Consider the following 57,671-nt stretch of genomic DNA (forward strand, 5'->3'; position numbering starts at 1 on the left):
CTCTTCGGACAGGAGGCGGCCCACGCGGCGGTGCTTCTGGTCTTCGACCAGGACCGGTCCGCGCTGCTTCCCGTGGGCTCCCCGGAACCACGCTCCACCTGGTCCCTGGACGGCGGCCGTCCCGGAGAGAGCCCTTCGGAGCTGCTGTCCCAGGGGACCTGTCTGATCGACGTCGGCGATCTCGGTCCCGAAGTCGCCGATGCCCTCGCACCGTCCCCCGCCGTGCTCCTGTGCCCGCTGCGGCTCGAGGCCACCGACGCGCAGGAGCCGTTGATCGGCGCGCTGCTGCTGGCCGGCCCCGTGAAGAGGCTCCAGGAGCTGTCGAGCCCGGCGGAGTCGCTGGCCGCGCAGGCCGCGCTGGCGCTGGCCCGGGTCGGACTCAGCGAGGAGATCAACCGCCGTAAGAGCGAGGCGTACTTCCGCACTCTCGTGCACAACACCTCCGACGTCATCCTGATCGTCGACGACGACAACACCGTCCGGTACGCCAGCCCTTCGGCGTACGAGATGTTCGGGCGTGACCTGCACGTGAGCACCCCGCTGGCCCAGCTGGTGGCCCCGAGGAACCACCAGCGCGCCCTGCACACGCTGGAGCGCGTCCGGGCCGGGGACAACCTGGACAGCGGCCAGGACATCCGCGACGACTGGCAGGTCGTACGAGGTGAGGACGGACACCTCGATGTCGAGGTCCGGTGCCGGAACCTGCGTCACGAGCAGACCGTGCACGGTGTCGTCCTCACCCTGCGGGACGTGACCGAGCAACGCCAGCTCGAACGCGAACTCGTCCACCGGGCCTTCCATGACTCGCTGACCGGACTGCCCAATCGGGTCCTGCTGCTGGAGCGCATCGAACGCGCCCTGCTGCGCGGCCGCCGGGACGCCGGCCTCACCGGCGTGCTCTTCGTCGACCTCGACGACTTCAAGGTCGTCAACGACATGATGGGCCACTCGGTCGGCGACGAACTGCTGGTCGCAGTGGCGCAGCGGCTGACCGCCGCGCTGCGGCTCAGCGACACCGCGGCCCGGCTGGGCGGCGACGAGTTCGCCATCCTCATGGAGGGCGCCAGGGAGCCGGCCGACGCCGAGGCGCTCGCCGAGCAGATCGTAGGGGCCCTGGGCCGCCCGTTCCGGCTCGTCAGCGGATCCACCAGTGTCTCCGCCTGCGTCGGCGTGGCGATCGCGCACCCCGGCGACGAGGCCGAGGAACTCCTCGGCCACGCCGACCTCGCCCTGTACGCGGCCAAGACCGCGGGCAAGCGGCAGTGGCAGCGCTACCGTCCCGACCTGCACACCGGCATGGCCGAACGCCACGAACTGCGGGCCTCTCTGGCCGGTGCGATCACCAGGCATTCCTTCGCCATGCGTTACCAGCCGATCGTGGAGATCGTCACCGGCAACGTCGTCGGATTCGAGGCTCTGATCCGCTGGCCGCACAGCAGCCGCGGACTGGTGCCGCCGGACCAGTTCATCAGCCTGGCCGAGGAGACCGGGCAGATCATGCCGCTCGGCGCCTGGGTGCTGGAGCGCGCCGCCACCGACGTCGCGCGCTGGCAGCAGCTGCGGCCAAGGCCCGAACCCCTCCGTCTCAACGTCAATGTGTCGGCCCGTCAGTTCCGGGACGCCCGGTTCGTGGACGTGGTGCGCCAGGTCCTCGACCGCTCGGGCCTGGCCCCGGGGTCGCTGGTCCTGGAACTCACCGAGTCGGTGCTCGTACGGCGCGACGAACAGATCCGGGCCGCCATGGGCACCCTGAAGGAGCTCGGGGTCTCCCTCGCCATCGACGACTTCGGCACCGGATTCTCCTCGCTCAGCTATCTGCGCGAGTTCCCCATCGACGTGCTCAAGGTGGACAAGTCCTTCATCGACGACATCGTCACCGACGGTCAGCAGGTCGCCCTGGTCGAGGGAATCGTGCGCATCGCCGACGTACTCGGTCTCCAGGTGATCGCCGAGGGCATCGAGAACGACGGGCAGCGCGATCTGCTCGGGGCCATGGGCTGCCGCTACGGACAGGGCTTTCTGTTCGCCCGGCCGATGGCGGCGGTCGAGGCACAGCAGTTCCTGATGGTGAACCAGGAACGGCCGTTCGCCGGACGGCAGTCCTCGTCCGTGCCGCGCGGCAGCCGCCGCCCTTCCGGGCAGCCCGCAGCCGCGGCCCGTCGGACGCAGCACTGGGAGGAACTCGCGCGGCTGCGCAGAGACAGCCGGATGTGCGACGCGGTGATCGACGAGGTACGCGGCCGGCGCATCCGCAGCGGCGACCACTGGCTGACCGACTTCGCCTCCTGCAACTACCTGGGTTTCGACCTCGACCCCGAGATCATGGACGCCATCGAGCCGCACGTCCGTCGCTGGGGCACCCATCCCAGCTGGTCCCGGCTGATCGGCAACCCCCGTCTGTATCCGCAGATCGAGGCACGGCTGGCCGATCTGCTGGGCGCCCCAGACGTGCTTCTCCTCCCGACGATCACCCTGATCCACGCGTCGGTGATCCCGGTGCTCGCGACCGGTCGGAGCGGCGGTGGCCATGTCTTCGTGGAGGCGCGGGCCCACCGCACCATGTACGACGGCTGTCTGGTGGCCCAGGAACAGGGAGCGACGGTACGGCGCTTCCACGCGAACCGTCCCGACGAACTGACCCGGCTGCTGCGCGTGGCCCCCGTCGGCGCCCCCAGGCTGGTCTGCGTCGACGGCGTCAACAGCATGACCGGCAACCTCCCCGATCTCCCGCAGTTGCTCCGCATCTGCCGCCGCGAGGGCGCGCTGCTCTACGTCGACGACGCCCATGGATTCGGAGTGATCGGGGAACGAGGCGCCGCCGAGACCTCCCCGTACGGCATGCACGGCAACTGTGTGGTGCGGCACTTCGGTGAGTCGTACGACGACGTCGTCCTGGTCGGCGGCTTCTCCAAGGCGTACTCGTCCCTGCTGGCCTTCGTCACCGCGCCGCCCGCCCTCAAGGCGCACCTGAAGGTCGCCGCCGGCCCCTACCTCTACTCCGGCCCCTCTCCGACTGCCTCGCTCGCCACCGCGCTCGCGGGCCTCGACGTCAACGAGCGCCGGGGCGACGCCATCCGGGCCGATCTGCACCGAAAGGCATCCCGGGTGCTGGACCATGTGCGCGGACTGCGCTTCGCCACTCCGAACACCGACGGACTGCCCATCATCGAGATCCCGCTCGACGAGGGCGCCGATCTCACAGCCGTCGGTGAGTATCTGTGGGACCACGGCGTCTACGTCACGCTGGCCGCCTACCCGCTCGTGCCGCGCGCGGAGGCCGGTTTCCGGATCCAGATCACCGCGCGGAACACCGATGACGAGATCGACCGCCTCAACGCCGTACTCACCTCGGTGGCCGAGTGGTTCCCCGTGAAGCGGACCGCCGCGGCCGGGGGCCCGCCATGACCGCGAGAGCCCGCGGACGCGGGACACCCGGCGCACCCACGCACCGGCGCAACGCGGACGCCGACTGGGACCGCTGGCCCGTGGACGCCTACCTCGACGAGAACTACCGCAGGATCCACCCCTCCGACGCGGCGGTCATCCGGCACCACGCCGGCCTGTACCGGACGCTGGCGCCGGGAAGCGTCGACCGTTCCCTGGAGTGCGGCGCCGGACCCAACCTCTATCCCCTCATGCAGGCCGCCGCGGCCAGCCGCCGTATCGACGCCGTCGAGCCCGGAGCGAGCAACATCGCCTATCTCACCCGGCAGTTGCGCGATGGCCCGGACCGGCACTGGGCGGCCTTCTACACCCTGTGCCGGGACCTCGACCCCGCCCTGCCCGCCCGGCTCGCCGACGCCCTGGCACGGGTACGGGTCGTGCCGGGCAGCGCCCGCACCCTGCCGGACGGCGCCTACGACCTGGTGTCGATGAACTTCGTGGCCGAAAGCGTCACCGAGGACCTGGGCGAATTCGCCGCCCTGTGCCGTGCGTTCATCCGCTCCGTCCGCCTGGGCGGACGGCTCGTCGCCGCCTTCATGGAGAACATGCCCAGCTATCGCATCGCCTCCGGGACACGCTGGCCGGCCTGCCCGGTGGGTGCGGACACCGTGCACGACGTCTTCGCCCCGTACACAGAGGGCCTGCGCATCACGCGCGTACGCAAGGACCCCACGCTTCCCGACTACGGGGACACCGGCATGGTGCTGCTGCGGGCCGTACGGCGGGAGGCCGCGTAAGCGCTCCGCTGGGTTCGCGGATTGAAGCTGCGGGTGCGTTGTGGCTGGTCGCTCCCCCACTCTCGGCTCCGCTCGAGCGGGGGGACCCCCATCGCGGCGGAGCCGCATATGTCACAGCCCCGCGCCCCTAAGAGGCCTGCGGCCTCCTTAGGGACGCGGTAGGAGGTTCCGGTACAGCTCCGAGTACCGCGACCTGAACTGCGCGGGACCGAAGCGCTCCTCGACCGTGGCGCGGCCACGCTCCGCCAGCTTCTCCCACCACCAGGGCCGGTCCAGGAGCTGGAGCAGCAGATGGCCGGCCCGGTGGGAGTCCGCGATGGGAGCACGCAGGACGGCGTCCTGCAGCGAAGCGAACTGGGGAAGGTCGCTCAGGATGACGGGACGTCCGGTCGCGAGCGCCTTCAGGGCGGTGAAGGGCACATCCGGCCGGCCGCCGAGCGCTCGCGGGAGATGCAGCACGATGTCCGAGACGGCCAGCAGCCGGGGCAGGTCCTCGACGCCACCGAGCACCTCGGCGGCGTGCAGTCCCTCCTGGACCGCGCGGGCGCGCAGTGCCTGCTCCAGAGGGCCGACCCGCTGTCCGGGGCGGCCCTGGACAGCGAGGATCAGCTGGAAACGGGCTCCCGCGCGGGCGGCGACCGCCGCCGCGCCGATGGCCTCGTACGCTCCACCGCCCGGGTCGTGATGGCCTGTGGCCAGGACGATCGGCGGTTCCCTGACCGACCGGGGCCGCAGCTGCCACTCGTCCGGCTCGATCATGGGACCGATGACCGGCACCTTGCCGAAACCCGCCGCGCCGAGCGCCCGGGCCGTCACCTCGGACAGCGCCACGGTGGGGCCGAGCGGCCGGGACCGCGCGAGCAGGGCCCGGTCCGAGACGCCGGAGACGGTGTGCAGGACCGGCCTTCCGTGGATCAGCGGGGGCCACAGCCTGGAGAACGCGGGGAAGCCGGGACCGATGGTCAGCACGGCGTGCACGAGATCGGCCCGCCGCGCCAACCGGGCGCCGACCGCCGCCACTTGGAGTCGTTCCGGCAGACCGGGAGCGCCGTTCCGAGCCACCCTCGGCACCGAGCGTCCGCGCCAGGCGGCGGCCGGCCCGTTCCGCCCGCGCTTGAACCAGAAGTGGTCCACTTCCGGCATGGTCTGGGCGAGGCTCAGGGCCAGCTCGGCCTCTTCTCCGTCCCCGACGTCGAGGGGGCCGCTGGTCAGGAGCAGTACGCGGGGTCTGCGGGCGTCAGCTGCCATGGCAGCCTCCCGCGGATGATGCGTCCCGGTCGCCCGCTCCGTCTCCTGCGTCGCTCCCGCTGCGATCGCCGACCGTGTGGGAGGAGGCCGTACGCGATCGCCTGGACCGCCGAGCAGCCCGGGCCCGGCACGGCGCCGTCCGGCGCACCGGGGCGCAGGCAATGCGGTCCGAGGCACGGCGCAGCGGGTGGACACCACAAGGGGAACCGGGGCGCCGCGAGCCGTGGGCAGCAGGTCGATCCGTCGCACGCCGTAGCGGGTGCGAGACCACTCGTGCCGGAAATCGGCTCGCCAATCGGGACATCGGTACGTCCTGTCGAAGGAACTGAATGCCCTGCTATCCCACCCTTAACACGGCGCCACGGGTCAGTCAATGAATCTGCTCCCTTTCAAGAATTTAAGTTTCCGTTTCCGCGTCTCGTCTAGAATTCTTGTCATGGCAGGGCGAATCGAGGACTACGCCCTCATCGGAGACTTTGAGACGGCCGCTCTGGTCGGCAGGGACGGGGCGATCGACTGGATGTGTCTGCCCCGCTTCGATTCCCCCGCCTGTTTCGCCGCACTTCTCGGCGGTGAGGAAAACGGCCGGTGGCGGATCGCCCCGGCCGAAGGTGCCTCGCGACTGTGTGACCGCCGTGCCTACCGTGGCGACACGTTGATCCTGGACACCGTCTGGCAGACGTCGGACGGTGTCGTGCGCGTGACCGACTTCATGCCTCCCCGCCGGGGGATTCCCCGTGTCGTACGCCTGGTGGAAGGTCTGGCGGGCCGGGTCGAGATGCGCGGGGAACTGCGGCTGCGGTTCCTCAACGGGCGTGTGCTGCCATGGAGTCGGGGCGTGGACCCGCGCACGGTGGCCGTGGTCGCCGGACCGGACTCCGTCATTCTGCGATGCGACAGATTTCCGCTGTGCGACGATGATGACGCGTGTTTCTCCGTCAGCAATTCCTGTATTCGCTCGCAGTTCACACTCTCGGCCGGACAGCGAAGGGCATTCGTCCTGGACTGGAGCCCCTCTCACCTGCCGCCGAATCCGCGTGGGGACACCACCGAACTCCTGGCCGAGACACAGGAATTCTGGCAACAGTGGACAGTGAAATGCACCTATCAAGGACCTTGGCGGGAAACTGTTCTCCGGTCCCTCATCACCCTCAAGGCACTGATTTACGCGCCCACCGGAGGAATGGTGGCCGCCGTCACCACCTCACTGCCCGAACGCCTCGGCGGAGAACGGAATTGGGACTACCGGTTCTGCTGGCTCCGTGACTCCACCTTCATGCTGTCCTGCCTCCTGCGCACCGGCTACCGCGACGAGGCCGTCGCCTGGCGAAACTGGCTGGCCCGTGCCGTGGCCGGCGAACCCGACGACCTCCAACCGCTGTACGGGGTGTCGGGCCAGCGGAGGCTGCCCGAAAAACCGGCCGGTTGGCTCGACGGATACGAGGGCTCCCGCCCCGTCCGCTTCGGCAACGCAGCTGCCGATCAGCTCCAACTCGACGTCTACGGCGAAGTGCTGAACACCATGTACTCCGCGGTGCGCGCGGGCGTACCCGTCGACCACCACATGTGGCGCGTCGTCCGTTCGCTCATGGACCATCTGGAGCAGCACTGGCAGGAACCCGACGTGGGACTCTGGGAAGTACGCGGCCCGCCACGGCACTTCGTGCACTCCCGGATCATGTCGTGGGTCGCCGCGGACCGGGCGCTGCGGATGGCGCGGATCGCGGGACTGCGGGGTTCGGCGGAGCGCTGGCGGATGATGCGCCAGGCGATCCATGACGAGGTGTGTCGCGACGGCTGGGACGCCGAACAGCACAGCTTCGTGCAGTCGTACGGCTCCCGCCGCATCGACGCGTCCGCACTGCTGCTGCCCAAGCTCGGCTTCCTGCCCCCGGACGACCCCCGAGTCCTCGGCACGCTGTCGGCCGTGGACCGCACGCTCGGCGACCATGGCTTCCTGTGGCGCTACACCGACGGTGGCGGCGAAGGAGCCTTCCTCGTCTGCTCGTTGTGGCTCGCCGACGCCCTTGTGGCGACCGGCCGCCGCGAGGAGGCGGACGAGGTGTTCGAGCGCGTACTGGACGCCCGCAACGACGTCGGCCTGCTCTCGGAGGAGTGGGACCCGGTCGCCCACCGCCAACTCGGCAACACCCCACAGGCCTTCAGTCACGTCGGCCTCGTCAACACCGCCTTCGCCCTGCACGGCACGCGCAATGGAGCGCGACGAAGGCAGGGATCACCGTGAGACCGGATCCGCCCAGGCGAGGCCGTCCTCTGTGGCGACCAGGCCGCCGGGACGCACGGGTGCCTCGTCCTCCAGTGGGCCGCCGAAGACGCCCCGTTCCTGCAGGACCGCGCCTTCCTGGAACACCTGCCGGATCGTGGCGGACTCGAAGAGGGGGTTGCGCAGGCCGTCGGAGTCCGGGAGACGGCCCACCGCCTGGTCGAGGGCCGAGGAGGTCGCCGCCAGGCGGGTGTCCGCCTGTCCGGGACCGGTGAGCGACGTGTCGCCGGACGCCAGGCCGCCCACCAGCTCGACGAACGCCTCCAGTTCCGTGGTGCCGACATTGGTGACCTTGCGTGCCTTCCAGAAGTACGACCGCTCGTCCTGGTGCATGTCGTAGAAGGAGACCAGGAACTCGTAGAACCGGCCGTACTCGTGGCGATAGCGGGCCTCGAACTCGTCGAAGCAGCGGTCCTCGTCCAGAGTTCCGGCGGTTCCGGCGGTTCCGGCGAGGACGCTGTTGATCGACCGTGCCGCTAGCAGGGCGCCATACGTGGCGAGGTGCACACCGGAGGACAGGACCGGGTCGACGAAGCACGCCGCGTCACCGGTCAGCACCATGCCGGGCCTCCACAGCCGGGACTTCCAGTACGACCAGTCCCTGCGGACCCGGACCTGGTCGTACGGTGCCTCGGTCGCCTGCGGAACCCCGTCGAGGAAGGTCCGGACTTCGGTGCACGAGTCGATCAGGCGGCGCCACGCGGCCGCCGGGTCCCGCTGGATCGCCGCCGCGTTCTCCCGGCTCACCACCGCGCCCACGCTCGTCAGGTCGTCCCGGAGCGGGATGTACCAGATCCAGCCCTCGTCGAAGGCGGCGCAGAAGATGTTGCCGTCGTTCGGCGCCGGCAGGCGCTTGCCGCCGGCGAAGTAGCCGAACACCGCGATGTTCCGGAAGAAGTCGGAGTACGTCCGCTTCCCGCCGACGTGCGTGTGGATCCTGCTGCCGTTGCCGGAGGCGTCCACGACGTACCGGGCCCTCGCCTCGCGTGTCCCGCCGTCCGGGCCGGTCCAGCTCACGCCGCGGACCCGCTCCTCGTCGGCGAGCACGGTCGTGACGCGGCAGCCTTCCCGTACGTCCACGCCGACGCGGCGGGCGTTGTCCAGGAGGATCGCGTCGAACCGGGACCGTTCGACCTGGTAGGCGAACGAGGTCGGGTCGGCCAGCCGGGGCGACAGCGCGAAGGAGAACTGCCACGGGTCCCGGTTCCGTCCCCAGCGGAAGGTGCCGCCGCGCTTGAGCTTGAAGCCCGCCCGTGCCATCTCCTCCTCGACGCCCAGGATGCGGCACACGCCGTGCACGGTGGAGGGGAGCAGCGACTCCCCGATCTGGTACCTGGGGAACGTGTGCTGCTCGACGAGGAGGACGCGGTGGCCCCGCATGGCGACGGCTGCCGAGACCGTCGCTCCGGCCGGACCGCCTCCGACGACGATGACGTCGTACTCCTCCGTGTGCTTCTGCTCCGTGTTCCTCTCCATGTGCTTCGAGAGACTCACCGGTTTCCTTTCGCCGTGCGTGAGGTGATCCAGGTACGAATGGCCGACGCCGTGGTTCCGGCGTGCTCGCGCATCATCGTCAGGTGGTCGCCGGGCACGTCCACGCAGTCGTGCGGCAACGGCCAGGACGCCCGCCACTTCCCGTTCCGCCCGTCCGCAGACGCCGCCATGGCCGGGGTGGGCTCCGTCGCGCACACCAGGAGCGTGGGGGTGTCGACCGGCTGGGGCTCCCAGCCGAGGAAGATGCGGTTGTACGCGCCCATCGCGGCCAGCACGCCGTCGTCGTCTCCGACGAGGGTGGGCCGGCCGAGGCCCTGGACTGAGGGAGCGGCCAGGGAGACCAGCCACTCCTTGCCGCTGTTGTCCTCGTTGATGTGGTACGTGTCGATCAGAACGAGGCCGACGGGAGAGGCGCCGATGCTCTCCAGGTGGCTGGTCACCGTGTGGGCGACATTGCCGCCCGCGGACCCTCCCACGATCACGAAGGGCTTGTCCCCGACATGCCGCAGCACCGTCTCGGCATGCGTGCGAGCCAGCGTCGCATGGTCCTCCGGCACCGCGGTGCCCGCACCGATGCCGGGGTGCGGGAGTTCCAGGACGTCCAGATCGCCCTGGAAACGGCCGTGGAAATGAGGGAACTCGCCGCCTTCCGACGGGTGCGAGGGGTGGTAGGCCGGGAAGTAGACGATCGTCGGCCTACCGGAACCGCGATTTCCGTCGGCGCGGCGGATCGGGGGCAGCGCGTGATCGCGGCATGCGGCGGCACCGTACGTCGGCAGCGCATAGGACGCGGTGACCAGCATGTGCATCGCCGCCACCGTGTGACCGCTCTCGCTGACCTTCCGGAACAGCGAGGAGAGGGTGTGCGTGTGCCGCTCCGGCTCCGGCGCGGGCAGCGAACCGTCCAGCATTCCGAGCAGATGCCGGGCCAGTCCCTCCGCCGTGGGGTGCTCGAACACCGCGGTGGCGGACAGCCTCAGCTGCAGGGCCATGCTCAGTCGATTGCGGACCTGAACCGCCGTCAGGGAGTCGAAACCCAGGTCGGCGAAGGTCTTCCCGGCCGGCAGCGCGGCGGCGTCGGGGTATCCGAGAACCGCGGCCACGTCACCGCGCAGCAACTCCGCGAGCGCCTCCTCCCGTTCGCCGGCGGGCAGCCCGGCCAGCAGCTTCCGCCACGCTCCCGGTTCCTCCACCTGCTGTACGGAGCCGGTTCCGGGATCGGATCCGCCTGCCGTCGGCCGGACCGGGCGCACAAGCCCTCGCAGCAGTGGCGGGAGGCGGTCTCCGGCGGACCGGAGGTTTGTCCGGTCCAGCAGGATCGGGGCCAGTACGGGCTCTCCCTCGCCCAGCGCCGCGTCGAACAGTGCCAGGCCCTGCGCCGTGGAGAGTGCCCGGAACCCGTCGCGGGAGGTCGAGGGCGGTCCGCTCTCCGCGAGCTGTGCGGCCATGCCGCCGCCGTTTTCCCACAGTCCCCATGCCAGGGAGACGGCGGGCAGCCCGAGCGCGGTGCGATGGCGGGCGAGTGCGTCCAGGAAGGAGTTCGCCGCCGCATAGTTGCCCTGGCCGGCCCGGCCCAGCAGGCCCGACGCCGAGGAGAACAGGACGAACGCCGACAGGTCCAGATCCCGGGTCAGTTCGTGCAGGTTCCAGGCCGCGTTCGCCTTCGGCCGCAGTACCGCCGCCATCCGTTCGGGGGTCAGCGCGGCCAGTACGCCGTCGTCGAGGACGCCCGCGGCGTGCACCACGGCGGTCAGCGGGGGCTCGCAGCTCTTGATCATCTCGGCCAGCGCGGCGCGGTCGGCCGCGTCGCAGGCGACGATCCGGACCTCGGCCCCCAACTCCTCCAGTACGGTGCGCAGTTCCTCGGCTCCGGGTGCCTGCGGGCCGCGACGCCCGGTCAGCAGCAGATGCCGTACGCCATGCGCGGTGACCAGGTGCCGGGCCACTTCGGCGCCCAGTGCCCCGGTGCCCCCGGTGATCAGTACGGTGCCGTCCGGACCGAACGAGCCGCTTCCGGTGTACCCGGTGTCCGCTGCCGCCGCGACCAGTCGTGGCACCGTCATCCGCCCTGCCCGGACTGATAGCTGGGGTTCGCCGGTGGCCACCGCCTCGGGGAGCAGTCGCAGGGATTCGGGCCGGCCGTCCACGTCGACCAGGACGACACGGCCGGGCAGTTCCGACTGCGCCGTACGCACCAGTCCCCAGACCGCGGCACCTGCCAGGTCCGGCACCGGCGCGGTGGCTCCCCTCGTCACCACCACCATCCGTGACCCCGCGGTCCGCGGATCGTCCTGCCAGTTCTGCAGAGCCTGAAGCACCCTGCCGGTCAGGAGGTGTACGGCGGACAGTGGATCGGAATCCGTCGCCGGGCCGAGTGCCGTGACGGCCACGACGTCCGGTTCGGATGTCGTGGAGTCCGTGACGACGGGGAGGAATTCGCCGAGGTTCAGCTCGTCCGGGCCAAGGGGCATCCAGACTTCGTTGTCCGCGTCCGTGGGCTGCTCGATGGCGACCCAGTCGGGGCGCAGCAGGGCGCGTCGTATCGCGTCGTCCGCCAAGTCACCCTGCTCGACGGGCAGTTCGCGGGTCGAGAGTGAGTCGACCCGCGCCACCGGGCGGCCTTCCGGGTCGGCCAGCGTCAGTGTGACCGTGTCCGTCCCGGCCGGGGCGACTCGCACGCGCAGCTCCGAGGCTCCGGCGGCGTGCAGACGTACCCCGTTCCACGCGAACGGCACCCGGACCGCACCGGGTTCGGGGTCGGCGAGCAGGACGCTGTGCAGTGCCGCGTCCAGCAGCGCCGGATGCATCCCGAAGCGATGGGCGTCCGCCGCCTGCGGCTCGGGGAGCCGTACCTCCGCGAAGAGTTCCTCGCCGCGCCGCCATATCGTCCGTACGCCCCGGAAGGCCGGCCCGTAGGCGAAACCGCCGTCCGCCAGGGTGTCGTACGCGTCGGAGAGGTCCACTTCGGCGGCGCCCTGCGGCGGCCAGGTCGTCAGCCCGCTCTCCGCCCCCTGGGGCGCTGCCCGGCCCAGCAACCCGGTGACATGCCGGGTCCAGTCGGCCTCCGGGCCTTCTGCCGGGGATTCCTCGGGCCGGGAGTAGATGTCGACCGGGCGGCGGCCGGATTCGTCCGCCGCCCCCACGACGACCTGGACGCGTATCCCCGTCGCGGCGGGCAGAACGAGCGGTGCCAGGACCACGAGTTCGTCCAGCACGTCGCAGCCCACCGCGTCGCCCGCCCGGACGGCCATCTCGACGAACACCGTCGCAGGTACGAGGACTGTCCCGGCGATCACATGGTCGGCGAGCCAGGGATGGTTCGCGGTGGAGAGCAGCCCGGAGAGCACGGTCCGGTCGGTGCCCGGTACCGCGAATGCCGGGCCCAGCAGCTGGGCGTCGGCCGCTGTCCCAGGGGTGCGCGGTACGTCCAGCCAGTACCGCTGCCGCTGGAAGGCGTACGTCGGCAGGTCCACCCGGCGCGCCCCGATGTCCGCGTACACCGTCGGCCAGTCGACCTTCACTCCGCGTACGTGCAGTCGGGCCACGGCGGAAAGCAGCGTCTCCGTTTCCCGCTCACCGTCCCGTGTGGCCGGGGCGCACTCTCCGGCGACACCGCCGTCCGTGGCGGTCAGGCACTCCTCGGCCATCGCCGTGAGCACAGGACCGGGCCCGAGCTCCAGACAGGCGGAAACCCCCTCGTCGTCGAGGCACCGCACGGCGTCGGCGAACCGCACCGGCAGGCGGGCGTGCCGTACCCAGTACTCGGGGGAGCACAGTTCCTCGGCGTCCGCCTGCCGGCCCGTCACGGCGGAGACCACCGGGATCCGCGGCGGCCGGAAGGTCAGCCCTTCTGCGACCCGGCGGAACTCGTCGAGCATCGGCTCCACCAGGGGCGAGTGGAAGGCGTGGCCGACGCGCAGGCGTACGGTCCTGCGGCCGCGCGCCTCGAACCCGGCCGCGACGGTGAGCACCGCATCCCGCGCGCCGGAGATCACCACCGACTCCGGCCCGTTCACGGAGGCGACCGCCACCTGGTCCCCGACCTCCGCCAGCGCGGGCAGGACCTCCTCCTCGGCCACGTGCAGGGCGACCATCGCCCCGCCCTCGGGCAACGCCTGCATCAGCCGCCCGCGGGCCGCGACGAGCGCCGCGGCGTCGGCCAGGTCCAGGACTCCGGCGACGTGGGCAGCCGCCAGTTCCCCCACGGAATGCCCGGCCAGGAAGTCGGCCCGCATCCCCCAGGAGTCCAGCAGCCGGAACAGGGCGACCTCGAAGGCGAACAGAGCGGCCTGAGTGAAGTCCGTACGGTCGAGCAGGGCGGCCTCGGGCGAATCCTGTTCGGCGAACACCACCGTACGCAGCGGCCGTTCGAGATGGTCGTCCAGCTCCCGGCACACGTCGTCGAAGGCCGTGGCGAAGACGGGGAACGTCGTGTGCAACTCCCGCCCCATACCGGCGCGTTGAGCTCCCTGGCCGGTGAACAGGAACGCCGTACGGACACCTGGATCCGCGATGCCGCTCGCCGCGCCGCCATCCGTGCCCTCGCCGAGTGCCCGCAGCACCTGAAGCATCCGCGTCCGGTCCCCGGCCGGCACCGTCGCCCGATGGGGCAATGCCGACCGTGACGCGGCCAGCGTGAACCCGATGTCGGCGCAGGACAGTTCCGGCCGGGTCTCCACCGCGGCTGCCAGTCGTCGCGCCTGAGCGCGCAGGGCTGCTTCGTCGGCTCCGGAGACCAGCCAGGGCGCCGCACCGTCATACGGCACGTCACTGTCGTGCGGCATTTCCCCCTCGTACGGTGCTTCACCCTGGTGCGGCATCTCCTTCTCGGAGACCGGTCCGCCGGGTGACGGCGGGGGCTCCTCCAGGATCACGTGCGCGTTGGTCCCGCCGATCCCGAAGGCCGAGACACCGGCGCGCCGCTGCCGGTCCGCCGATGGCCACGGCCGGGCCGTGGTCAGCAGTTCCACCCGGCCGGAGGACCAGTCCGCATGGGGCGTGGGCTCCTCCACATGCAGTGTTCGGGGCAACTCCCCGTGTCGCATGGCCTGCACCATCTTGATGACCCCGGCGACGCCCGCTGCCGCCTGGGTGTGCCCGAGGTTGGACTTGACCGATCCCAGCCACAGCGGCGGCTGCTCCTCGGTTCGTCCCTGGCCGTACGTGGCCAGCAGCGCCTGCGCTTCGAGGGGGTCACCCAGCGTGGTGCCAGTGCCATGGGCCTCCACCGCGTCCACGTCGTCCGTGCGGAGCCCGGCATCGGCCAGCGCCTGCCTGATCAGCCGCTGCTGTGCCTGCCCGTTGGGCGCCGTCAGTCCGTTGGACGCGCCGTCGGAGTTGACCGCGGAACCGCGCAGCACGGCCAGCACCGGGTGACCGTTGCGCCGGGCGTCGGACAGCCGCTCCAGCAGCACCAGTCCCACGCCTTCGCCCCAGGCGGTACCGTCCGCCGACGACGAGAACGACTTGCAGCGGCCGTCCGGGGAGAGGCCGCGCTGCCTGCTGAACGCCAGGAACGGCCTCGGCGTCGACATCACGGTGACTCCGCCGGCCAGGGCCAGTGAACACTCGCCCGAACGCAGCGCCCTGGCCGCCCAGTGCAGCGCCACCAGGGAGGAGGAGCACGCGGTGTCGACCGTGATCGCGGGACCACGCAAGCCGTACGCGTACGAGATCCGGCCGGAGGCCACGCTGCCGGCCGAGCCCAGGCCCAGATGCGCCTCCAGTTCGTGGGGGCGGGTGAACCGGGCGGAGTAGTCGCCGTACATCACGCCGACGAACACCCCCGTGTCGCTCTCCTTCAGCGACGCCGGATCGATTCCGGCCCGCTCCCAGACCTCCCAGGAGGTCTCGAGGAGCAGCCGCTGCTGCGGGTCCATGGCCAGCGCCTCACGGGGCGAGATCCCGAACAGCCCCGCGTCGAACTCCGCGGCCCGGTGCAGGAATCCGCCGCTGCGGGTGTACGTGGTGCCGATCCGGTCGGGATCGGGGTCGTGCAGGGTGGCCGGATCCCAGCCTCGGTCGGCCGGGAACTCCGAGATCGCGTCCTTGCCTTCCGACACCAACTGCCACAGTTCTTCAGGGGAGTTGACGTCGCCGGGATAGCGGCAGCCCATGGCGACGATCACCACGGGGTCCTCGCCGTCCGGTCCGGGATCCCGGAGAGCCGGGGCGTGGACCCTGGCCTCCGTGGAGAAGAGGGTGTCCCGCAGGTACCGGGCCACGTCGGCCGGTGTGGGGTGGTCGAAGACCAGCGTCGTCGGCAGGTTCAGTCCGGCCCGCTCGCCCAGCCGGTCGATCAGTGTGACGGCACCCATGGAGGTCAGACCGAGGTCGGTGAAAGGGCTGCCCGCGTCGAGCCGGTCGTGCGGTGCACGTCCGCAGACCGCGGCCGTCTCGGTGAGCACCGTCTCGCGCAGGGCACGTTCCTGTGCCTCGCGGGAGAGAGGCAGGAGCCGGTCGCGCAGGGATCCGTCGACCGGGGCCGCCGTCAGGGAAGCGGGGGCGAAGCGGACGTCTGGTGCGGGCCGGGCCAGTCCCGGGACGACCGCGTGACGGGCGATCTTGCCGGACGCGGTACGCGGGACGGCGGCGATCTCGTGGATCTGGGCGGGCACCTTGTAGTCGGACAGCCGGGCGCGGCAGTCGGCCAGCACCCGCCGGGGGTCGATCCCGTCCGGGCCGGGGACGAGGAAGGCGACCGGCACCTCACCGAGGACGTCATGCGGCATGCCCACCACCACGGCGTCGGTCACGCCGGGACAGCGCAGCAGGACCTCTTCGATCTCCGTGGGGTGGATGTTCTCGCCACCGCGGATGATCAGTTCGCTGACCCGGCCGGTGAGGAGGAGATGCCCGTGCTCGACGCGGCGTCCGAGGTCGCCGGTGCGATACCAGCCGTCCTTCAGCGCGGCGGCCGTCGCCTCCGGCTGGTTGTGGTACCCGGACATGAGGCTCGGCCCGCGCACCCAGATCTCGCCCTCGGCGCCGTCCCTGACATCGTTGCCCGTGCCCGGGTCGACGACTCGTACGTCCATGCCCGGGACCGGCGGTCCGCAGGAACCCTCGGCTCGGGGACCCTCCGGCCGGTTCACCGCGATCATGCCGCAGGTCTCGGTGCTGCCGTACGCGTCGAGCAGCGGCGCCCCCAGCGCCTTCTCGACCGCCCGGCGCAACGACGGGGAACTCGGTGCGCCCGCCACGACGCACGTCCGCAACCCCGGTCGGGAGGACGGGGCCTCAGGAGCCTGTCCGGCCGACGCCACCAGCTGGTGGTACGTCGCGGGCACCCCGGCCAGGACGGTGAAGGGACCGCCGAGTTCCTCCGGCGATGCGTCGAGTGCTCGCAGCAGACCGCCGGGCGGAAGGAGTTCGTCCGCGATCCTGGCGCTCGCACCGACGGCGGTGACACCCAGGATCGCGAGGGAGTGGCCGAAGCTGTGGAACAGCGGCAGCGGCCAGAGCAGCCGGTCCTCGGACGAGAGCCCGAAGATCGGGGCGTAGCAGGCCGCCACCGACCACAGGGCGCTGCGCTGCGTGGACACCACTCCCTTGGGGTGGTGAGTGGTGCCGGAGGTGTAGAGCATCCAGGCCGGATCGTCGAGCCCGAGGTCGTCCCGGGGCGCCTCGCCGGGCTCGTCGGCCTCGGCCGCGCTCTGGAAGAGGACCGTGCCGTCGGGGGCGTCCGCGGGGACCGGTCCCGTACCGGTGAGCAGGACGCGCAGCCGGCGGTACGCGGGACCCAGGCGGTGCAACTGCGCGAGGTGCGTGGGGTCGGTGACGACGACGGAAGCGCCGCTGTCCTGGAGGAAATGGGCGAGCTCGGTGTCGGAGCACCGGGGATTGAGAGGGACGCCGATCGCTCCCGCCCTGATGGTGGCGAGGCAGCTCTCCACCATCTCCACGCAGTTGCCCAGACATATCGCGACCCGGTCGCCGCGGCCGACGCCTGCCCGGGCGAGATGCGCGGCCAGCCTGCCGGTGCGCCGTTCCAGCTCGGCGTAGGTGACGCTGCGTAAGGAGTCGGCGAAGGCGACACGTTCCCCCGATTGCTCGGCGTGCTTCTTCAGCAACTCCGGCAGCGGCCGGATCAGCTCGTCGTACCTCATGTCCCTGCTTCCCAGATTGCCGTCAATCTCCCTGTCCACCAACGGTGTTGAGCCTACGTGGATCAGGCTGTGGAGATCGAGAAAGTGGATCGGACTCCCGACCACGTGCCGATCCGGTGACCGGTGACCGGCGACCGTCATACGCAGTAGTGGCGGATAATCGCGGCATGCGGATCTCGGCGAAGGCGGACTATGCGGTACGGGCGGCGTTGGAGCTGGCTGCGGCAGGTGAGGACACGTCGGTCAAGGCCGAGGCGATCGCCCTGGCGCAGGGCATCCCGCACAAGTTCCTGGAGGGCATTCTGGGCGACCTGCGCCGAGGCGGGCTTGTGGTCAGCCAGCGGGGCGGGAAAGGCGGCTACCGGCTGGCCCGCCCGGCGGACTCGATCGCCATCGCGGACGTGATCCGGGTGGCGGACGGACCGCTGGTGTCGGTACGGGGCGTGCGCCCGCCCGAGCTCTCCTACTCCGGCCCCGCGGAATCCCTGCTGCCGCTGTGGATCGCGGTACGCGCCAACGTCCGGAAGATCCTCGGCGAGGTCACCCTGGCAGATGTGGCCGCGGCCAAGCTGCCCGAGGAGGTCGTGGGCCTTGCCGAGGACCCCGGGGCCTGGACGAATCCCTAGTCAACCCCTGGCCACCAGCTATTCGAACGCTGCCGCTGCTTCGCGCAGCGCCCGGGCCACCGCCGCAGGCGAGTCCGGTCCGGGGGAGCCCGGACGGTAGGTGACGGAGCGTAGGGCCCCGGTGTAGCGGAAGACGCCGTGGCGCTCGTACACCGGCCAGGAGACCGGCGACTTGCGGTCCACGCCCACACTGATGCCCTGGAACGGCGCCATCCCGATCAGCTGGTGGACTGGTTCAGGCGCGGCGCACTCGGCCCCGTCGACCGTGAGGGCGAAGCGCCAGCGCAGATGCCGCTCGGCGGTGGCGGTGAGGACGATCGTGCGGGTGCCGGGAGCCAGAGGGCCCGCGTCCGTCTCGTGCAGTGCTCCGTACTCGTTGTACGCGAAGCGCAGACGGCCGCCTTCGACGTACAGGCTGTAGCCGCCGCCCTGGTCGCCGTGGGACACCAGGACGCCGCTGTCGCCCTCCTCGTACGACTCCAGCTCCACCGTGACCGTGAAGGAGCGGAAGGCGATGAGCCGGGAGGAGCGGTAGCGCTCCAGCTCGGGTGTTCCGGGCAGGAGCGTGACCGGGCGGGCCAGCTTCTCCTCGGCGGGTCCGCGCAGGGCGAGGGCACCGGAGGCGTCGGGGAGCGGGAAGACGCCGTTGCGCCACGCGGCCTCCTCCCAGGCCGCGGCCAACTCCTTGACCAGCTTGGGCTGTTGGGCGGTCAGGTCGTGGATCTCGGTGGGGTCGGTGCGGATGTCGTACAGCGCCCATTCGGAGTCGTCGTACGGGGCTCCCAGACGATGCAGGGTGACGAGTTTGCGGCCGTCGCGGTAGTAGCTGCGGTTGCCGGTCATCTCGCAGTACTGCTCGGGGTGGGTGCTGTCGGCCGCGGGGTCGGCGAGTACGGGGGCGAAGCTGGTGCCGTCCTGTTCCTGGATGCCGTCGCCCGCCCGCTCAACTCCCGCCAGTTCCAGCAGCGTTGGCGCGATGTCGGTGACGTACTGGTACTGGTGGCGGATACCGTCGTCCGCGGGGGAGCGGCGCAGGCCCCGCGGCCAGGTGACCAGGAGCGGCACCCGCACCCCGCCCGCGTACGTGTGACGCTTGTAGAGCCGGAACGGCGTGTTCGAGGCCATGGCCCAGCCGCGCGGATAGTGCACCAGGCTGCGCGGACCGCCGATCAGCTCCGGGTCGCGCGCCACGTCCGCCGGCCAGTCCTCCGGAAGCCGCGGATGGTGGGCGAAGCGGCTGAAGTAGCTGCGGCTGCCTTCGGCGCCGCCCTCGCCGCTGCCGCCGTTGTCCGAGGTGAAGACGACGATGGTGTTGTCCAACTCGCCCAGCGCCTGAAGGGTGTTCAGCAGACGCCCCAGGTTCTGGTCGACGTTGTCGACCATCGCCGCGTACACCTCCATGTAGCGGGCGTACAGCTGCTGTTCGTCCGGGGGGAGATCGTCCCATGCGGCCACGTCCAAGCCGTCTTCGGAATTGCGGGCGGGTAGTTCGGTGTCCTGAGGGAAGAGGCCGTCCTCCTTCTGCTTCGTGAAGCGGGCCTGGCGCAGTTCGTCCCAGCCGCCGTCGTAGCGGCCCCGGTGGCGTGCGATGTCCTCCGGTTTCGCCTGGAGCGGGGCGTGGACGGCGTTGTGGGCGAGGTAGAGGAAGAAGGGCTTGTCCGGGTCGTGGGCGCGCAGCGACTTCACCATGGACACGGCCTGGTCGGTGATGTCGTCGGTGTAGTAGTAGCCCTCCGGGAACTCGTCGATGTCCAACGGTGTGTTGTCCCGGACCAGTTGGTGCGGGTGGAACAGGTTGGTCAGTCCTTCCAGGACGCCGTAGTACTGGTCGAAGCCCTTCTGCAGCGGCCAGTTGGCACGATCGGCCGCCGCGCTGGACGACGCGTCGCGGGCCAGATGCCACTTGCCGACCGCGTACGTCGCGTACCCGGAGTCGCGCAGCGTCTCGGCCAGCGTGGGGATGTCGTGGGCGATCTCCATCCCGTAACCCGGGAAGCCCGGATCGGCGTTGGCGACCATCGCATAGCCGACCCGGTGCGGGTTGCAGCCGGTCATCAGCGCGGCGCGGGAGGGGGAACAGAGCGGCGTCGTGTGGTAGTTCGTCAGGCGGAACCCCTGCTCGGCGAGTCCGTCGAGCACCGGGGTCGAGACCTCCGCGCCGAACGGGCCGATATCGCTGTAGCCCATGTCGTCGACATAGACGAGCACGATGTTCGGAGCCCCGGCGGGGGCTGTGCGCTGCTGGGGCCAGGCAGGCCGCGACTCGGCGAAGGTGCGGCCGATACGGCCGGGGAAGCCCTCGTACGGGTCGCGACGGGTGGGGCCGGAGCTGGAAGCGGTGCTGTCGGTCATGGGGTTGCGTTCCTCGGGGTCGGTCATGCGGCGGGCACTCCCAGGGCCGAGGCCGGGACGGGATCGGGTACCGCCGACAGGAGGTTTTGCGTGTAGGGGTGCTGAGGGGACTCGCACACCTCGTCCACGGGGCCGGTCTCGACGATCCGCCCCCGGTGCATGACCGCGATGCGGTGACTGACCTGCCGTACGACCGCCAGGTCATGGGCGATGAAGAGCAGAGCGAGGCCGAGGTCGTGCTGCAGATCGGACAGCAGGTTGACGATCTGGGCCTGGACCGAGACGTCGAGGGCCGAGACCGGCTCGTCGCAGATCAGCAGGGAGGGTTCCGGGGCGAGGGCGCGGGCGATGCCGATGCGCTGGCGCTGGCCGCCGGAGAAGGCGCGCGGGAGGCGGTCCACGGCCGCCGGGTCCAGGCCGACGAGCTCCAGGAGCTCGGCGACGCGGGCCTCGCGTGCCGCGCGGTCCGGGTGCAGACCGTGGACGAGGATGGGCTCGCCGACGATGTCGCCCACCGTCATCCGCGGGTTGAGGGAGGCGTACGGGTCCTGGAAGACCATCTGCACCTGGCGGCGCAGCGTCCGCAGGGCCGTACGGGAGGGGCGGGTGACGTCCTGGCCGCGCAGTCGGATCGTGCCGCCGTCGGCCGGGTGGGCGTGGGTGAGCAGGCGGGCCAGGGTGGACTTGCCGGAGCCGGACTCGCCGACGAGGCCGAGGGTTTCTCCCTGGTGCAGGCGGAGCGAGACGTCGTCGACGGCGACGAGCCGATTGCGCCGGCCGACCCGGCCGCGTCCCCGGAACTCCTTGCGCAGGGCGGAAGTCTCCAGCAGTGGTGCGTCGCCGGCCGGGAGTTGGTCCTCCGGCTCCCCCTCGACCTCGAGCCGCACCTCCAACTCGGCCTCGCGACGGGCCAGTTCGGCCGGATTGCGGTACCTGGACCGTACGGGTGGCGCGGCAACGGCAACGGTGGAAGCCGCCGTGCCCGGGTGCCAGCACGCCACGTGATGCCCGGCTTGCGATGTCGCCTCCAGCAAAGGTGACTCCAACTCGGGCGACTCGAGCAAAGGCGACTTGCTTCCGCACCGCTCGTCGGCCGACGCGCAGCGCGCCGCGAACGCGCAGCCGGTGAGCGGCAGCGACAGGTCGGGTGGTGAGCCGGGGATCCCGGAGAGGCGGGTGCCGGAGGGCGAGGACAGCCGGGGTACGGCGGCCAGGAGTCCCGCGGTGTACGGGTGGCGGGGGCGGGTGAGGACCTCGGCAGTGGGGCCGTCCTCGACGACCGTTCCGCCGTACATCACGAGCAGGCGTGCGCAGGTGCGGGCGACGACACCCATGTTGTGGGTAATGAGGACGAGTGCCGTGCCGGTCTCCTCGTTGAGCCTGGTCAGCAGGCGCAGGATCTGTTCCTGCACGGTGGCGTCCAGCGCGGTGGTCGGCTCGTCCGCCACCAGCACCTCCGGTTCGTTGGCCAGGGCCATGGCGATGAGGATGCGCTGGCGCTGGCCTCCGGAGAACTGGTGCGGGTGGTCGTCCAGTCGGCGTCGCGGGTCCGGGATGCCCACCAGGCCCAGCAGTTCCTCGGCGCGCGCCCGGCGGGCGGCGCGGTCGCCGTGGCCGTGGGCGCGCAGCACCTCGTCCAGATGCGTGCGGATGGAGAGGACGGGATTGAGCGAGGTCATCGGGTCCTGGAAGATCATCCCGATCCGGGCACCGCGCACCGCGCGCAGTTCCTCCTCGCTCGCGCCGGTCAGCTCGGTGTCGCCGAGGCGCACGGAACCTGCGGTGATCCGGCCGGTGTCCGGCAGCATCCGCGTCAACGCCAGCGCGGTGGTGGACTTCCCGGAGCCGGACTCGCCGACCACGGCCAGGGTCTCGCCGCGTCGCAGGGTGAAGCCGACGTCGCGTACGGCATGGACGGAGGCCCCGTCCGGAGCGCCGAAGTCGACGCTCAGACCTCGTACGTCCAGCAGAGCGTCCTGTGACGGGGAAGCCGTCGGCGTAGGGGAAGTCGTGGGCGTACTGGATGTCATCGGCGTATCTCCCGGTTCAGGGCCTCGGACAGCAGCGAGAAACCGAGGACGAGTAACGTGACGACGAGCAGCGGACCGGCGGCGAAGTGAGGTGCCTGGGCCAGGTAGGGAAGCGCCTGGCTGAGCATGTTGCCGAGCGTGGGCTCGGGCGGGCGGATGCCGACCCCCAGGAAGCTCATGGCGCCCTCCAGGAAGACGGCGACGGTGAACGAGACGGCGAGCTGCACGACCAGCGGGTCGGCGCAGTTGGGCAGGATGTGCCGCAGCAGCAGCCGGGCCCGGCCCGTACCGCCGACCCGCGCGGCGACGGCGTACTCGCGCTCGCGCTGGACGAGGATCCCGGCACGCAACTGCCGCCCGAAGACGGGGATTTCGGCCAGCGCGATCACGACCACCACCGGCAGGCGGCCCGGACCGAGCACGGCCGTGATGGCGAGCGCCAGGATCAGCCCCGGGAAGGCCAGCACCAGGTCGAAGACCCGTTGCACCACCGTGTCCAGCACCGGGTGCACCGCGGCGAGCAGCGCGAACGCACATCCCAGGAGCGCGCCCAGCGGCACCGCGAGCGCGATGACCTCCAGGTCGGTGCGGATGCCGTACAGCACCCGGCTCAGCAGGTCGCGGCCCAGGTCGTCGGTGCCCAGGAGATGTCCGGGGCTGCCCGGTGCGAGGAGCGCCTCGCCGCTCTGGGCGGTCGGGGCGTGCGAGCTGAGCAGGGGCGCGAGTAGTCCGGCAAGGGCCACCAGCAGGGCGAGAGCGAGGCCGATCCGGCCGCGCGTGGTGGCCAGGGCCTTGCGGTAGGGCCGGTGTGGGTTGCGGGCGGCGCCGGGGCCCCGCTTCCGCGCCCGTACGACAGAGAGCGTGGTCATGGCAGCGGTCACTCCCACCGGATCCGCGGGTCGAGCGCGGCGTAGACGACGTCGGTCAGCAGCTGGACCAGTACGAAGACGGCCACGAGGAGCAGCAGGAGATCCTGGACGACGGGGTAGTCGCGGCGGTTCAGCGCCTGCTCGGCGAGCTGGCCAAGACCCGGCCAGGCGAAGATCGCCTCCACCAGGACGGCACCGCCCAGGAGTTGGCCGGTCTGCATGCCGAGCAGCGTGACGACGGGTGGCAGGGCGTTGGGTAGCGCGTGCCGCCACAGCAGCCTGCGCCGTGGCACGCCGGCCGCGGTGGCGGTGCGGATGTAGTCCTCGGCGAAGGCGCGCTCCAGGCTGTCCTTGAGGTAGCGGCCGAGCACGGCGGCGCTGGGCAGGGCGAGGCAGAGGGAGGGCAACAGCAGGTACTGCAGTTCCAGATCGGGTGCTTCCAGGAGGCCGATGCGGCCGCCGGACGGCAGGACGCGCAGCCCGACCGCGAAGACCAGCACCAGCAGTACGCCCGTGACGAAGGGCGGCACCGCGAGCGCCCCGGTGGTGAGGGCATGGACGGCCACTCGCACCGGGCGCCGCCGTGAGGTGGCGCCGAGCACGCCGAGCAGCAGGCCGAGGGTGACGGTGAAGAAGAGGGCGCCCAGGGTGAGTTCGGCGGTGGCGCCCAGCCCGTCGCCGATCAGGTCGGCGACCTGGCCGCCGATGGCGTACGACGGGCCGAGGTCGCCCCGGACCAGGTCGCCGATCCAGGCCGCGTACTGCGTCAACAGGGGCTCGTCGAGGCCGAGTTGACCGCGGATGGCGGCGACTGACTCCGGGGACGCGTCGGGTCCGGCGAGCACCTCGGCGGCGTCGCCCGGGACCAGGCGCAGGATGGCGAAGATCAGGAAGGAGGCGAGGAGGAGGACCAGCAGTGCGGAGGGGATCCGTTTGAGGAGGTAGCCGCGCATGGTCACACCAGGTGGGCGTCGTCGAGGTTCAGGTACGAGAACTTGGTGAGCGCCGGCCCGCGCAGCTTCTCGGCGGCGACCTGCACCGAGTCCTGGACGGCGAGGTCGATGATGAACGCCTCGTCGAGCAGCAGATCGGAGATCTTCTGGTAGCGGGCGTGTGCCTTCGCCCCGTCGGCGTCTTTCTGCCGCCAGGCGTCCTGGACCGCCTCGGTGTATTCCGCGGAGCGGAAGTGCGAGGTGTTCCTGGCCTCGTTGAAGGGGTACGCGCTCACGGCCAGGGTGGCGGGCTGCACCTGCGCGAAGCCGTGGCCGTTGACCCAGAGCGTCGGCATGGTGCCGGAGATCAGCTTCTTCTGGAACGAGGCCGGGTCGAAGGGCTGCAACTCGGTCTTGATGCCGATCTGTTGGAGGTCGTACTGCACGATCTCGGCGATGGCGGTGTGCAGCGGCGTGGTGGGGTGGCCGAGCGGGAGGGTGCGGCTCGCCGGTACCCCGGAGGACTTCAGCAGCTCTCGCGCCTTGCCGGGGTCGTGCGTGTAGTGGGTGCGGTTCGCCTCGCTGTAGGCGGGCGACGACTTGGGCCAGGGCGCGGCGGAGGCGAGGCCGTAGCCGCCGAGGGCCTGGTCGACGACCCGGTCCCGGTCCACCGCCCAGGCGATGGCCTGCCGGAACGTCTTGGAGTCGGCGGGCGCCTCGTCGAGGGTGGCCCCGACGTACACGGCGCCGTTGCCGGTGTCGTACTGCTTGATCGTGAAGCCGGAGCTGCTCTTGAGGGTGGCGAGGTGCTTGCCGGAGACGTGGTACGAGAGCTGTGCCTGCCCCGAGCGGAGCGCGGACAGCAGGGCGTCCGGCTGCGTGTAGACGCGGAGTTCGACGGCGTCCAGGTAGGGGCGGTCCGGTTTCCAGTACTTCTCGTTGCGGGCGAGGCTGAGGCCTGTCCCCGGCCGCCACCGCTTGAAGCGGAACGGGCCGGTGCCGTTGAGCTTCTTGCCCTTCACAGCGTCCCCGACGGAGTGCCGGTCCGTGATGATCATGAACTCGAAGAGGTCGAAGAGGTTGCTCACCGGGTGCGCCAGCTTCACCACCAGCTCGTGGTCGCCGCGCTTCTCGAAGCCGGTCACCGCCTTGGCGGTGGCCGCCAGCTGTGCCGAGCGCTCCGGCTTTCGAAGGTTCTCGACGGCGAAGACGACGTCGTCCGCGGTGAACTCCCGGCCGTCGTGGTACGTCACGTCGCCCCGCAGCTTGAGCGTGATGCTCTTGCCGTCGGGGGCGTACTCCCACGAAGTGGCCAGCTCAGGCTGCGGCTTGAGGTCGTCGTCGTAGCGGATGAGGGTGTTGTAGATCAGCCGGTTCTGCAGCGACTGGCCGGTCTGCGTGAACAGCAGCGCGGGCGTGAAGTCCTGGTTGATGGCGACGGTCAGCGTGCCGCCGCGCTTGGGACCCGCCGACCCCTCCTCCGCGTTCACGGCCGACCGGCAGCCGGCCAGCCCACCGCCCGTCCCGAGCAGCAGGGCGCCGGCACCCGCGGCGCGCAGGGCGGTGCGCCGGGTCAGCGGATCCAGGGGCAGGGCGGAGGACGAGGGCATGGTGGAAGACCTGTTCTTTTCGCTGCGGCAGGAATTAATGGCCCGTACGGAGGCGTGGCGGAGGAGCGCGCAATCAAGTGGTGCGGGCACGGGAGGGAAGGTCTCGGAGCGGGCCCTTGGAGCAAGCCGATGGCGGAAGCCCGGACGGCCCGCGCGGACCCGGAGGATCAGCGGCCAATCAGCGGCTGATCAGGGACGGATCAAGGACGGATCAGCGGCAGACAGCACAGATCGCGCTGGACTGCCGACAGAGGTCGACGTGCCAGCGGGAGACGAGGCGCAGATCCGGGTTCACGTGCAGCAGAATGACAGCGGCCGTCCGCAAGGGTCAACAGTCCTTGCCCCAGGGCGACTTGTCAGGCTGACGGGAGCATTGCTGCAGTATTGCCGAAAGTTTGCAGCGGGCTTTTGAACAGCGGGTTCAGGACGACTGTGGCGGCCGCCACGAGAAGCGCCGCCGGTCCAGCATGTGGGACCACGATCCGCTCCGGATCGTCGCAGACGTGCGACTGACCGACCGCGGCCGCCCGGATGTCGTCGAGGTATTCGGGTTGGAGAAGGCTGGACTGCTCGGTGACCACCACCAGGTCGGGGTTGAGCACGTCGAGAAGCAGCCCCGTCGCCCGGCCCACCGCACGCGCGCGCTCCCGCAACAGCGCGTCGGCACGTCGGTCGCCGGTCGCCGCCGCGTCCACGAGCAGTGCGGCGCTGGGCTCCGGCACGATGCCGCGCTCCACCGCGCGTCGGCCGAGAACGGTGTCGGAAACGGTCGCTTCCAGACAGCCGGTACGGCCGCACGGGCACCGCACCGTGCTCTCCGGCACCGGCAGATGCGCGACGTCCCCCGCACCCGACCGCGGCCCGCTGTGCACCACGCCGGCGATGGAGAGTGCCGCGTCCACCACGTTGCCCACGAACAGATGGACCAGGGAACGCCGCGCGGCGGGCCGGCCGAAGAGCAACTCGGACTGGGCCACGGCACGGGCATGGTTGTCGACCCGCACGGGCAGCCCGGTGCGCCGCCGCAGCTCGGCCCCCAAGGGGTGGTGGTGCCAGCCGAGCGCGTCATGCCGTACGACCGTGGCGGTGGCCGGGTCCACCCAGCCGCCGATCGCCGCACCGACCCCGAGGACCCTGCCGCCGTCCGGTGCGTGTTCGGCGAGGAACGCGGACAGTCCGCGGCCCACCCGGTCCGCGAGCTCGGTCGCAGGGATCCCGTCGTGCCGGAAGTCGTGCCGGACCAGGACCGTGCCGCGCAGGTCCGTCAGCCCGAAGGCCGAGCGCGGCACCCCGATGTGCACGCCCGCGACCAGTGGCCCACCGGTCTCACCGGTGTGCAGGTCCACCGGTATCTGCGGCCGGCCCACACCGCTCGCCGCGACCAGCTCCGGTACCTCGCGCACCAGGCCGAGGCGCGCCAGATCGGTGCACTGCCGGGAGACGGCCGCCGGGCTCAGCCCGGACAGCCTGGCGATGCCGCTGCGGGCCACCGGACCGTGGTCGAGAACGGCCCGCAATACGGACGCGGCGTTGGCCTCCCGGCGGCCGTCGCCGGAGGCGCGCGCAGCGGGGGGAGTGGCAGTCGGCATGACGGTCCTTCCGGACGAGGGGATGCCGGTTCTTCCCGGACGAAGGGATCTCGGTTCTTCCCGGACGACGGGTGAGCGGCTCCAACATGCCGTGTACGGAGGCGGTTTGGCGACCGGCAGTAGCAGGGACCACGGCGCGGGTGTCGGGCGTATTGCAAGGTCGTGAAGCGGGGCCCGGGAGCCTTGACCGACTTCCGGGCGCGCGCCCAAGCTCGTGACTGACGGCAGCACACCGCCCGACCCGGCCATCACGCCGTATCCCCATCGCACACCTCAGTGCCTTTGTGGGTCGAACCGGCTACCGGATGCCCTTTATCTGCGCGGATTTCCTTCCGCTCCGACAGCAACTAAAAGCCATCAACGGACACCACAGCCACCAACAGCCAATTCGGCGAAGGGACCTGCCATGACGTCCACCGCACACGTCACCAAGAACACCGCTCTCACCATAGAAAAGGTCGGCGGCCGCATCGGAGCCGTGATCTCCGGAGTCCGACTCGGCGGTGGCCTCGACGAGGCCACCGTGGCCGTGATCCGCGCCGCGGTCCTCGAGCACAAGGTCGTCTTCTTCCGCGACCAGCAGCACCTCGACGCCGACGAACACGAGGCGTTCGGCCGGCTGCTCGGCGAGCCCGTAGCCCATCCGACCGTGCCCTCCGTCGACGGCCGCTACGCCTTCGCCGTCGACAACGACCACGGCGGCCGCGCCAACCAGTGGCACAGCGATGTCACGTTCGTACCAGCGTTCCCGGCCTTCTCCATTCTGCGCGCCGAGGTCGTTCCTCCGTACGGCGGCAACACCCTGTGGGCCAACACGGCCGCCGCCTACGCAGGACTGCCCGAGCCGCTGCGGGTGCTGGCCGAGAGCCTGCGCGGCGTGCACACCAACGACTACGACTACGCGGCCGCACGGCCGGAGGCGCCGTCCGCGGAGCTGCTCCGGCACCGGAAGGTCTTCACCTCGACCAAGTTCGAGACCGAGCACCCGGTGGTGCGGGTGCACCCGGAGACCGGCGAGCGGGTCCTGCTGCTCGGCAACTTCCTGCAGAAGCTTGCCGGTCTGCGCAGCAGCGACTCGCGTGCCGTCGTGGGCGTCCTCCAGTCGCACGTCGAACGCCCGGAGAACACCGTTCGCTGGCAGTGGCGCACCGGTGACGTCGCCCTGTGGGACAACCGCGCCACCCAGCACTACGGAGTGGACGACTCCGACGACCACGAGCGCACCCTGCGCCGCGTCACCATCGACGGTGACGTCCCGGTCGGCGCGGACGGCCGCCGCTCGCTGCTGCTCTCCCCGGAGTCGGTTCCTGAGCCCGTCCACGGGATCGCCTCCGGCGCGTCCACCGGCGGAGCGCTCACCGAGGTCTGACTCCCTCGATCAAGCATCATCCACAGCCGCGTCGATAGCGGCTGTCGGCCACGCGGTGTAGCGTCGGTATCCAGTAGTCGTGGTTCCGAAGTCCCGTTCGCCCGTGATCACGATCATGGGCGTTCTTGCTGTTCAGCGCCTCTCCGGACCAGGGCAACCATCTCCCGGGCCTGCAGGGTGCGAGCCCGGGGTTCCTCGAAGGAGCAGGCTATGGCCAAGGGCACTGTGAAGTGGTTCAACAGCGAAAAGGGTTTCGGCTTCATCGAGCAGGAGGGCGGCGGACCCGACGTCTTCGCCCACTACTCCAACATTGCCGCTCAGGGCTTCCGGGAGCTGCAGGAGGGGCAGAAGGTCGAGTTTGACGTCGTGCAGGGCCAGAAGGGCCCGCAGGCGGAGAACATCCGCCCGGCGTGACCACAGCGCCCCGCCCGCCAGATCTTCGTATGGCCGTTTGCCCAGCAAGGTCACCCCAGGGGCGGGGCAGTCACGCCACCGCTCCAAGTGGCTCACGGTCGCCGAGGGCCGCGGAGAACTGGTCGACGACCTGCTCCAGCGCCTCCCTCGTCTTTGGCTCCACGACGATGCCGCTGTCGTCGTGGCGGACCTCGATGTGCTTGTCGAGGACGAACCAGCCCGGCGTGATGTGGGCGGGGCCCATGGACGCGAGGACCGGGCGCAGGGCGTAGTCGATCGCCAGAACATGGGCGGTGGTGCCGCCGGTCGCGAGCGGCAGCACGGTCTTGCCCGTCAGGGCGTACTGGGGCAGCAGGTCGAGCAGCGACTTGAGCAGTCCGGAGTACGCGGCCTTGTAGACCGGGGTGCCGATGACGACTCCGTCGGCCCGGGCGAAGAGCTCCGTGGCCGCGACGATCGCCGGGTGGCCGAAGTCGGCGTGCAGCAGGGCTTCGGGCGGGAGGGTGCGGACGTCCAGGGGGACCACCTCGTGCCCTTGGGCCGTCAGCCGGGCGTCGAGGTCGCGCAGGAGACGGGCGGTGCGGGAGGTGGGGGAGGGGCTGCCGGAGACGGAGAGGACGGTGGCCATGAGAGAGCTCCAAAGGAGGAAGGGGGCGTTACAGGGCCTTGCCAGGGTTGAGGATGCGGTGCGGGTCGAAGGCCGCCTTGATGCGTTGCTGCAGCGCGTGCTGCTCGGGGCCGAGTTCGTCGGCGAGCCAGCGCCGTTTGAGCGTGCCCACACCGTGCTCGCCGGTGAGGGTGCCGCCCAGGCGCAGCGCGGCGGTGAAGATGTCGCCCGCCGCCTGCCAGGCCGCATTCGGGATGTCCGGCGAGGCGGGGTCGAGGACGAGGATGGGGTGGAGGTTGCCGTCGGCGGCGTGGGCGAAGGTGAAGATCCGTACGTCGTGGCGTTCGGCGATGGCCGTGATCTCCCGTACGGCGGCGGCCAGTTGGGACCTGGGGACGGCGATGTCCTCGATCAGCACACGGCCCAGCCGCTCAAGCGAGGGCAGAGCGAGCCTGCGAGCTGCGAGCAGTCGTTCCGCCTCCATGGGGTCGGAGGTCGTCTCGAGCGACGCCGCACGGTCCCGCAGCAGCCGTACCGCCAGCTCCGCCTCCGCCTCGGCCGCCGCGGACCGCCCGTCGCACTGCAGGAGCAGCAACGCACCACCGCGCGAACGCAGGTCCGTGCCCTGCGCCTCGTCCACGGCTCCGAGCACTGGGCCGTCCAGCAGCTCGGCCATGGAGGGCTCAAGCCGGGCGGCGGTGAGTGCCGACACCGCCTCGGCGCCCTCGGCGAAGGTGTCGAAGTAGGCGGCAACGGTGGCGGTCGCCTCCGGCACCGGACGCAGTCGTACCGTCGCGGCGGTGATCACACCCAGAGTGCCCTCCGAACCGGTGAGCAGGGCCGTCAGGTCATAGCCGGTGACCCCTTTGACGGTGCGCCGGCCGGTCCGTATCGGCGTCCCGTCGGCGAGCACCGCGTCGAGACCCAGCACCGCGTCCCGGGTCACCCCGTACTTGGCGCAACGCAGCCCGCCCGCGTTGGTCGCGATGTTCCCGCCCACCGTGGAGATCGCCGCGCTGGCCGGATCGGGTGCGTACCGCAGCCCGAACTCGCCTGCCGCGCGGTCCAGTTCGGCGGTGATGACGCCGGGTTCGACGACGGCGATCTGGTCGTGCGGGTCGAGGTCGAGGATGCGGTTCATCCGTGACAGGTCGAGCACGACGGTGCCCGCTCCGGCGTTCGCCCCACCGGAGAGTCCGGTCCCGGCCCCGCGCGGTACCACCGGCACCCGCAGGGCGTGCGCGTGCCGCAGAGTCGTCCGTACGTGGTCGGCGTTCGCCGCGTGCACGACGGCGAGCGGCACGCCGTCCGGGTGGCTGCCGGAGCGGTCGGTCGCGTACGGGGCGGCCTGGGCACCGGTGCTCAGCGCGGCGGCAGGCAGGTCGCGGCGCAGGGCCGTCAACAGCAACAGGGCTTCGTCCGTTCCGAGTTGGAGGGTCATAGGTCCGCCCTTCCGGCCTCGTCGAGTGCCCGTCCCCCGATGGCGAGCAGCGCGATGTCCTCCTGCGGGGCGTGCACCGGGGCGCACTGGACGTCGCGGAAGTGGCGTTCGAGGGGGTTGTCGCGACTCAGGCCCGGATTGCCCAGCAGCCGTACGGCGAGCCCGACCGCCTCGGTGGCGTTCCGGTCGGCCAGGACCCGGGCACCCAGGGCCTGTTCGGGGGCGTACGTGTCGTCGGCCGCGTCCACCCGCTCGGCGCCGCCGAACACCAACTGTTCGGCCGCGTCCAGCCGCAGGGCGATCTCTCCCGCCGTCCGCCGGAAGCGTTCCGTACGGGCCACGGGGTGGCCGAGGTTGGCCGGCACCCGCTCGTGGGCGAACCGGTGGAAGTACCGCTGGGCCGCGCGGGCCACGCCCAAGTAGAGGGCGGCGAGCGGGAGATGGAGAGCGGCGCCCGCGCGGTTGTCCTGCTCCGCGCCGACGCCGTGTGCGGCGATGTCGACCACGTTCCCGGCCGGGATCTCGACCTCGTGCAGGGCGATGTCGTGGCTGCCGCTGGCGCGCAGCCCCAGATGGTCCCAGCGGTGGGTGATCTCGATGCCGGGGGTGGTGCCGGGGACGGCGAAGGTGCCGACCCGCGGCGTGGGTTCGTCCGTGGTGGCCCACACCAGCAGCCAGTCGAGCCCCTCCACACCGGTCGCGAAACGCTTGCGGCCGGACAGGGACCAGCCCGTGGCCGTGCGCCGGGCCACCGTCGCGGGCAGCCCGCCGCGTGCGGGGGAGCCCAGCTCGGGCTCCACCCGCACGTGGTTGAGCAGCACCGGGCGCCCAGCCGCTTCGGCCAGCACCTGCCCGTACAGCTCCTCCGGCCAGTGCGGCCGTACGGCCTGGCGGTGGTGGATGGTGAGGCTCATCGCCGCGATGAGCGCCACCGAAGGGTCGCCCTCGCCCAGCGCGTGCAGGATCCGTGCGGTGCCCGCGACCCCGAGCCCGGGACCGCCGTACCGTTCGCCGACCGTGGCGGTGAGCAGCCCGGCCTCGTGCGCGGCGCGGATCCCGTCGGCCGGGAAGACGCCCGTGCGGTCGTACTCGGCGGCGGTGGCCGCGAGCCGTCCGGTGACGTGGGCGAGGGTGGTGAGATCCGGTGCGCGGAGCAGGAGACCGGTCGTCATGAGGGGAGTGCCTTCCGCAGCGGGGAGTTGAGGCGGTCGGTCCAGAACGCGGAGACCTTCAGCGGCTGCTTCAGGGCGCCGAGATCCCGGAACGCGTCGGCCACCTTCTGCTGGGAGGCGGTGGCCTGGGCGCTCGTCACCCGCACCTCGGTCTTCCGCTGCGCCTCGCCCTCCTCCAACTCCTCCAGCGCCTCGTCCACCGGCTGATGGGTCGCCGCGGCGACGACCTTCGCGTACTCCTTCTCGCGCCCGTCGCGGACGTACGCGTACGCCTTGTCGATACGGGTGAGCAGATCCGCGAGCGCCTTGCGGCGGGCCGGGCTCTGGAGGGTGTCGTCGGAGGCCGTCCACAGGAAGTTCCCGGAGAGGATGTTCTTGGCGGAGCCGATGGTGCGGGCTCCTTGCTGGTGGGCGGCGATGACGGCGTTGCCGTAGCCGGCGAAGGCGTCGACGGAGCCCCCGTTGAGTGCGGCGAGGCCCTTGTCCGGTTCCAGCGGGGCGGCGGAGATGTCGTCCCAGCCGAGCCCCGCCTGCTTCAGCAGCTCGTAGAGGAAGTAGTGGGCGGTGGTGTTCTTGACGTAGCCGACCTTCTTGCCCTTGAGCTGGGCGATCGAGGTGATCCCCGAGTCCTTGGGGGCCACGACCTCCTGGTTGAGGGTGGTGCCGCGCTGTACGGCGACGACCTTGAAGTTGGGCCTGCCGTCGGCGGCGGCGAAGACCGGCGGGATCTCGCTGGAGTTCGCCACGTCCAGCGCCCCGGCCCGCACCGCCTCCAACTGCTTGTCGCCGCCCTGGAAGAGGCTCCACTGCACCTTGTAGGGGGTGTCGTCCAGGTGGGCGAACTTCAGCAGGGCCTCCTCCCGCTGCCAGCCCGTCGCGCCGACCCGCAGGGTGACTGAGCCGTCCCCGCCGTTGTCCTCGGCGCCCGCCGAGCCGCCGCAGCCGGTGAGCGCACTCGCCAGGAGCACGGCGGCAAGGGCGAGCGCGCGCCCCGTCCGGCTCACGCGGCCGCTCCCGAGGCGGCGCGGTGTGCCAGCTCCTGGCGGACCAGGGGCAGCACGTGACGGCCGTAGTCGATCGCGTCGTTGAGCGGGTCGTAGCCACGGATGGAGAGCAGTTCGCAGCCGATGTCGACGTAGTCGAGCAGCGCCTTGGCGACCGTATCCGGCGAGCCGACCAGCGCGGTCGAGGCGCCGGCGGCGTTGGTGGCGGTGGCCGGCGCGGTCCACAGGCAGCGGTCGTGCACCTCGCCGCGTTCGGCGACGGCCAGCAGGCGCTGCGAGCCGACGTTGGCCGGGGCGCCCTGGCCGAGCGCCGGGTAGTGGCGCTGCTTGGCGCGCTCGGCGTGGTTGGCCTTGACCGTGCCCAGGATGCGGTGCGCCTTCTCCCAGGCCAGCTCGTCGGTGGGGGCGATGATCGGGCGGAAGGACACCCAGATACGGGGGTGGGGACGACCGGCGGCGTCCGCGTGCGCGTTCACGGCCGCGATCTGCTCGGCGGTCTCCTTGAGCGGTTCGCCCCACAGCCCGAAGATGTCGCCCAACTGCCCGCCCACCCGGTAGGCGTCCTCCGAGGAACCGCCCACGGAGATCGGGATGGTGTCCTGGTAGGGGGTGACGTCGGAGCGGAAGCCCTCGAAGCGGTAGTACGGGCCCTCGTGGGAGACCGGTCCGTCGGCCGACCACACCTTGCGCAGGATCCGGATGTATTCGTCCGAGCGCGCGTACCGCTCGCTCTTGCTCAGATAGTCACCCTCGCGGCGCTGCTCCTCGTCACTGCCGCCGGAGATGATGTGCACCGCCAGTCGGCCCTCGCTGATCCGGTCCAGGGTGGCCAGGGCGCGGGCGGCGTGGGTCGGGAAGATCACCCCCGGGCGGTGTGCCAGGACCGGCTTGATGCGTTCGGTGTGGTTGGCGACGAACTGCGCCAGCTGCAGTGCGTCGGGAGAGGCCGAGTGGTAGGTGACGAGGGTGTAGTCGAAGCCGCCGTCGTCGAGGGCGCGGGCGTAGCGGCGGGCGTAGTCGACGTCGATGCCGGAGCCCGCGGTGGGGTCGCCCTCGGTGGCGGGATTGGGGTGGACGGCGCTGATGAACTCGACGGGCATGGCGGGGTCACTCCTTGACGAGGCTGGTGTCGACGTGGTCGGCGACGGTCGGATTCGGGGTGAGCACACCGATGCCGTGCATGGTGTCGCCGACCTTCTGCACGGCCCGGGTCACCTGTGAATTCACCGGCAGCAGCTCGCTGTTGGCCTGGCTGACCAGCGTCTTGGCCACCTCGGGAGAAGCACCGTTGTTCTGCTGGATGGCCTTGGCGTAGTCGTCCGGGTGCTTCCGCGACCAGGCCAGTGCTTTGTCCAGGCGGCGCAGGTAGTCCGCGACGGCGGCCTTCTTGCCCTTGTCGGCGAGTGCCTTCTCGGAGGCGCCGATGAACCCGTAGCCGCTCACGCGCCCGTCGGCACCGTTGACGAGGAGTCGGCCGCCCTGCTGCTCGGCGACCGCCTTGTAGACGCCGAACGTGGCCCAGGCCTCGATCTTCCCGGAGGTGAACGCGGCCTGGGCGTCGGTCGGCAGCAGGTACTGCACCTTGACGTCGGAGTAGCTCAGCCCCGCCTGCTCCAGCACATGCGCGAGCAGGTACTCGGCGATGGAGCCCTTGGCCGAGGAGACCACGACCTTCTTGCCCTTGAGATCCTTGACGCTCTTCACCGACGAGCCCTCGCGGACCACGATCCCGGTGTGCGTGCCGTCGTTGTGCAGCGCGCCCACCGCCTTGACGGGCACGGAGCCGGACAGGGCCTGGAGTGTGGGCAGATCGGCGGCGTACGAGGTGTCGGCTGCCCCCGCCTGCACGGCCTGGAAGAGTGGCGCGGCGCCCTCGAACTCGGCCCACTTCACGTCGTACGACGTCCCCTCGAGCGCGCCGGAGGCGTTCAACAGGGTCTGCAGGTTCTTGGCCTGGTCGCCGATGGTGAGGGTCACGCCCGACGAGCTCCCGTCGGACGCGGCTTCACTGTTGCCGCCGCAGGCGGTGGTGGCGAGCAGGGCGGCGAGGGAGAGGGCGGCGCCGAGGGTGCGTACCGTGCGGGTGGTCATGCGGTTCATGGGATTCCTGTGGTTCATGCCGTGGCCGTGGTCGTGGCGGCGGCCGTGGTTGTCGTCGTGGGCTCGTCGAGTTGTGCCGAGGCATCGTGGACGCCGAGCCGGTGCAGCAGCTCGCCGCGCAGCCGTACGAAGTCGGGGGAGCCGAGGTTGCGCGGGCGCTCCAGGCCGACTTCGGCCTCGTGCGCGATCCGCCCGTCGTCCATCACCAGGACCCGGTCGGCGAGCAGCAGCGCCTCCTCCACGTCGTGCGTGACCAGCAGCACCGAGCAGCCGTGCCGCTGCCAGAGGTCGGCGACCAGCCGCTGGGCCTTGCCGCGGGTGAGGGCGTCGAGTGCGCCGAACGGCTCGTCGAGCAGCAGCAGTTCGGGCTCGCGTACCAGTGCGCGGGCCAGTGAGACGCGCTGGGCCTGGCCGCCGGAGAGCGTCTTGGGCCAGCTGCTCGCGTACTCCTCGATGCCGACCTCGGCGAGATAGCGCTCGGCGAGCGCCCGGTCGGAGGAGGCAGACAGGCCGAGCACTACGTTGCGCCAGACCCGCAGCCAGGGCATGAGCCGCGGCGACTGGAAGGCCACGGAACGGCGCTCGGGTACGGTCACCTCGCCCTCGGTCTCGCTGTCCAGACCGGCGAGGATCTTCAGCAGGGTCGACTTGCCGCAGCCGCTGTGTCCCAGCAGGGCGACGAACTCGCCCTGGCGGATGGTGAGATCGAGTCCGTCGATGACGGTCTTGTCGTCGAAGGCCCGGGTCAGCCCGCGGACCTCGACATGGGTGCTCACACTCGTGCTCATGGCCGTCACGCTCCCTCTCCGTCGAACGAGGCCCGCCAGGCCAGCAGCCGACGTGACAGCAGCCGTACGGCGAAGTCGCACAGCAGCCCCAGGACCGCGTAGACGGCGAGGCACAGGACGATGACGTCGGTCTGGAAGTACTGCTGGGCGTTGCTCATGAGGTAGCCGATGCCGGCGTCGGCGTTGACCTGCTCGGCGAAGACCAGGGCCAGCCAGGCGGTGGACAGCGCGTAGCGCAGCCCCACCAGCGCGCCGGGCAGTGCGGACGGAAGGATCACGTACCGGATCAGACCGAGGCGGCCGAGCCCCACCATCCGCCCGGCCTCGATGAGCTGGGCGTCGGCGGAGCGGATGCCGCCGTAGATGTTGAAGTACAGGGGGTACGTGACGCCGAGTGCGACCAGCGCGATCTTCGGGGTCTCGTCGATGCCGAACCAGACGATGAACAGCGGGATCAGCCCGACCCAGGGGATGGCCCGGAACATGCCCATCGACGCGTCGATCACGTCCTCGCCCAGCCGGAAAAGCCCGGCGGTGAGCGACAGGGCGAGCGCGACCGTCGCGCCGATGAGGAACCCGATGGCCGCCCGGCGACCGGACGCGGCGATGGCCTGCGGCAGTTCACCGGTGCCGGTGAGGTCTATGGCGCGCTGGAGGACATCGACGGGCGAGGCCAGTACGGACTCGGGCAGCACCCCGGTGCTGCTGGCCAGGAACCAGACCAGCAGCAGACCGACGGGGCCGGCGGCGCGTCGCACACCACGCGGTACACGAAGGGTGCGGGGCTTGCGCGGGGCTGCGGGGCGGTCGATCTTCGTGAGGGACGGGGCCGGTGTGTCCGTATGCGGTGATGGTGCGTGTGTCGGTGGGGAGGTTCCGGATACAGCGGTGTTCGGGGCAGGCATGGCTCGGCCTCTCGTGGGGACGGGGGAGGGCGGTTCAGTACGGTCGTTCGCCCAGCACGGCAGGGCGGTCCGGGGCGGCGGACCAGGCGGACCACGAACCGGGGTACAGCGCGGCGGGGATTCCGGCGTGGGCGAGCGCCGCGATCTGGTGGGCGGCCGTGACGCCGGAACCGCAGTAGACCCCGACCTCGATCGCGTCATCGGCGCCCAGTGCGGTGAACCGCACGGCGAGCTCCTCCGCGTCGCGGAAGGTGCCGTCGGGGGTGAGGTTGTCGCCGGTCGGGGCGGACAGGGCGCCGGGGATGTGCCCGGCACGGGGATCGACCGGCTCGCTCTCACCGCGGTAGCGCTCGGCAGCGCGGGCGTCCAACAACACGCCCTCTCGGGCGACTTCGGCCGCCGCGTCGGCGTCCAGCACCGGCAGCCGCCCCGGGCGGAGCACGATGTCGCCCGGCGCGGGTGTGTCGGGCTCTCCGGTCTCCGTCGGCAGCCGGGCCGCGCGCCAGGCGCCCAGTGCCCCGTCGAGCAGAGTCACCTGCTCGGCTCCGGCCCAGCGCAGCAGCCACCAGGCGCGGGCGGCGGCGGTGTTGCCGTTGTCGTCGTACACGACCACCGGGCGGTCCGCGGTGACACCCCAACGACGCGCGGCCGCCTGGAGTTCGGCAGGGTCGGGAAGGGGATGGCGGCCGTCTTCGGGCGTCGGCGGCGCGGCGAGTTCGGTGTCCAGATCCACGTATACGGCGCCGGGGATGTGTTCCTTGAGGTAGTGCTCGCGGCCGTGCGGGTCGCCGAGCTGCCACCGCACGTCGAGGACGAGCGGTGCCGGATCGGCGGCGTCGCCGATGCGCAGCCGGGAGTACAGCTCAGCCACGCTCGTCAGGACGGGGGCGGTCATGCGAGGTCCTCCCGGGTGGCGATGGGTGCGAGGGCGTGTCGCCCTCGGTCGGGGGAGAGCCGCAGCCGCTCCAGGAACAGCACGACGGTCGCGGCGGCCGTGCGGTGGGTGAGGTCGTTGAGCGCGTCGTGCCGGGTCCCCGCCAGGCTGACCAGTTCCACGCCGGGCAGCGCCCCATAAGCGAGGCGGGCATCCGCGAGCGGGCTGACCGTGTCGTCGGCGCCGTGCAGGGCGAGTACGGGGACGGAGACGTCGGCAGGGGCGGGCAGTTCGGGTGTGGGCGTGTCGGCCAGGGCGCCGCGGCGGAGTTCGGCGTCAGAGGTGAGCCTGCCCCGGTGGGTGGGGCAGGCGGTGCGCTGGTCCAGCTCGTCCTCCCAGTCGCTCGCCGTCGCGGTGGCGTGCGGTGTGGCGGGCAGTCCGGCAAGCACCAGGGCGTCCAGGCCCGGTGTGCCGTGGGCGGCGAGCTGAGCGGCGTACAGCGCTCCGGTGTCGGCGCCGACCAGCACCCGAGGGCCGGGCAGTGTCTCGTCGCGCAGCAGCTTGGCGGCCTCGTCCAGGACCGCGTCCGGATCGAGGGCCGCGTCGCCCAGTGCCCGGACGCGATAGCCGTCGGCGGCGATGCGGCGGCCGAACCGCTCGTACACGCCGCCGTGTTCACCGCGGCCGGGGAGCAGGACGAGAGTGCCGCGCGGGGCGATTCCTGATGGTTCGTCCCAGGCATGGACGGACTGAGGGGAGCTCATGGTGACTGACTCGATTCGTCGTGGGCTCGGGTATGGCTGACGGGCGGAGGAACCCGTGGGGCGGCGCGCAGGCCGTCGGGCGGGGAGTGCGAGTCGTGAGCCGCGAGCCGCGCACACGGCGCAGACCCGCTCGACGCCGAAGGCGTGCGGGATCAGCTCAAGGACGGGTTCGGCTCAAAGGAGATGCGCGCGTGTGGAGATACGCGCGTGCGCGGATTCAGCGACAGCGCATGGTGACGGCGCGGCCGAAGTCGACCTCACGTCGCTGTGTCAGCCGGGTGCCCGCGCCACAGCACACGCCCGACCCGGTGGCCGGCGGCCGGGGGCCGGTGCTCTGGGGGCGCGACCCGTGGGCCGACACGTTGGCTGTACGCAGCATGTGCTCAGCATGCCGGAGTCAGGAGCCGTGCGTCCAACGACGATTCGCCATCAAAACCGATCAGGATCCTTAATCAATGGGTGCTAGCGTGCGCCCATGCGACCGGTTCTGGACATCGTGGCGTTGCGCAGCCTGATCGCCGTCGCCGACTACGGCGGCTTCCACCGGGCCGCCGGCGCGCTCGCGCTCAGCCAGTCCGCGGTCAGCCAGCATGTGCGGAAGCTGGAGAAGTCGTTGGGCAGCCCTGTCGTCGAACGCGACGGCCGCAGAACCCGGTTCACCGCGCACGGCACCCAACTGCTGGAAGAGGCCCGCCTGATCGTCGGCGCGCACGACGCGGCGGTGCGCAGGCTCCTGGGCGAGGGCGGCGAGCAGGCCGCCATCATCGTCATCGGCGCCACCGAGCACGGCGCCGACCAGATCCTCCCGGTGCTCACCGACGCCGTACGGGAGGTGCGGCCGGGTGCCGAGGTGCGGGTGCGGATCGACCGTTCGGCGCGGCTGACGGAGGCGGTCGACCGCGGCGAGGTCGACCTCGCCGTCTACGTCACCGAGGCGACGGCCACGGCGGGCACGCCCGTGGGCGGACTTCCCCTGCGCTGGTACGCGGCCCCCGGCTGGCAGCCGCCGGCCGCCCCGGCCCCGCTGCCGCTGGTCGCCATCAACGAGCCGTGTGTCATCCGCCGCCGTGCCCTCACCGCGCTGGCCGCCCACCACACTCCGGCCACCGTGGTCGCCGAAGCCGGGTACCTCGCGGGCGTTCTGGACGCCGCCCGCGCCGGACTCGGCGCGGCGCTTCTCGCCGTACCCGGCAGCCAGCATCCAGAGGGGCTGACCCCGGTCGAGAGCCTGCCCGCCCTTCACCCGGTCCGGCTCAGTGCGCGCCCCCGGCGTGGCGCCGACCCTTCCGTGACCGGTGCCGCCGTCGAGGCAGTCCGGGCGCTGCTCGCCGCCTGCGAAACCGACTGGGCGGCCTGACGCTTCGGAGGGGCCGGAGACCTCGGCTGCCGTCACACGCCGCACTTTCACTCCAGGCGCGGCGTCACGCCGGCACCTCGGTGACCGTGGGGAGCGTGAGGACGCCGTTGCCGAAGTCCACGACCGTACGGGTTCCGTCGGCCCAGCGGACGGTGACGGTCAGGCCGCTCACCTCGGCGGTGGCCTGACCGGCGAGCGGGGCCGGGTCGCCTTCGCCGGTGAGGGAGGCGAGCGAGGCGAACACTGTGTCGGCCGGGATCTCGCCGACGGTTCCGGTGAGTTCGGGGACGAGGGCCCAGGGCCCGTATGCCGTGCCCTGCGGGGCGCGGACGGTGCGCTGAGTCTGCCAGCCGTGCAGGCCGAGCAGTTGGCTGGTCACCTCCGGTCCGTCGAGACGGATTTCCGCGCGCGGTTCGGCTTCGGCGGCGGCCTCCGGCGAAAGGGCGACGGCCCACCCGCTGTGGTGGATCGGCGTCCCGGCCGGTACGCCGACGGTGCGGTGGACACGCAGTTCGAGCCTGCCGCGCGCCAGCGTCAGGCTCTCGATCCGGGCCGAGGGCAGGACGGGGCCGTCCTCGGGGAAGACCGGGCGGTGCCACGAGGCGAGCCAATCAGGCCCGGCAGACAGGGGGTTGATGCGGATACGGGCGCTGCGGGTGCCCCGGACTGTCAGGGCGATGTGGTTGTCGGGGGTGTTGGCGGCGCTGGTCGGGCCGGTACGGGTGGAGTACGCGAGGCGGGCGTACAGCGGGTTGCCGGGGGCCCGCTCCGGCTCCCGCGAGTCGAGCTTGTAGCTGCCGTGGTTGTGCAGGCGCGCGAGACCGTCCCGGCCTGTGGTCTGGATGAGCAGTCCGGGGGCAGGCAACGCGAGTACACGGTCATGGCCTTCGGAGGGCGCGCTCTCCTCGGCGGCCGTCCACACCGGGTCCTCGGACGGGAGGAGCAGGGCGAGAAAGCCTTTGGAGGCCCAGTACGGGGAGCCAGGCCCCGAGTAGCGCTGGAGCGTCGCCTCGTGCGGCCCGTACCAGCCGAGGCTGAGGATGCCGTCCGCGGTGAGCGCGCCGCGGTCGAGGAAGTGGCGCAGCGCCCCGCTGAGGATGCGGCGGGTCACGCCGGGGGCGAGCGGGGTTACGCCGGTGACGGAGCCGAGGGCCACGGCGGCGACGGCGGCGAACCGGTAGGTCAGGGAGCGCCCGTGGTGGATGGGGGCGCCGTTCGCGTCGAAGAGCAGGGCGAAGCCGTCGAGGAACTCCCGCAGCCGCGGGCTGAGTTGGCCGAGCAGCGCCTGGTCCCCGGCGAGGTGGGCGTGGAGCAGCGGGTACATGTGCAGGGCCCAGCCGTTGTAGTGGTCGAAGGACCGGCCGTCGCCGTCGGAGTACCAGCCCTGTCCCCGGTACCAGCCGTCCAGCAGGCCGAGCCCGCGCTCGATCGCGCCGCGCGTCTCGGCGTCGCCCCGTCCGGCGGACTCCAGGAAGCCCGCGACGGTCAGTGGGAAGAGGTACCAGTTGTTGGGGGCAGGCGTGTGCCTCAGCGCGCCGCGCAGCCACTGCTCGACGCGGTCCTGGTCGTCGGCGGGCAGCGTGTCCCAGGTCCACGGCGCGGTCAGCCGCAGGGCCAGCGCCACGGAGGCGGACTCCACCATGGGCTGGCCCTGGATGTTGTGGTGGCCGATCTCCGGCCAGGACTCGGCGTCGTCGCGGCCGGGGGTGCGGGTGCCGCGCGCGAGGCCGGCCGTGTAGCGCTCCAGGAAGCTGTGCGGGTCCTTGCCGGACGCTCCGGCCGTACGGAACGCCGCCAGCAGGAACGTACGGGCGAACCCCTCCAGACCGTCCGAGCGCACCCCGGACTTGGAGGGCGGGCCGGGCAGGTCGATCAGGGCCTGGCCGGGGGTGGCGTAGCGGAGGGCGGCTGTGAGCAGTCGGTCGGCGGCGGTTTCCCAGTGGACGCGGGTGTAGCCGGTGTGCGGGCTGAGGGTGCGGTCTTCTGCGGGGAGTTCGAGGGGGTGGTCGGACATGGGAGGGGCCACGTCTCCTGTTCGTTCCGGCTGGTTCGGCGTAGGCGAGTCGGTGGAGTTCAGGCGAGGCGGGCCAGATGTTCGGGCCGTACGGGATGGGCGAAGGGGCGGCCGAGGGCGTACGACTCGACCTCGGCCAGCGCCAGATCGGCGAGGCGGCGGAGTTCGCCGCCCTTCGAACCGGCGATGTGCGGGGTGACGAGGACATTGGGGCAGTCGAACAGCGGTGAGTCGGCGGGCAGCACCTCCGGCTCGGTGACGTCCAGGATCGCGTGCAGCCGCCCGGACACCACCTCGTCGGTGAGCGCGGCCTGGTCGACGACGGCGCCGCGCGCGGTGTTGATCAGCGTGCCGCCCGTGCGCAGCCGCGCCAGCAGGTCGCGGCCGATCAGGCCGCGGGTCTCGGGCAGCAGCGGCGTGTGCACGCTGACGACGTCACTCTGCTCGAACAGGTCCGGAAGTGGGACCGGGTGCGCGCCGAGAGCGCGTGCCTCGCTGGGTGTGACGTAGGGGTCGTGGAGCAGCACCGTCAGGTCGTGCGGACGCAGCAGGTCGATGACGCGGCGTCCGATGATCGAGGCGCTCAGGATGCCCACGGTCTTACGGTAGTTGCCCGCGTCGGGATGACGCTCGTTCCAGTCGAGGCGGCGGCGCTCGGCGCGGTAGACGCGGGCGGTCTCGAGGACCCGCTTGTTGGCGAGAAGGATCATGGCGAGGGTGTACTCGGCGACCGGCACGGCGTTGGCCGCGGCGGCGGAGGACACCGCGAGGCCGCGCTCCCAGCACGCGGGGGTGATGTGGTGGCGCACGGTGCCGGCGGTGTGCACGACCGCGCGCAGCCGGGGCGCGGCGTCCAGGGCCGCCGCGTCGATGGGTGGGCAGCCCCAGCCGGTGATGAGCAGTTCGGCATCGGCGAGCGCACGGTGCGCGGTGGGGGTGGTGAGATCGTCCAGGACGAGGTGCGGGTCGATGTCGGTGAGGGCGGCGAGCCGGGCCCGTACGCCGACGTCGAGGACCTGCTCCGCGGTCTTCTTCGCCATGGCCAGCACGGCGCGCGGGCGGGGCCGGTGGTCGAGGTCGGTCAATTCATGCTCCGTACGGGGCAACTGGCGCTCCATGCTGGTCACTTGACGCTTCCTGCGGTCAAACCGGACTTCCAGTAACGCTGCAGAGTGATGAACGCGACGATCAACGGGACGACGGCGAGCAGCGAGCCGATGACGACGAGCGGGTAGTACTCGGGGGAGACGGTGGCAGAGCTGTTCCAGGTGTACAGCCCGAGGCTGAGCGGATACAGGTGCTGGTCGGAGAGCATCACCATGGGCAGGAAGAAGTTGTTCCAGATGGCGGTGAGCTGGAAGAGGAAGACGGTGACGAATCCGGGGCCGAGCATGCGCAGGCTGACGCGCACGTAGGTCTGCAGTTCACCCGCGCCGTCGACCCGCGACGCCTCCAGTACCTCGTTGGGCACGTAGCCGTTGCTGAGGATGCGGGCGAGGTAGACCCCGAAAGGGTTGAACAGGACGGGGATGAAGACCGCCCAGAAGGTGTTGACCAGGCCGATGCCGGAGGCCACCAGGTAGAGCGGGAGGGCCAGCACGGTCTGCGGGACCATGACTCCGGTGAGGACGAGGCCGAACAGCTTCTCCTTGTGCCGGAACTCGTACTTGTCGAAGGCGTATCCGGCGGAGACGCTGATGAGGGAGCCGACCAGGGCGCCGACGACGGCGTACAGCAGGCTGTTGAGGTACCACTCGCGGTAGAGCCCGCCGTCCATGGCGAACAGGTCGGAGAGGTTGCTGACGAAGGAGAAGTCGCTCAGGGAAAGGATGTCGCTGCCGAAGAGGGCGTCGGCGTTCTTGGTGGAGGCGAGCAGCAGCCAGACCGTGGGCAGCATGGTGTAGAGGGCCGCGATCAGGACCACTGCGTTCGCGACGCCCCGGCTGGTCAGCTTCGAGGTGCCGAAAGGTCTGCTGAGCGGCTTGCCCGCGGGCTCCTGTGGGGTCGCGCGGGGCGTGGTGGGGGTCATGGTGGTCATCGCGCGCTCCGTTCCCTGCGGCCGGCCCAGCGCGTCACGGCGTACGACAGGGCACAGGTGACGACGAGGAGGATCACGGAGGCCGCGGAGGCCAGTCCGTAGTTGTTGCGGCGGAAGGCCGCGTCGAAGATGTACATGTTCGGTGTGAAGCGGGAGTTGACCATCGGTGTGGCCTGGTTCATCAGCATGGGTTCGGTGAACAGCTGGAGCGCCCCGATCAGCGAGAACATGCACACCATCACCACCGAGCCCCTGATGATCGGCACCTTGACCATGAGCGCGGTGCGCATGCCGCCCGCTCCGTCGATGCGCGCCGCCTCGATCACCTCGCGCGGCAGGGCCTGGAGTGCGGCGTAGAAGATCACCATGTTGTAGCCGAGGCCGCTCCAGAGGGCGATGTTGACGATCGACGGGAGCACGGTGTTCAGCCCCAGGAAGTCGATGGTGATGTCGGCCTGGGCGAAGAGCTTGATGACCGGGCTGAGCCCCGGGGTGTAGAGGTACAGCCAGATGACGGCCGCGATGAGGCCGGGCACGGCGTGCGGCAGGTAGAGCAGCATCTGCGCGGTACGTCGCAGCCGCACCAGGCCCGAGTCGAGCAGCAGGGCGAGCGCGAGCGCTCCGACGACCACGGCGGGGACGAAGATCACGCAGTAGAGCAGGATGGCGCCGAACCCGGAGAGGAAGCTCGGGTCGCTCAGCACGGCGAGATAGCTGCGCAGTCCGGTGAAGACGGTCTCCCCGCCCCCGAAGCCGAGGCCGTCGTGGTCCTCGGAGAAGAAGCTGAGGCCGATGGCGTAGCCGACGGGTACGAGGAACACGGCGACGAGCAGGGCCGTGAAGGGGGCCAGCAGGGCGAACGCGGCGAGCTTCTGCTGCCGTTGTCCCGCTTTGCGGAGTGGTTTCGCGGGCGCGGCGGCGGAGGACGCCGTCGCTCTTGTCGAGGAAGTCACTGTGCTCACGGTGGACACGGCTCCAAGGACGTGAGGTGCGGCTGGGGTTCGGGGGTGCGCCGTCCCGGGGTGCGGCGGACGGGCGGGGGAGCGTCAGCGCTCGGTGACCGACAGGCCGAGGCTCTTCAGATCGGGCATCGTCTTGCGTTGCGCTTCGCGGAGGGCGTCCAGGATGCTGCCGCTGCCGGCACCGGCCCGCGCGAGTCCGTCGTCACCGGAGCTGATCGTCGACACCATGCGCGGCCCCCACTTCCATCGGGGGTTGATCAGCTTGGCTTCCTTCTCGAAGAGGGAAAAGATGTCCTGGCCCGAGTAGTAGCTGGTGTCCATCTCCTTGCGGGCGACCGGAACCAGCTCGGGCACGGTCGGATACGCGCTGCTGATGCCGCTGGAGAGCTTGGCCTTCAGCGCGTCGGGGCTGGTGACCATCCAGGAGATGAACTCCAGCGCCTCCTTGGGATGGTTGCTGTCCTTGGTGACCATGAAAGTCGAGCCGCCCTGTGTGCCCAGGGACGGCTTCTTCAGGTCCCACTGGGGGAAGGGCGCGATGGCCCATTTGCCCTTGCCGCCCGGCGTGGAGGCCATCATCGAGCCCGCCGCCCAGGCGCCGGCCAGCCAGCCGGCCGTCTCACCGCTTTGCAGGTGCGCCCGCCACTGCTGGCTGGACGTGGGCTCGACACGCACCAGGTCGTCGTCGAGGAGGCGCTGCCAGTACGTGGCGACCTTGCGGGTGGGTGCGTCGTCCATGGAGACGCGCCAGGTCTCCCCGGAGGTGTCGTACCACTGGCCGCCGGCCTGCCAGGCCAGTCCGGCCATGGCGAGGGTGCCGCCGGTGGTGAAGAGACTGGCGATACGGGAACTGGGGTCGGCCTTCTTCAGCTTGCGGGCCGAACTCTCGAACTCCGCCCAGGTCTTGGGGACGGGAATGCCGTGCTTGGTGAACAGGTCCTTGCGGTACAGGAAGACCATGGGCTCGATGTCGACCGGCAGGGCGTAGGTGCGTCCCTCGAAGGTGGTGAGGTCCATCGCCTGCGGCATGATCTTGCGGCGCACCGAGTCGGGCAGCATCTTGGTGATGTCCCGCGGCACGCCGTCGATGGCGTAGCTGGGCAGCTGGGGGTACTCGATGGTGGCGACGTCGGGGGCGTTGCCCGCCCTTGCGGCGTTGCTGAGCTTGGCCCAGCCTCCCTGGTCGCCCGAGGGCACCTGCTCGAAGTCGACCTTGATCTTGGTGTGGGTGCGGTTGTACTCGTCCACGACCTCCTGGCTGCCGCGGAGGGCGGACCAGAAGGTGATGTGCACCGGCCCGCTGCCGGCAGTGTCACTGCTGTCTCCGGCGGAGCAGCCCGCCAGCAGCATGGCGAAGATCGTGAGCAGCGCCGCCCCAGCCCTGCCGGTCCATCGCATGAGCCCTCCCGCGTCCTTGCATGGATTACGGGCATCTTGAGCGGCAGACGAAAAAGGCGTCAATAGATCGAACAGAAGAAACTAAAACGGCCAAACGAACAATCGTCAGTCGGCCAGTGGACGGACCTGGCCGGGATCAGGCCGCCGACGGAGCCGTGGACTCCCTGATCACAAGACCCGGCAGCAGTTCCAGATGACGGGTGGCACCCGGGCGCAGCCCCTCGCGCGCCATGTCGAGCCGACGCAGCAGCAGATCGACACCGACCCGGCCGAGTTCCGTCTTGGGCGGGGCGACGGCCGTCAGGGGGACCGGTCCCATGTCGGCGACCACGTCGTTGTAGGCCACCACCGAACACTGCCCGGGCACGTCGATCCCCGCGGCCTGCAGCCGCTGCACCAGCACCAGCGCGTCCATGTCGCTGTGGATCAGTACCGCCGTCGCGCCGCTCTGCCCCACCACCTCGACCAGGTCCGCCGCCCGCGGGTCGGCGGCGCGCGGGTCGGGGCCGGCGGTGCGCGAGCTGAGGATCGTGCGGCACCCTTCGGCGAGCCCCAGGGCAGCGGTCTGCTGGGCGAACTCGGCGCGGATGACCCGTGCGGTGGGACTGTCGTCGCGCGCCGCCAGCACGATCCGCCGGTGCCCGAGACCGACCAGGTGCCCGAGCGCCAGGTGCACGCCGTACGCATGGTCCGAGCGCACGCAGTCCAGCGGGTAGATCGCGCTGGTCCGTGCGGGGCGCCGCTCCACCAGCACCGTGGGGACGTCCAGGTCGGAGAGCCACGAGTGGTCGGCGTCGGCCTCCGCCTGCGTACGCCAGTGCGGCGAGAGCAGCAGTCCGCGCGCGCCGGCGTCCAGCGCCTGGCGCACGGCCTCGCGCTCCGCCCCTGCGTCGTCGGCGATGTGCAGGGCGAGCCGCAGTCCGGCCTTCTCCGCGGCCTCCCGCGCGGCCTGCACGGCCTCGGTGAGGTAGGTGTTGCGCTCGGGAACGATCATGGCGACCGCGTCGCCTCCGGCGGTACTTTCCTCGGGCACCGGCCGCAGCGAACGCGCCACCCCATGCCCACGCCGCACTTCCCCGCGCCGAGCCAACTCCTCGACGTCCCGGCGCACCGTGACGACGGAGACGCCGAGCTCGTCGGCGAGATCGGTGATGCGCGCGACGCCCCGGTTCCGCACCACCTCCGCGATCCGGGTCTGCCGCTTCTGCGCCGACTCCCGCATGTCCCCACCGCTTTCGTCCGCGTCGGCCGCGCCGCCAGGGCGTGACCGTGCGGCGGCTTGCGCGATCGGATTCGCGCGATGCGCCCATAGTAGCGATCAATCGATCAAACGGGTGAGACGGTCCGAGTGCACAATCCCGACCATGCCGGGAAAACCCAGTTGCTCCCTCCGAACACCGCTGACAGGGTCTCGGCCATGCCTGCCTTCTCCGCGTACGACGGAACCCAGCTCGCCTACCACGTGCTCGGCGACGGCCCGCCGGTGATCTGCCTGCCCGGAGGGATGCAGGACTCGGTGTATCTCGGCGACCTCGGTGGACTGCCCGCGCACCGGCAGTTGATCAGGCTGGACCTGAGGGGCACCGGCGACTCGGCGACACCGCAGGACACCGCCTCCTATCGCTGCGACCGGCTGGTCGACGACGTGGAGGCCCTGCGCGAGCACCTCGGCCTGGACCGGATGGACCTGCTCGCGCATTCCGGCGGCGCGAATCTGGCGGCGCAGTATGTGACCCGCCATCCGGAACGGGTCGGCAAACTCACGTTGATCACGCCGAGCGTCATGGCCGTCGGCCTTACGATCACCGGTGACACCCGGCTCGAGATCGCACGGCTGCGTCAGGACGAGCCGTGGTTCGCGCCGGCGTTCGCGGCCCTGGAGGCGATCGTGGCGGGCCGGGCCACCGGCGACAGCTGGCAGGCCATCGCGCCGTTCTCGTACGGCCGTTGGGGCGAGGCGGCGCAGGCCCACCAGGCCGCGGAGGCCAGGCAGCGGAACATGGAGGCCGCGAGCGCCTTCGCCGCCGACGGCGCGTTCGACCCGGACGCCACCCGTACGGCGCTCGCACGGTTCGGGCCGCCGGTACTGCTGCTCGCCGGGGAAGTCGATCTGGCGGCCCCTCCTCCCGTGATGGCTGAGTTCACCGGGCTGTTCCCGAACGCCAAGCTCGTCGTCCAGCCCGGAGCCGGACACTTCCCGTGGCTCGACGACGCCGACCGGTTCGCGGCGACCACCGCGGCGTTCCTTTCCGACTGACCCGTCCGCCCCTGGTCGCCGCCGGCTGCGGACTGACCACTGTCACCGCCCGTTCGGGGCCCGGCCGCACCCCCCGGGGCGTACGCATCCTGCCGGTCCGCGGCGGCCCCCAGGAACAGCGGCGCCTGCTGCCGGCGCGGCTCCCGCACCCGCCGACCGAGCCGGTCGCCCGCGTCGCGGACGCCCTCCGCGCCGCGGCCGTCGACACCCAGTAGGTGTGTGGGGGTGGAATTGGTCCGCATCCGCTAACATAGAACAATTAGATAGATGAATTGGCTGATGCTGGCGAGGAGTGGCCGTGGACTTCGGGCTGACCGACGAGCAGGACCTGTTGCGCGCGACGGCACGGCAGTTCGTGGCGGACGTCTGCCCCGCCGAGAAGGCGAAGGAGTGGGACGAGGGCGGAGTCGTACCGCCCGAGCTGTTCGCGGGGATGGCCGAACTCGGCTGGTTCTCGCTGCCGTTCGCCGAGGACGAGGGCGGCGACGGCGGGGGACCGCTGGAGCTCATCCTGATCGCCGAGGAGCTCGGCCGGGCCAGTTTCGACGTGGCCATGTGCTACATCGGCGTACTCATCCCGGGCATCACGGTGTTCCGCTGGGGGAACGAGGAACAGCGCCGCTTCATCCGGGACCGCGTCATGACCGGACGCCACCGGCTCGCCGTCGGCCTCAGCGAACCGGACAGCGGCTCCGACGCCGCGGCACTGCGCACCACCGCCGAGGACCACGGCGACCACTTCCTTCTGCGCGGCCAGAAGGCCTGGTGCACGGGCGGCGGACTGCCGGACACCACCATCGCGACGTACGTGCGTACGGGCCCCCGCGAGCCCAAGCACGGCGGCATCAGCCTGCTGCTCGTCGACCCCACGACCGAGGGTGTCGACGTGCGCCGGACGCCGACCCTGGCCCGGCACATCCTGGGCACCAACGAGGTCTTCTTCAACGATGCCCTGGTGCCGAAGGAGAACCTCGTCGGACCGCGGGACGAGGGCTGGAAGGTCATGCTCTCCAACATCGAACTGGAGAAGGTGATCATCAGCGGAGGCTATCTGGGCGCCGCCCAGGCCACGTTGGACGAGATGCTGGAGTACGCGCGTACCCGGCACGCCTTCGGCCGCCCGATCGGCAACTTCCAGGCGCTCGCCCACGCCATGGCCGACCTGCAGACCGAGATCGACTCCGCCCGACTGCTCGCGTACCGCGCGGCCTGGCTGCTGGCGCAGGGCAAGCCGTGCACCAGGGAGGGCTCGATGGCGAAGCTGAAGGGCTCGGAGACGTACGTGGCCGCCGCCAGGCTCGGCATGCAGGTCTGCGCCGGGCACGGCTTCTCGACGGAGAGCGTGATGAGCTTCCGCTACCGCGAGTCCATCGTCGCCACGATCTCCGGCGGCACGAGCCAGATCCAGCGCAACGGGATAGCTCGGAGCATGGGCCTGCGGTCCTACTGAGTTCGGGCTGACTTCGAGTTCCCACCGACGCCGACCCTTGTCCTGAACGTCACCCGGTCGTCAACCCGCGTCGCGATCCTGTGGCGATGGACATGACGGCACTGGCCCGTACGCTGCTCGAGCCCATCCCGGCCCATCGCACCGCCGGTATCGAAGTGCTCCGGGCCGCCGACGGCATGGCCGAGGTGGCGCTGGAGGCACCCAAGGAGCTGACGAACGTCATCGGCTCACTGCATTCCAGCGGTCTCATCGCCCTGATCGACGCGGTCGGGCTGGCCGCGATCACCGCCACGAGCGAGCGCAGTGAGGAGATGGAGGACGTCGTCCCCCTGGGCGCGGCGGCGTCCCTGGAATTCCTGGCCCCGGCCCGAGGCCGCCTGCTGGCCACCTGTCGCGTGGGCGACGAGGCCCATCACACCCTGCGACGCCTCCTGTCGGGCGAGACCGACAGGGCACGCCTCTCCACCCGAGCAGGGGTCACCGACACAGAGGGCACTCCGGTGTGCCGAGGCACCTTCGACTGGAGCATCCGCCGAATGCCGCGCAGTGCCCCGTAGAGGTTGGACACGGCCATCAACTCAATAACCCGAAACGGCCCGCCAGTTGACCTGGCGAGCCGTCACGAAGGACCGAGACTCAGCAGCTGCGCAGCTCAATCTCGTCGGTGATGTTGTCCCAGTTCTCGTCCGATGACACCGGATCCCTGAGGTCGTCCTCGTAGTCGGTCCACAGGAGCATGGTGTCGTCCCACCACCCTGGAACGGCGTCAACGAGTTCCACCGCGCAGCCGGCGCCCCTGCGTACCGAGGATGCCTTGTCCCGGAAGTCGTAGCCTTCCAGCGGATAGAGCCCGTTCTCGCTCCACTGGAGCTTGCGTCCCCCGGAGTTGTAGCCCTCGTACAGGCAGGTCCAGCCGGAACCGCAGGTCGCCGCCGCGCTCTTGGCGCTGACGCCCTTTGCCAGTGCGGGCAGGCCGGCGTCTGCTCGGAACTGTGCCTCGCTGTCGTAGCAGCGGACGTCGCGCTCGGAGAACTGGGCGCAGGTCTGCGCCCCTTGCCACCCCTCACTGAGGTTGATCTTCTTGCCGTGGTACGTCGCGATGACACCCGCGTTGCCGGCGGAACTGCTGCTGCCGCCATCGACAGTTGACGTCTGAGCGGTTGACGGGCCGCTGCTCAGGGCGAGGGCTGCGACGGCCATGCCCATGACCAGCAGAGTTACGCCCGGCTTGATTCGATTGCGCATATGTTTTCCCCGTGTTGTCGGTGTCGGTCTGCGTGGTCGGAACGTCTCAGGACCAGCGCTGGGTCGTGCCGCCGTGGCACCCCACGGTGCGGAGCCCGCGGTCGCTGTCGTCCGCGCAGCGGCCGGTGCCCACGCTCTTGAGCTGGATGCCACCCCCAGACGGACTCACCCTCCACTGCTGGGTCGTGAGGTTGTTGCACCCCACGGTGCGGAACCCGCGGTCGCTGTCGTCCAGACAGCGGCCCGTGCCGACGTTTTTCAGCTCGCGGAGATCGCCGCCGAGGTTGCGCACGGTCCATTGCTGGGTCCTGCCTTCGTGGCACCGCACGGCGCGCAACCCGAGGTCGCTGTCGTCCAGACAGCGATTCGTGCCCGCGTTCTGGTACGTCTCCGTGGCAAGCACGGTGACCCCTCCCGCGTCCGCCGCCGTGGCCTGTGTGCTCAGTGCACCGCTCAGCGCGAGCGCGCTGCCTGCCGCCGCGAGTACGAACCTCTTTCGCCTCATCTGCCGTCTCCTCCCATGGAGCCAGGGCCCTGCGCGGAGTACCGCCGGGCCGTTCGCCCCAAGGTGTAGCGGTCCACGCGTTGTTCGCGTTCGGTCACTGGTGCCGAACAAACAAGTCCTGAAAAATGTGACGGCGCAGCGACCACTGCGACACGGGGGAAATCACACGGGGGAGGTGCGGCGATGCCGCGCAAGGAGCGACCGCTGGACACGGAGAGCGGTCCGTTACTGGAACTGGCCGCAGGGCTAAGGCAGTTACGGCAGAAGGCCGGCAATCCGCCCTACCGGGAGCTGGCGGAGCAGGCGCACTATTCGATCTCGACCTTGTCCTCCGCGGCATCCGGGCAGCGGCTGCCCACGCTGGCGGTGACGCTGGCCTACGTGCGCGCCTGCGACGGGGACATGGAGGAATGGGAGCGCCGCTGGCGGGAGGCGGCGGAGCAACTGGGCGAGGCGCACACCGACTGCGGTCCGGCGGAGGCGTCCGGCACGCCCCCGCCGTACGCAGGTCTGCGCTCGTTCCGTGAGCAGGACGCGGAGTGGTTCTACGGCCGGGAGCGGCTGGTGGAGGAACTGGCCGAACGGCTGGAACGACAGCGGTTCGTGGTGGTGATCGGGGCTTCGGGTTCGGGCAAGTCATCGCTGCTCAGGGCAGGTCTGGTACCGCGTCTGCGGCCCTTGGCGACCACGGTGGTGCTGACGCCGGGGCCGCGGCCGCTGGAGGAGTGCGCCGTGCGGCTGGGCGCGCTGGCGGGAGTCACGCCGGGCGGACTCTACGAGGAGTTGAGGGAGGATCCGGCGAACCTGGGCCGGGTGGTGCGACAGGCCGCCGCCCGTTCCGGAGCCGGTGACGAAGGACTGGTCCTGGTCGTCGATCAGTTCGAGGAAACCTTCACACTGTGTCCGGACGACGCCGAGCGGGACCGCTTCATCGCGGCACTGGTCACCGCCGCCTCCACCGAGGCCGGCCGGTGCCGGGTGGCCCTGGGCGTACGCGCCGACTTCTACGCGCACTGCACCCACCACGCGCTGCTGGTGGAGGCGATGCGCGACGCACAGGTGCCGGTCGGGCCGATGAGCCTGGACGAGCTGCGCCGGGCGGTGGTGAAACCGGCCCAGCAGGCCGGGCTGACCGTCGAGGGAGCGCTGTTGGCGTCGCTCACGGCACAGGCGCACGGCCAGGCCGGAGTACTGCCGCTGCTGTCACACGCACTCCTGCAGACCTGGCGGCGGCGACGCGGCAACGCACTGACGCTGGCGGCGTTCGACGCGGCGGGCGGCCTCGAGGGCGGACTGGCGCGCACCGCCGAGGAGTTCTACCAGCGGCTGGACCCGGAGCAGCGGAAGCTGGCCAAGGGCGTGTTCATGCGACTGACCGCGCTGGGCGAGGGAACGGAGGACACCCGGCGGCCGGCGCGCCTGGAGGAACTCGACGGGCTCGCCTGTGCCGACGACGGGGGCGTCGGTGCCGTACTGGATCGTGCGGCCGCGGCGCGGCTGCTGACGGTGGACCGCGAGCGGGTGGAGCTGGCCCATGAGGCGCTGATCCGGTGCTGGCCCAGGCTGCACGGATGGCTGACCGAGGACCGTGAGGCCGTACGGACCCTGCGCCAGCTCACCGAGGCGGTCCAGGCCTGGGAGGCGCTGGGCCGGGATCCCGGTGCGCTGTACCGCGGCACCCGCCTCGACATGGCCACCGCCCTGGAGCGCGCGTCTTTGTCCGTGCGGGAGCGGGAGTTCGTCGACGCGAGCCTGGCCGCCCGGGCGGTGGAACGTGCGGCGGTGCGGCGACGCGCCCGCTTCCGGCACGGGGCGTTGGCGCTGCTGACCGTCCTGCTCGTGCTGGCGAGCACGACCGCGGTGTTCGCCGTGCGGGCGCAGCGGGCGGCGGACCGGCAGCGCGACGCCGCCAGTTCGCAGCGGGCCGCCGAGCGGGCGGCGGCACTGCGGGCGGCCAACCCCGCTCTGGCCGCCCAGTTGAGTCTGGCCGCCTACCGTCTGTCGCCCACCCCCGAGGCCCGTGGCAGTCTGCTCAGCACCTTCGCCACCCCGTACGCCACGCAGTTGCCCGGTCAGGCGAGCGCGGTCAGGGCGATGGCATTCAGTGCCGACGGCCGGGTGCTGACCACCGGCGACAGCGACGGGGCCGTGCGGTTGTGGCGGGCCTCGGATTCCCACCGGCCGCGCAGGCTGAGCACGGTGCCCCGCCTGCCAGGCCCTGTTCGCACGGTCGCCGTCAGTCCCGACGGCCGTTTTCTGGCCGCGGGAGACGATCTCGGGACGGCCGGGGTGTGGGACATCGGCGACGCACGGCGCCCCCGGCTCGCGGCACGCCTGCCGGCCGGTGCGGGCCCGGTCGTCGGACTGGGTTTCGCTCCCGGCGGGCGGATCCTGGCGACAGCCTCCCGCGACGGGATTCGGCTGTGGGAGCTGTCGGATCCCCGCCGGCCGCGTCCCCTTGCCGCGATCCGTGTGCCTGCCGCCGTGACCGCGATGGCGTTCCGACGGGACGGGCGCATGCTGGCCACGGGCCATTCCGACCGTAAGGTGCGGCTGTGGGAGGTGACCGAGTCGGGCGGGCGGCTGCGGAAGCTGCCGCCCGCGGCCGGTCACGGCGGTGAGGTCAAAGCACTCGCGTTCGCCCCGGACGGCCGCACGCTGGCGACCGGCAGCGCCGACTTCACGGTGCGGCTGTGGGACGTGGCCGGGCCACGCCGACCCCGCGCGACGGAAGTGCTCTCCGGGCACACCGACGCGGTCAACGCCGTGGACTTCAGCCCCGACGGCCGCACCCTGGCCTCCGCGGGCGTCGACGGCACCGTACGCCGCTGGGAGCTGAAAGGGCCCGGTCCCGTCCGTGAACCGGCTGTCCTCACAGGCCATACCGGAAGCGTCGGATCGCTGGCCTTCAGTCCCGACGGCCGCACCCTGGCCACGGGCAGCGAGGACCAGACCGCTCGTGTGTGGGACTTTCCGGGGCCGGCCATGACCGGCCACACCAGTTCCGTCTACTCCGTCGCCTTCAGCCCCAACAGACGTGTGCTGGCCACCGGCAGCTACGACCGCACCGTGCGCCTGTGGAGCCTCGCGAACGTCCGTCGCCCCCACGAACTGGCCCGGCTCACCGGCCACACAGAGGCCGTCAATTCGGTGGCTTTCCGGCCGGACGGGCGCGTACTGGCCAGCGGCAGCGCCGATGGCAGACTGCGCCTGTGGAGCGTGGGAACCTCCCACCGCCCCCAACTCCTGACCGCCGTTCCCTGTCGCATCGGCCACGTCAACTCGGTCGCGTTCAGCCCCGACGGCCGCACTCTGGCCACCGGTGGCGAGAAGGGCGACGTGCGGCTTTGGGATACAACAGACATGCGGCATCCGCGTCTTCTGGCTGCTGTACAGGGAAACAGCGCGGTGGACTCCGTGGCATTGGCTCCTGACGGCCGCACCCTGGCGGTGGCAGCCCGAAACCGTACGGCCATCCTGTGGAACGTGGCCGACCGACGGCATCCCGAACGCCTGGCCGTCCTCGCCGGCCACACCGACGCGGTGAAATCAGTGGCGTTCAGCCCCGACAGCCGAACCCTGGCCACCGGTAGCGAAGACCGCACCATACGGCTGTGGGACCTCACCGATCCGCACCATCCGCTCTCACGGGACCGGCTGGCCGGCTACACCGACGGCGTCATGTCCGTCGCCTTCGCCCCGGGCGGGCGGACGCTGGCCGCCGCGAGCTCCGACCACACCGTGCGGTTGTACGGCCTGACCGGTCCCGGTGGCGCCCGGGAACTGGCCCTGCTGACGGGCCACACCAAAGCGGTGGACACCCTTGCCTTCAGCCCCGACGGCCGGACCCTGGCCACCGGCAGCGAGGACTGGACCGCCCTGCTGTGGGACCCCGACGTCCGGCGCGTGGCGTCCCGGATCTGCGACACCGCCACTCCTGTGATCACCCGCGCCGAATGGCGGCAGTACTTCACCCAGCACATGTACCGCCCACCATGCTGAGGCGCGTACGCGACCCACACCGTGTCACCGCCTCCGGGACCCGCTCCTAGATGGTGATCACGAGCTTGCCGCAGGTCCGCCCCTCCACCATGTACCGGATGGCTGCGGCGACCTCGTCGAGCGGGTAGGTCCGATCGACGGCGGGTGAGACCTTGCCCGACTCGATGAGCTCACGGAGGGCCTCCAGGTCTTCGGCGTTCTCCGACGAGATGAAGGTCCCGAGCTTCTGGCCGATGAACGGAGACAGCGCAAGCGCCCGGAGTTGACGGTCGGTTCCGCCGAGCCACCGGCCGTCGGTCTCGCCGCCGACGATGACCAGCCGCCCGGTCGGGGTGAGGGCGCGGCGCAGTTGCGACAGCCTGCGGTTGCCTCCGATGTCGAGGATGACGTCGTAGCGATGGCGGCCGTCTGCGAAGTCCGCTCGGGTGTAGTCGATGACATGGTCCGCGCCGAGCGCGCGGACCGCTTCGATCTTTGAGGTGCTGCACACGGCCGTCACTTCGGCTCCGTATGCCTTGGCGATCTGCGCGGCGAAGGTGCCCACGCCTCCCGACGCGCCGACGATCAGCACCTTCTGCCCGGCCCGGACTTGCCCCTGGTCGCGAACTGCCTGGACAGCGGTGAGTCCGGAGACGGGTACGGCAGCCGCCTGACCGAAGGAGAGCTCCGCCGGCTTCGGGGCGAGCATGTCGGTTCGGACGCGTGCGTACTGGGCGAACGAGGCATCGCAGGTGCCGAACACCTCGTCACCCGGCTTGAATCCGGTCACGTCGCCGCCGACGGCCTCGACCGTTCCCGCGAAACTGCGGCCCGGGTTGGGGTACTTCGGCCGACGGAGACCGAACCCTGCCGCCCGGACGGGATACGGCAGACCGGACATGATGTGCCAGGTGCCGCGATCCACGCTGGCCGCGTGCACCCTGACCAGGACCTCGTTCCGCCCGATCGTGGGCTTGTCGATCTCTGCGAGACGCAGAACGTTCTCGGGCGAAGGTCCGTACCGCTCCTGGACGATCGACTTCATGGTTCCCCCTCAAAGGCCACAGTGGCCGGCTACGTCAATCCTTACGCCGTAAGGTTCGTCCTTACGGCGTAAGGTTGTCAAGGCCGACGATGGGAGGACCACAGATGACCCCGCGGACCGGACGTGATCGAGCGCCCCGCATCCCGCTGAGCCGCCAAAGAGTGCTGCACGCCGCTGTCGCCCTGGCCGACGAGAGCGGACTCGAGGCGCTCAGCATGCGCAAGCTCGGCGAGGCGGTCGGGGTCGAGGCGATGTCCCTCTACACACACGTCGCCAACAAGGAAGATCTCCTCAACGGCATGATCGACCTGGTGTTCAGCGAGATCGATCTGCCCTCCGACGAGGACGACTGGAAGACGGCGATGCGTCAGCGAGCGCTCTCGATGCGCCAGGTCCTGTCCCGCCACCGCTGGGCGATCGGCCTGATGGAGTCGCGGGCCTCACCCGGGCCGGCGACGCTGCGGCATCACGACGCCGTCCTCGGATGCCTTCGCAAGGCGGGCTTTTCCGTCGTGCTGACCGCGCACGCGTACTCGGCCCTCGACAGCTACATCTACGGGTTCGCCCTGCAGGAACGCGACCTGCCGTTCGACACACCCGACGAGACCGCGGAGCTGGCGCAGGCCATCCTGGCGCAGGCCCCGGCCGACCAGTACCC

At 71.0% G+C, this 57,671-nt stretch carries 41 protein-coding genes and 1 pseudogene (2 of these 42 only partly in view); 13 read left to right on the forward strand and 29 right to left on the reverse strand.

All coding sequences use genetic code 11. The features are described from left to right. Both OP79_RS02760 and OP79_RS02765 read left to right on the forward strand, forming a co-directional pair. Positions 1 to 3,405, forward strand: the 3' portion of a protein-coding gene (locus tag OP79_RS02760; RefSeq protein ID WP_033318252.1) for an aminotransferase class I/II-fold pyridoxal phosphate-dependent enzyme. It extends 1,017 nt beyond the left edge of the window; only the last 3,405 of its 4,422 coding nucleotides appear in the window; its start codon lies beyond the left edge, outside the window; the stop codon is at positions 3,403 to 3,405. Beyond that, entirely contained in the window at positions 3,402 to 4,181 is a 780-nt protein-coding gene (locus OP79_RS02765; RefSeq protein ID WP_051744360.1) for a class I SAM-dependent methyltransferase, read from the forward strand. Before OP79_RS02760 ends, OP79_RS02765 begins: the two co-directional genes overlap by 4 nt. A 147-nt stretch (positions 4,182 to 4,328) precedes the next feature. On the opposite strand, the gene OP79_RS02770 is transcribed toward OP79_RS02765, so the two are convergent. After that, positions 4,329 to 5,429 carry a glycosyltransferase gene (locus OP79_RS02770; RefSeq protein ID WP_033318253.1) on the reverse strand — a complete coding sequence of 367 codons (1,101 nt, stop codon included), beginning with the start codon at positions 5,427 to 5,429 and terminating at the stop codon, positions 4,329 to 4,331. A gap of 436 nt (positions 5,430 to 5,865) precedes the next feature. Between OP79_RS02770 and OP79_RS02775 the strand changes: the two genes are divergently transcribed. Next, the gene (locus OP79_RS02775; RefSeq protein WP_033318254.1) at positions 5,866 to 7,674 is read left to right on the forward strand and encodes a glycoside hydrolase family 15 protein; all 1,809 of its coding nucleotides are present in this window, start codon (positions 5,866 to 5,868) and stop codon (positions 7,672 to 7,674) included. Here the strand turns inward: OP79_RS02775 and OP79_RS02780 are convergent. After that, on the reverse strand, positions 7,666 to 9,189 hold the full coding sequence (locus OP79_RS02780; protein ID WP_033318414.1) for a tryptophan 7-halogenase: 1,524 nt from the start codon (positions 9,187 to 9,189) through the stop codon (positions 7,666 to 7,668). The genes OP79_RS02775 and OP79_RS02780 overlap by 9 nt on opposite strands. Before the next feature lie 14 nt (positions 9,190 to 9,203). Further along, positions 9,204 to 17,315 carry a type I polyketide synthase gene (locus OP79_RS02785; protein ID WP_033318255.1) on the reverse strand — a complete coding sequence of 2,704 codons (8,112 nt, stop codon included), beginning with the start codon at positions 17,313 to 17,315 and terminating at the stop codon, positions 9,204 to 9,206. Between the two features lie 167 nt (positions 17,316 to 17,482). On the opposite strand from OP79_RS02785, the gene OP79_RS02790 reads away from it, so the two are divergent. Continuing rightward, positions 17,483 to 17,941 carry an RrF2 family transcriptional regulator gene (locus OP79_RS02790; RefSeq protein WP_033318256.1) on the forward strand — a complete coding sequence of 153 codons (459 nt, stop codon included), beginning with the start codon at positions 17,483 to 17,485 and terminating at the stop codon, positions 17,939 to 17,941. A gap of 18 nt (positions 17,942 to 17,959) precedes the next feature. Here the strand turns inward: OP79_RS02790 and OP79_RS02795 are convergent, their stop codons facing one another. The 7 genes from OP79_RS02795 to OP79_RS02820 all read right to left on the reverse strand — a co-directional run bounded on the left by OP79_RS02795 (position 17,960) and on the right by OP79_RS02820 (position 27,323). Further along, complete coding sequence (locus OP79_RS02795) at positions 17,960 to 20,320, reverse strand: arylsulfatase (RefSeq protein WP_245685195.1); 2,361 nt, start codon at positions 20,318 to 20,320, stop codon at positions 17,960 to 17,962. After that, positions 20,317 to 22,323, reverse strand: coding sequence for a dipeptide ABC transporter ATP-binding protein (locus OP79_RS02800; protein ID WP_051744361.1), 2,007 nt, complete (start codon positions 22,321 to 22,323; stop codon positions 20,317 to 20,319). The genes OP79_RS02795 and OP79_RS02800 overlap by 4 nt, the downstream gene beginning before the upstream one ends. After that, positions 22,320 to 23,192 (reverse strand): ABC transporter permease, encoded by an 873-nt coding sequence (locus tag OP79_RS02805; protein ID WP_078491578.1) that lies wholly within the window; start codon positions 23,190 to 23,192, stop codon positions 22,320 to 22,322. Before OP79_RS02805 ends, OP79_RS02800 begins: the two co-directional genes overlap by 4 nt. A gap of 8 nt (positions 23,193 to 23,200) precedes the next feature. Beyond that, complete coding sequence (locus OP79_RS02810; RefSeq protein WP_033318258.1) at positions 23,201 to 24,145, reverse strand: ABC transporter permease; 945 nt, start codon at positions 24,143 to 24,145, stop codon at positions 23,201 to 23,203. Between the two features lie 2 nt (positions 24,146 to 24,147). After that, the gene (locus OP79_RS02815) at positions 24,148 to 25,734 is read right to left on the reverse strand and encodes an ABC transporter substrate-binding protein (protein ID WP_033318259.1); all 1,587 of its coding nucleotides are present in this window, start codon (positions 25,732 to 25,734) and stop codon (positions 24,148 to 24,150) included. A gap of 211 nt (positions 25,735 to 25,945) precedes the next feature. Beyond that, positions 25,946 to 26,029, reverse strand: coding sequence for a putative leader peptide (locus tag OP79_RS58435; protein ID WP_352368867.1), 84 nt, complete (start codon positions 26,027 to 26,029; stop codon positions 25,946 to 25,948). A 61-nt stretch (positions 26,030 to 26,090) separates the two neighbouring features. After that, positions 26,091 to 27,323, reverse strand: a complete 1,233-nt coding sequence (locus OP79_RS02820) for an ROK family transcriptional regulator (protein WP_033318260.1) — start codon at positions 27,321 to 27,323, stop codon at positions 26,091 to 26,093. 406 nt (positions 27,324 to 27,729) lie between these two features. Between OP79_RS02820 and OP79_RS02825 the strand changes: the two genes are divergently transcribed. After that, on the forward strand, positions 27,730 to 28,692 hold the full coding sequence (locus OP79_RS02825; protein ID WP_033318261.1) for a TauD/TfdA dioxygenase family protein: 963 nt from the start codon (positions 27,730 to 27,732) through the stop codon (positions 28,690 to 28,692). Positions 28,693 to 28,902: 210 nt separating this feature from the next. Further along, on the forward strand, positions 28,903 to 29,106 hold the full coding sequence (locus OP79_RS02830) for a cold-shock protein (protein WP_033318262.1): 204 nt from the start codon (positions 28,903 to 28,905) through the stop codon (positions 29,104 to 29,106). A 70-nt stretch (positions 29,107 to 29,176) separates the two neighbouring features. Here the strand turns inward: OP79_RS02830 and ssuE are convergent, their stop codons facing one another. Genes ssuE through OP79_RS02880 form a run of 10 tightly spaced genes read right to left on the reverse strand, consistent with a single transcriptional unit; the run spans position 29,177 to position 38,761 of the window. After that, positions 29,177 to 29,734, reverse strand: a complete 558-nt coding sequence (gene ssuE, locus OP79_RS02835) for an NADPH-dependent FMN reductase (protein WP_033318263.1) — start codon at positions 29,732 to 29,734, stop codon at positions 29,177 to 29,179. A 28-nt stretch (positions 29,735 to 29,762) separates the two neighbouring features. Beyond that, the gene (locus tag OP79_RS02840) at positions 29,763 to 31,154 is read right to left on the reverse strand and encodes an FAD-binding oxidoreductase (RefSeq protein ID WP_033318264.1); all 1,392 of its coding nucleotides are present in this window, start codon (positions 31,152 to 31,154) and stop codon (positions 29,763 to 29,765) included. Continuing rightward, positions 31,151 to 32,326 carry an acyl-CoA dehydrogenase family protein gene (locus OP79_RS02845; RefSeq protein WP_033318265.1) on the reverse strand — a complete coding sequence of 392 codons (1,176 nt, stop codon included), beginning with the start codon at positions 32,324 to 32,326 and terminating at the stop codon, positions 31,151 to 31,153. Before OP79_RS02845 ends, OP79_RS02840 begins: the two co-directional genes overlap by 4 nt. Beyond that, the gene (locus tag OP79_RS02850) at positions 32,323 to 33,330 is read right to left on the reverse strand and encodes an ABC transporter substrate-binding protein (protein WP_033318266.1); all 1,008 of its coding nucleotides are present in this window, start codon (positions 33,328 to 33,330) and stop codon (positions 32,323 to 32,325) included. Before OP79_RS02850 ends, OP79_RS02845 begins: the two co-directional genes overlap by 4 nt. Beyond that, a complete protein-coding gene (locus tag OP79_RS02855) occupies positions 33,327 to 34,430 on the reverse strand; it encodes an LLM class flavin-dependent oxidoreductase (protein WP_033318267.1) in 1,104 nt (367 codons plus the stop codon). The genes OP79_RS02850 and OP79_RS02855 overlap by 4 nt, the downstream gene beginning before the upstream one ends. A gap of 7 nt (positions 34,431 to 34,437) precedes the next feature. After that, on the reverse strand, positions 34,438 to 35,421 hold the full coding sequence (locus OP79_RS02860; RefSeq protein WP_033318417.1) for an ABC transporter substrate-binding protein: 984 nt from the start codon (positions 35,419 to 35,421) through the stop codon (positions 34,438 to 34,440). A 23-nt stretch (positions 35,422 to 35,444) separates the two neighbouring features. Beyond that, a complete protein-coding gene (locus OP79_RS02865; RefSeq protein WP_051744383.1) occupies positions 35,445 to 36,218 on the reverse strand; it encodes an ABC transporter ATP-binding protein in 774 nt (257 codons plus the stop codon). Positions 36,219 to 36,223: 5 nt separating this feature from the next. Further along, positions 36,224 to 37,123: an ABC transporter permease gene (locus OP79_RS02870; protein WP_033318268.1), complete on the reverse strand. Its 900-nt coding sequence runs from the start codon at positions 37,121 to 37,123 to the stop codon at positions 36,224 to 36,226. Between the two features lie 34 nt (positions 37,124 to 37,157). Next, positions 37,158 to 38,018, reverse strand: a complete 861-nt coding sequence (locus OP79_RS02875; protein WP_051744363.1) for a sulfurtransferase — start codon at positions 38,016 to 38,018, stop codon at positions 37,158 to 37,160. Beyond that, positions 38,015 to 38,761, reverse strand: a complete 747-nt coding sequence (locus OP79_RS02880) for an alpha/beta hydrolase (protein WP_033318269.1) — start codon at positions 38,759 to 38,761, stop codon at positions 38,015 to 38,017. The genes OP79_RS02875 and OP79_RS02880 overlap by 4 nt, the downstream gene beginning before the upstream one ends. A gap of 475 nt (positions 38,762 to 39,236) precedes the next feature. Between OP79_RS02880 and OP79_RS02885 the strand changes: the two genes are divergently transcribed. After that, positions 39,237 to 40,118: a LysR family transcriptional regulator gene (locus OP79_RS02885; protein ID WP_033318270.1), complete on the forward strand. Its 882-nt coding sequence runs from the start codon at positions 39,237 to 39,239 to the stop codon at positions 40,116 to 40,118. Positions 40,119 to 40,182: 64 nt separating this feature from the next. On the opposite strand, the gene OP79_RS02890 is transcribed toward OP79_RS02885, so the two are convergent. The 6 genes from OP79_RS02890 to OP79_RS02915 form a co-directional block, all read right to left on the reverse strand. Further along, positions 40,183 to 42,132: a DUF2264 domain-containing protein gene (locus tag OP79_RS02890; protein WP_033318271.1), complete on the reverse strand. Its 1,950-nt coding sequence runs from the start codon at positions 42,130 to 42,132 to the stop codon at positions 40,183 to 40,185. Between the two features lie 59 nt (positions 42,133 to 42,191). Beyond that, positions 42,192 to 43,250, reverse strand: a complete 1,059-nt coding sequence (locus OP79_RS02895; RefSeq protein ID WP_106972283.1) for a hydroxyacid dehydrogenase — start codon at positions 43,248 to 43,250, stop codon at positions 42,192 to 42,194. Between the two features lie 5 nt (positions 43,251 to 43,255). Next, positions 43,256 to 44,170, reverse strand: a complete 915-nt coding sequence (locus OP79_RS02900) for a carbohydrate ABC transporter permease (protein ID WP_033318272.1) — start codon at positions 44,168 to 44,170, stop codon at positions 43,256 to 43,258. Further along, entirely contained in the window at positions 44,167 to 45,141 is a 975-nt protein-coding gene (locus tag OP79_RS02905; protein WP_033318273.1) for a carbohydrate ABC transporter permease, read from the reverse strand. The genes OP79_RS02900 and OP79_RS02905 overlap by 4 nt, the downstream gene beginning before the upstream one ends. Before the next feature lie 75 nt (positions 45,142 to 45,216). Next, entirely contained in the window at positions 45,217 to 46,530 is a 1,314-nt protein-coding gene (locus OP79_RS02910) for an ABC transporter substrate-binding protein (RefSeq protein ID WP_033318274.1), read from the reverse strand. A gap of 136 nt (positions 46,531 to 46,666) precedes the next feature. Continuing rightward, positions 46,667 to 47,752 (reverse strand): LacI family DNA-binding transcriptional regulator, encoded by a 1,086-nt coding sequence (locus tag OP79_RS02915; RefSeq protein WP_033318275.1) that lies wholly within the window; start codon positions 47,750 to 47,752, stop codon positions 46,667 to 46,669. A 195-nt stretch (positions 47,753 to 47,947) separates the two neighbouring features. Between OP79_RS02915 and OP79_RS02920 the strand changes: the two genes are divergently transcribed. The 4 genes and pseudogenes from OP79_RS02920 (at position 47,948) to OP79_RS02935 (ending at position 50,794) form a co-directional block, all read left to right on the forward strand. Continuing rightward, positions 47,948 to 48,787 (forward strand): alpha/beta fold hydrolase, encoded by an 840-nt coding sequence (locus OP79_RS02920; RefSeq protein WP_033318421.1) that lies wholly within the window; start codon positions 47,948 to 47,950, stop codon positions 48,785 to 48,787. Then, positions 48,784 to 49,002: pseudogene (locus tag OP79_RS53635) on the forward strand (LysR family transcriptional regulator); the annotation flags it as partial. The gene OP79_RS02920 and the pseudogene OP79_RS53635, both read left to right, overlap by 4 nt. 83 nt (positions 49,003 to 49,085) lie before the next feature. After that, on the forward strand, positions 49,086 to 50,237 hold the full coding sequence (locus OP79_RS02930) for an acyl-CoA dehydrogenase family protein (RefSeq protein WP_033318277.1): 1,152 nt from the start codon (positions 49,086 to 49,088) through the stop codon (positions 50,235 to 50,237). 86 nt (positions 50,238 to 50,323) lie between these two features. Next, positions 50,324 to 50,794 (forward strand): PaaI family thioesterase, encoded by a 471-nt coding sequence (locus tag OP79_RS02935; RefSeq protein WP_033318422.1) that lies wholly within the window; start codon positions 50,324 to 50,326, stop codon positions 50,792 to 50,794. A gap of 79 nt (positions 50,795 to 50,873) precedes the next feature. On the opposite strand, the gene OP79_RS02940 is transcribed toward OP79_RS02935, so the two are convergent. Both OP79_RS02940 and OP79_RS02945 read right to left on the reverse strand, forming a co-directional pair. After that, the gene (locus OP79_RS02940; protein WP_033318278.1) at positions 50,874 to 51,482 is read right to left on the reverse strand and encodes a peptidase inhibitor family I36 protein; all 609 of its coding nucleotides are present in this window, start codon (positions 51,480 to 51,482) and stop codon (positions 50,874 to 50,876) included. A gap of 46 nt (positions 51,483 to 51,528) precedes the next feature. Continuing rightward, on the reverse strand, positions 51,529 to 51,987 hold the full coding sequence (locus tag OP79_RS02945) for an RICIN domain-containing protein (protein ID WP_033318279.1): 459 nt from the start codon (positions 51,985 to 51,987) through the stop codon (positions 51,529 to 51,531). A 183-nt stretch (positions 51,988 to 52,170) separates the two neighbouring features. On the opposite strand from OP79_RS02945, the gene OP79_RS02950 reads away from it, so the two are divergent. Next, complete coding sequence (locus OP79_RS02950) at positions 52,171 to 55,989, forward strand: nSTAND1 domain-containing NTPase (protein ID WP_051744364.1); 3,819 nt, start codon at positions 52,171 to 52,173, stop codon at positions 55,987 to 55,989. Between the two features lie 46 nt (positions 55,990 to 56,035). Here OP79_RS02950 and OP79_RS02955 read toward each other — a convergent pair whose 3' ends face one another. Then, positions 56,036 to 57,013: an NAD(P)-dependent alcohol dehydrogenase gene (locus tag OP79_RS02955; protein ID WP_033318280.1), complete on the reverse strand. Its 978-nt coding sequence runs from the start codon at positions 57,011 to 57,013 to the stop codon at positions 56,036 to 56,038. A 104-nt stretch (positions 57,014 to 57,117) separates the two neighbouring features. Here OP79_RS02955 and OP79_RS02960 point away from each other — a divergent pair, with 104 nt between their 5' ends. Next, positions 57,118 to 57,671, forward strand: partial view of a TetR/AcrR family transcriptional regulator gene (locus OP79_RS02960; protein WP_033318281.1) — the 5' portion only. The gene runs 121 nt beyond the window's last position; the window shows 554 of its 675 coding nt (coding positions 1-554); its start codon is at positions 57,118 to 57,120; the stop codon falls past the right edge of the window.

It is taken from the genome of Streptomyces yerevanensis, assembly GCF_000716805.1.
Taxonomy (GTDB): domain Bacteria; phylum Actinomycetota; class Actinomycetes; order Streptomycetales; family Streptomycetaceae; genus Streptomyces; species Streptomyces flaveus.

What these genes read in the sequence shown, in the direction of transcription:
- ssuE (WP_033318263.1), bottom strand. Translation starts at nt 29,734, where the DNA reads ATGGCCACCGTCCTCTCCGTCTCCGGCAGCCCCTCCCCCACCTCCCGC.
- OP79_RS02770 (WP_033318253.1), bottom strand. Translation starts at nt 5,429, where the DNA reads ATGGCAGCTGACGCCCGCAGACCCCGCGTACTGCTCCTGACCAGCGGC.
- OP79_RS02805 (WP_078491578.1), bottom strand. Translation starts at nt 23,192, where the DNA reads ATGACCACGCTCTCTGTCGTACGGGCGCGGAAGCGGGGCCCCGGCGCC.
- OP79_RS02840 (WP_033318264.1), bottom strand. Translation starts at nt 31,154, where the DNA reads ATGACCCTCCAACTCGGAACGGACGAAGCCCTGTTGCTGTTGACGGCC.
- OP79_RS02860 (WP_033318417.1), bottom strand. Translation starts at nt 35,421, where the DNA reads ATGACCACCCGCACGGTACGCACCCTCGGCGCCGCCCTCTCCCTCGCC.
- OP79_RS02890 (WP_033318271.1), bottom strand. Translation starts at nt 42,132, where the DNA reads ATGTCCGACCACCCCCTCGAACTCCCCGCAGAAGACCGCACCCTCAGC.
- OP79_RS02780 (WP_033318414.1), bottom strand. Translation starts at nt 9,189, where the DNA reads ATGGAGAGGAACACGGAGCAGAAGCACACGGAGGAGTACGACGTCATC.
- OP79_RS02950 (WP_051744364.1), top strand. Translation starts at nt 52,171, where the DNA reads ATGCCGCGCAAGGAGCGACCGCTGGACACGGAGAGCGGTCCGTTACTG.
- OP79_RS02885 (WP_033318270.1), top strand. Translation starts at nt 39,237, where the DNA reads ATGCGACCGGTTCTGGACATCGTGGCGTTGCGCAGCCTGATCGCCGTC.
- OP79_RS02810 (WP_033318258.1), bottom strand. Translation starts at nt 24,145, where the DNA reads ATGCGCGGCTACCTCCTCAAACGGATCCCCTCCGCACTGCTGGTCCTC.
- OP79_RS02955 (WP_033318280.1), bottom strand. Translation starts at nt 57,013, where the DNA reads ATGAAGTCGATCGTCCAGGAGCGGTACGGACCTTCGCCCGAGAACGTT.
- OP79_RS02845 (WP_033318265.1), bottom strand. Translation starts at nt 32,326, where the DNA reads ATGACGACCGGTCTCCTGCTCCGCGCACCGGATCTCACCACCCTCGCC.
- OP79_RS02880 (WP_033318269.1), bottom strand. Translation starts at nt 38,761, where the DNA reads ATGAGCTCCCCTCAGTCCGTCCATGCCTGGGACGAACCATCAGGAATC.
- OP79_RS02765 (WP_051744360.1), top strand. Translation starts at nt 3,402, where the DNA reads ATGACCGCGAGAGCCCGCGGACGCGGGACACCCGGCGCACCCACGCAC.
- OP79_RS02775 (WP_033318254.1), top strand. Translation starts at nt 5,866, where the DNA reads ATGGCAGGGCGAATCGAGGACTACGCCCTCATCGGAGACTTTGAGACG.
- OP79_RS02815 (WP_033318259.1), bottom strand. Translation starts at nt 25,734, where the DNA reads ATGCCCTCGTCCTCCGCCCTGCCCCTGGATCCGCTGACCCGGCGCACC.
- OP79_RS02870 (WP_033318268.1), bottom strand. Translation starts at nt 37,123, where the DNA reads ATGCCTGCCCCGAACACCGCTGTATCCGGAACCTCCCCACCGACACAC.
- OP79_RS02895 (WP_106972283.1), bottom strand. Translation starts at nt 43,250, where the DNA reads ATGGAGCGCCAGTTGCCCCGTACGGAGCATGAATTGACCGACCTCGAC.
- OP79_RS02875 (WP_051744363.1), bottom strand. Translation starts at nt 38,018, where the DNA reads ATGACCGCCCCCGTCCTGACGAGCGTGGCTGAGCTGTACTCCCGGCTG.
- OP79_RS02940 (WP_033318278.1), bottom strand. Translation starts at nt 51,482, where the DNA reads ATGCGCAATCGAATCAAGCCGGGCGTAACTCTGCTGGTCATGGGCATG.
- OP79_RS02920 (WP_033318421.1), top strand. Translation starts at nt 47,948, where the DNA reads ATGCCTGCCTTCTCCGCGTACGACGGAACCCAGCTCGCCTACCACGTG.
- OP79_RS02935 (WP_033318422.1), top strand. Translation starts at nt 50,324, where the DNA reads ATGGACATGACGGCACTGGCCCGTACGCTGCTCGAGCCCATCCCGGCC.
- OP79_RS02790 (WP_033318256.1), top strand. Translation starts at nt 17,483, where the DNA reads ATGCGGATCTCGGCGAAGGCGGACTATGCGGTACGGGCGGCGTTGGAG.
- OP79_RS02910 (WP_033318274.1), bottom strand. Translation starts at nt 46,530, where the DNA reads ATGCGATGGACCGGCAGGGCTGGGGCGGCGCTGCTCACGATCTTCGCC.
- OP79_RS02795 (WP_245685195.1), bottom strand. Translation starts at nt 20,320, where the DNA reads ATGACCGACCCCGAGGAACGCAACCCCATGACCGACAGCACCGCTTCC.
- OP79_RS02785 (WP_033318255.1), bottom strand. Translation starts at nt 17,315, where the DNA reads ATGAGGTACGACGAGCTGATCCGGCCGCTGCCGGAGTTGCTGAAGAAG.
- OP79_RS02820 (WP_033318260.1), bottom strand. Translation starts at nt 27,323, where the DNA reads ATGCCGACTGCCACTCCCCCCGCTGCGCGCGCCTCCGGCGACGGCCGC.
- OP79_RS02830 (WP_033318262.1), top strand. Translation starts at nt 28,903, where the DNA reads ATGGCCAAGGGCACTGTGAAGTGGTTCAACAGCGAAAAGGGTTTCGGC.
- OP79_RS02855 (WP_033318267.1), bottom strand. Translation starts at nt 34,430, where the DNA reads ATGCCCGTCGAGTTCATCAGCGCCGTCCACCCCAATCCCGCCACCGAG.
- OP79_RS02915 (WP_033318275.1), bottom strand. Translation starts at nt 47,752, where the DNA reads ATGCGGGAGTCGGCGCAGAAGCGGCAGACCCGGATCGCGGAGGTGGTG.
- OP79_RS02825 (WP_033318261.1), top strand. Translation starts at nt 27,730, where the DNA reads ATGACGTCCACCGCACACGTCACCAAGAACACCGCTCTCACCATAGAA.
- OP79_RS02945 (WP_033318279.1), bottom strand. Translation starts at nt 51,987, where the DNA reads ATGAGGCGAAAGAGGTTCGTACTCGCGGCGGCAGGCAGCGCGCTCGCG.
- OP79_RS02800 (WP_051744361.1), bottom strand. Translation starts at nt 22,323, where the DNA reads ATGACATCCAGTACGCCCACGACTTCCCCTACGCCGACGGCTTCCCCG.
- OP79_RS02900 (WP_033318272.1), bottom strand. Translation starts at nt 44,170, where the DNA reads ATGACCACCATGACCCCCACCACGCCCCGCGCGACCCCACAGGAGCCC.
- OP79_RS02865 (WP_051744383.1), bottom strand. Translation starts at nt 36,218, where the DNA reads ATGAGCACGAGTGTGAGCACCCATGTCGAGGTCCGCGGGCTGACCCGG.